Source organism: Streptomyces spinoverrucosus (assembly GCF_006539505.1).
Taxonomy (GTDB): Bacteria; Actinomycetota; Actinomycetes; order Streptomycetales; family Streptomycetaceae; genus Streptomyces; species Streptomyces spinoverrucosus.
Genome location: NZ_BJND01000020.1, coordinates 112741 through 169730, shown reverse-complemented (window position 1 = coordinate 169730; position 56990 = coordinate 112741). Strand labels below are relative to the sequence as shown.

Below are 56990 nucleotides of genomic sequence, written 5' to 3'. Positions count from 1 at the left end.
CGGGGACGACTACGCCACGGTCATGGGGGAAGACCGGGCGGGCTGGCTCTACCGCGGCCGCGGCTTCCTCGACCACGGCGTCCGGGTGGCGGGCAGCTCGGACCGCCCGGTCGCAAACGGCGCACCGCTACGGGCCGTCCAGTTCATGGTCGAACGGGCCTCGGAGTCCGGGCGGGCCATCGGCCCCGACGAGTCGATCACCGTCGACGAGGCCCTACGCGCCTACACCATCGACGCCGCCCACGCCTGCCACTGGGAGTCCGACGCGGGCAGCCTCACCCCGGGCAAGCGTGCGGACCTCGTCGTGCTCGGCGACGACCCGTACAAGGTGGAACCCTCCCGGATCGCGGACATCGAGGTGCTGGACACGTTCGTGGAGGGCGAGGACGGCCTCTGACCGGCGGGACCGCCCCGATGCCGGTCGCGACACCACGGCGGACCGCCCTCCGCTGCGAGGCACCGTCTGCCGATTAGCCTGCGGTCATGGGACTCGGCCTGCTGTTCGCGCTGTGCGCCGCCGTCTTCATGGGAACGGCGACCGTGTTCCAGGCGCTCGGAGCACGAAGGGTGGCTCCCGGCGGCGCCGGAGCGGCCGTGCGGGCCACCTGGCAGTGGCCGTTCATCGTGGGAGTCGCCCTCGACACGCTGGGATTCGGCGCCGAACTGCTCTCCTTGCGCTCGGTCCCCCTCTTCCTCGTCGAAGCGGCGGTCGCCGCAGCACTGGCGGTCACCGCGATCGTCTCGGCGATCGTGCTGCGCATCCGGCTGCGACGGGTGGAGTGGGCCGCCGTCGCCGCGGTGTGCGGCGGGCTCGCGCTGATGGCGATCGCCGCGGGCCGGGAGACCGGCGGGGACGGCGACCAGAGAATGCGGCTCGCGGTGCTGGTGGGGTCGGTCGGGCTCGCCCTGGTGAGCTGGGCGCTGAACCTCCGTCTGGGGGAGCTGCGGCACCGCGCGGCCGTGCTGGGCGGCCTGGCCGGGATCAGCTTCGGCGTGGTGTCCGTCGCGGCGCGGCTGCTGCCGGGACTGACTCTGCCCGGCCTGCTCGTCGATCCGGCGGTGTACGCCGTGATCGTCTCCGGGATCACCGGCTATCTGCTCCTGATCGCGGCCCTGCAGTCCGGCTCGGTCACCTGCGCCACCGCGGCGATGGTCACCGGCGAGACCGTCTGGCCCGCGCTGTTCGGCGTCGTCTGGCTGGGCGACACCACCCGCCACGGGTTCGCGCCGCTGGCCGTCGCCGGTTTCGCGGCCTCCATCGCGGGCGCCCTCGCGCTGGCCCGCTTCGGCGAGGCGGAGGAGCAGGCGCCGTAGGCGCACCGGCTCGTTGCCTACCGCTCACCCTTGGGTGCTCATTTCTGCTTGCAACAGCCTCTCTCTGAGCACCTATTGACACCTCGTCGCCCGGTCGACAGAGTCGTTCGGCGACAAGAGCAGTCGGCCACTCACAAGGGAGCGTTCAGCGCCATGCATGAAATCCCTGCTGTCTCACGCCGTACTCTCATGGGTGGAGCCCTGGCCTCCGGTGCCGTCGTCGCAGGTCTGGGCACCGCCACCGCCCACGCGGGCCCGACCGCCGACACCCCACCGGCCCGGCGCCGCGGCCAGAAGTCGATGATCAACGTCCCCTTCGACACGTACCGGACGGTCCGCGTCGCCCTGATCGGCCTCGGCAACCGGGGCCACGGCATGGCCTCGGGATGGGCCGCCGTCCCCGGCTGCACCGTCACGGCCGTGTGCGACATCCGCGCCGACCGCGCCAGACGAACCGCCGACCAACTGGCCGCCGAAGGCCGCCCCCGGCCCGCCGAGTACGGCGGCTCCGCGGACGCCTACGAACGCATGCTGCGTCGCGAGGACATCGACCTCGTCTACGTGGCCACCCCCTGGGAGTTCCACTACGAGCAGGGCCGCGCCGCCCTGCTCTCCGGCAGGCACGCCATCGTCGAACTGCCCATCGCCACCGAACTGCGCGAACTGTGGGACCTCGTCGACACCAGCGAGCGGACCCGCAGACACCTGTTCCTGTCCGAGAACTGCTCTTACGGCCGCAATGAGCTGGCGATGCTGAAGATGGCCCACGACGGTCTCCTCGGCGACGTCACCAACGGCCACGGCGGCTACCTGCACGACCTGCGCGCGCTGCTGTTCTCCGACACGTACTACACCGACTCCTGGCGGCGGTTGTGGCACACCCGCAGTACCGCGTCGTTCTACCCCATGCACGGCCTCGCCCCGATCGCGGCGGCCATGGACATCAACCGCGGCGACCGCATGACGACGCTGCGGGCCACCGCCACCGAGCCCAGAGGCCTGGCCGACTACCGCGAGCGGTTCGTCCCGCGATCCCACCCCAGCTGGAAGGAGACCTACATCAACGGTGACTTGATCACCTGCCTGATCGACACCGCCCAGGGCCGGGTGATCCGTGCCGAGCACGAGGTCAGCTCGCCCCGCCCCTACAGCCGTATCAACTCACTCGCCGGCAGCCGCGGCATCTTCGAGGACTACGCCGGAGTGACCTCCGCGAGCGGGGGCCGCGTGTACCTGGAGCCGGATCACAGCGGCCACGCTTGGCGGCCGTTCGACACCTACCTCAAGGAGTTCGACCACTGGCTCTGGCAGAAGATCGGTGACGACGCCGCCAACAACGGCGGGCACGGCGGAATGGACTACGTCCTGCAGTGGCGCACCGTGCAGCAGATGCGTGCCGGGCTCGTCCCCGACATGGATGTCTACGACGCCGCCGTCTGGTGCTCCCCGATCCCGCTGAGCGTCAAGTCCCTCGCGGCGGGCGGCCGTCCGGTCACCGTCCCCGACTTCACCCGCGGCTCCTGGGTCAACCACCGCACCGGTCTCGACTCACGCCCCAGCGAGATGCCGCCGGTCACCTGAACAGGGCGGACTTTTCCTCCGTGCCGGGAACTCCCACCACGCGCGGGACGACTCCTGGTGTGCCAACCGACATGCACATCAGGGGAGTTGATGACACATGGATGCCGAGCCCGGAGGGACCCGGCGCGGAGTGCTGCGCGGCGCGGTGACCGGTGCCCTGGGGGCGGGGCTGGCTGTCGCCACCGGGGTGAGCAGCCCGGCCGTCGCGGCAACCGGGGGAAAGGACGCCCGGTTACGGGTGGCCGTGCTGTTGTACGACGGGATCACCGCGCTGGACGCGGTGGGACCGTACGAGGTGCTGTGCCGGGTGCCGGACGTGCGGGTGACCATGGTGGCCCGTGAGCGGGGGCGGGTGCGTACGGACACGGGTGAGCTGGAGCTCGTGGCGGAACGCGCGATGCGCGACGTCCGCAGGGCCGACGTGCTGCTGGTGCCCGGCGGCAGTCAGCGCGCAACCGTGGCCATGATGGAGGACACCGCCGTCCACGAGTGGATCCGCCACATCCACCGCCACTCGACCTGGACTACATCGGTGTGCACCGGCTCACTGATCCTCGGTGCCGCCGGACTGCTGCGCGGCCTGCCGGCCACCACGTACTGGGCGTCCCGCCCCTATCTGAAGGAACTCGGCGCCACGTACACACCCGGACGGTTCGTGGAGGCCGGAAAGATCATCACGGCCGCGGGGGTGTCCGCCGGTATCGACATGGGGCTGCATCTCGCCGCCCGCCTGTCCGACGAGAACGTGGCGCGGGCGATGCAACTCGCCGTCGAGTACGACCCGGATCCGCCGTACGACACCGGCAGCCCGGAGAAGGCCGACGAGGCCACGGAAACGCTGGCACTGAAACTGCTCGCGGACGCGGCGCGTTAGCCGGGCCTCGGACAGGCGGCCCGGCCGCGCGCTGCCTGCGATCGCCGGGAACCAGCCGCCCCGTTCTTCCGACTGCTGTGGAGGAGCGAGGAGGTGGCATGGACGGACTGGACGTCGTGATGCGCGAGGTCGCCTGCCGGCACGGCCGTGTGGAGGCCGTGCGGGACGTCGACCTCGACGTCGCGGCCGGCCAGCGGGTGGCGTTGACCGGCACCAACGGTTCGGGCAAGACCACGTTGCTGCGGGCGGTTCTCGGCCTGCACCGCCAGTGCGGCGGCCGGATCCTGGTGGGCGGCCGGGACACCCGGAGCGCGGCCGAGTGGGCGTGGCGGCGCCGGGCCTGCGCGTGGATTCCACAGAAACCGGCGACCGGCCGGTTCCCGCTGCTGGCCCGGGAGTTGCTGGCCAGCGGCGGCGCGCGGGCCGAGGCGGTGGAGGCGGCGGCGAAGCTGGGTGTGGGACACCTGGTGGAGCGGCCGTTGCACACCCTGTCCGGGGGACAGTTGCAGCGGATGTACCTGGCGCGGGCGGTCGGCTGTGTGGCCGCCGGCGCCGGGGTGCTGCTGGCCGACGAGCCCACCGCCGCGCTCGACTTCGCCGGGCAGGAGGAGGCCGCCGATGTGCTGCTGTCCCTGCCGGTGACCGTCGTGGTCGTCACGCACGACCGGGCGCTGGCCGATCGCTGCGACCGGGTGCTGGAGATGGCCGCGGGCTGTCTGCGGGAGGTGCGGTGAACGCCGTGGCCTGGGCCGACGTCGGCCAGTTGCTGCAGCTCGCCCCGGTCCAGCGCGCGGGCGTCGCCCTGCTGCTGGCGGCCGTGGGCCTGCCCGTGATCGGTGTCGTGATCGTCGGGCTGGACATCATGCCGGTGCGGTTCGCGATGATGCACGTGGCGCTGCTCGGCATCGCGGTCGGTCTGCTGACCGGCCTCGACCCGATGCTGTGCGCGCTGCTCGCCTGCGCCCTCGCGGGGGCCGGGGTCGCACCACTGGCCCGCACCCCGGACGGACTGTCGGGCGCGATGGGCCTGTTGATGAGCCTGGCGATCGCCGCCGCGCTGCTCGTGCTCGCGGTCTCCGGGGTCAACGCGGCGGGCGCGTTCGCGCTGCTGTGGGGGTCGATCCTGTCGGTGGGCACCGCCGACCTGTGGGTGATCGGTGCCCTGGCCGTCGTCGTCCCGGCCCTGTTCTGGTGGCGGCGCCGCGATCTCGCCCTGCTGCTGTACGACCGTGAGGTCGCCCTGTCCTCCGGCGTACGGGGCGAGCGGCTCACCCTGGTGCTGCTCGTGCTGGTCGCGGTGGCCGTCGGCGGAGCCATCAAGCTCACCGGTGCGCTGCTCGTCGACGCGCTCACCCTTCTGCCAGCGCTCGCCGCCCGCCGCCTGGGCACGTCCCTGAAGTCCATCACCGCCTGGGCCGTCGGCATCGGAATCGCCGTGAACCTCACCGGGTTCCTCGTCGCGCTCCGCTTCGACTGGCCGCCCGGGCCCGTGCTCGTCCTCACCGCCGGCGTGGTCGTCCTCGCCGTCCATCTCATCCCTGAACGGAGAATCAGCTCATGGCGCGCACCCGCGTCCGCATCACTCCCGTCCTCGCACTGACCCTCACCGCGGGGCTCGCCCTGACCACTACCGGCTGCGGCAGCGAATCCTCGTCGTCGGGCGCCGAGAACTCCTCGGACAAGCCGGTCGTCGTGGCCACCACCACTTGGGAGGGCGCCCTCGCCAAGGCCGCGGGCGCGCAGGACGTGAAGGTCATCGTCCCGCAGTCGGTGCAGCACGCCCCCGACTACGACCCCAAGCCCTCCGACCTGGCGGCGGTGGCCGACGCCGACTACGTGCTCTACGCGCCCTTCGAGCCGTACGCCGCGAAGATCAAGGAGGCGGCCGGGTCCGATGCCGAACTGGTCGAGGTGAGCCTCGACAACGACGCGGACAAGGCGAAGGCCGAGGTGACCCGACTGGCCAAGATGTTCGGCACCCAGGACGCCGCCGCCCGGTGGACCGCGTCCTTCGACTCCGAGTACGGCACGCTGCAGAAGGACCTGAAGGCCCAGTGGCCGGACGGAAAGCGGCCCACCGTCGTTGCTCAGGTCTTCTCGACGTGGGCGGCGAAGATGGCGGGCGCGGACCTCGCCGGTACCTACGGGCCGGAGGCCGTGACGGCGAAACAGCTGTCCGACCTGTCGAAGAAGAAGCCCCAACTGGTACTGAACAACGCGCATATGACGACCGGCACCGTCCTGCCCGACTCGGGCGCCGAGCAGGTGGACATCGTCAACTACCCGGGCGAGGACCTGGACCTGCTGGCGGTCTACCAGGACGCCGCCCAGATGGTGGAGACGGCGATGGCCGCGTCGTAAGGCGGTCCAGTCGCGCACGTCGAGGGCCGCCCCGGTCCGGGCGGCCCTCAGTGCGTGGGTGGGTCAGCTCGCCGAGGCCAGCGGCTGTGCGGCGAATCGTTCCCGCAGCTCGGCCCGGTCGGGCTTGCCCGCCGGAGTGAGCGGCAACTCGTTGACGACGAGCAGCCGTTCGGGGTGCTTGCGCTGCTCCAGGCCACGCTCGTCGAGGTGGGCGCACAGCTCTTCGAGCGTGGGGACCCGGCCCTCGCGCGGCACCACACAGGCCGCGAGCCGCTCGCCCATCAGCGGATCGGGCACGCCGACGCACACCACGTCCCGGACCAGCGGATGGGTCGCGAGCTCGATCTCCACTTCCGCCGGGCTGATGTTGGCCCCGCCACGGATCACCACGTCCTTGAGCCGACCCACGATCCGCAGGGTGCCGTCCTCCTGGAGCACGCCCAGGTCGCCGGTGCGCACCCAGCCGTCGGCGGTGCGGTAGCGGCTGTCGAGGTCGGGGGCGGCGACGTAGCACAGCGGGGTCATCGGCCCGCGTGCCACGATCTCGCCGACCGTGCCCCGCGGCAGCTCCTGCAGTTCACGGGTCCCGGGCGCGGCGATGCGGATGTCGGCGACGCGCGGGTCCGGGTGGCCCGCCAGGACGCCCGGCCCGTCACCGCCCGCGCTCTCCGGGGCCAGTCCCGTATGGCAGTTGACGCCGTCGGCCGAGCCGTACAGGTTGACGACCGGGCAGCCGAAGACGCGCCGCGCCTCCGCTGCCGTGGCCTCGTCCAGGGGTGAGCCGCCGACCACGAGGGCGGTGGGCGGGGTGAACTCGGGGTGGCCGCCCTCGGCGACGCGGTCCAGCATCATCCGGATCATGGTCGGCACGCCGAGGACATGTGTGGGCTCATGCGCGGCGAGGGCCTCCAGCGCGGCCTCGGGGGTGAAGTGGTCGAGTAGGACCAGGGTGCCACCGTGCCGGGCGAGCGCCACGGCGGTGCCATTGCTGCCGAACGCGGAAGCCAGCGGCACCAGGAACAGACAGCGCGGCGGCCGCCCGTCGGTCATGAGGGAGGCGAGGAAGTTGCCGCGCCCACCGGCCAGCGCGTTGTGCGAGTACGCCACCATCTTCGGCTCGGCCTCGGAGCCGGAGGAGACGAGGATGCGAGCGGCGGAGTCGGGGTGAGGGCGGGCCGGAACGAACGTCTTGGGGTCGGTGCGCAGCAGCTCGGACAGCGCGACCGCACCCTCGGGCGTGGTGCCCGGCCCGGCCGCGATCACGGCGCGCAGGGCGGGCAGTTCACCGGCCAGGGCCAACAGGTCGGCCGCGTGCTGGTTGCCCCGGTGCTCGGCGGCGGCGATGACCGCGACCGCCTCCGATCTGGCGAGCAGCGACACCGCCTCCCGTCCGCCGCGGCCCACCGGGAACGGCAGCGCGACGGCGCCCAGGGCGGCCAGTGCCAGGTCCGCGATGACGGCGTTGCGGCCACCCGGCAGTTGTATGCCGACCACGTCACCGGCGCGTATGCCCAGGCCGGACAGTCCCGCGGCGAGACATCGCGCCTTGCGGTCCAGCGCGGTGTAGCAGAGTGTGCCCTTGGCGTCGATGACCGCCGTGCGGTGCGGGTCGGCGATCTGGTGGGCGCGGTAGAGGCTGTAGAGGTCGAGGTCGGGGCAGGTGCCGTCGACGGCCCAGGAGCGGCGCAGGTCGGCGGGCAGCAGGTCGTGCAGGGTGACGGTCATGCGAAGCTCCAGGGGTCGGGGACGGCGGGGGCGCCGTGCGCGTCGCGGCTGATCGAGCCGGTGGAGAGCAGGTCGGCGAGGTCGGTGACGACCGGGACGGCCGCAAGCCCGCGGCCGCGTAGCTGTTCCAGCGCCTGTCCGGTGGACAGCGCGCGCAGGTCGTGGGGGATCGCGGCGTGGTCCGGCAGGGCGATCCAGCCGTCGCCCGTCGGCAGCGGACGGCGGAAGCCCGCCGGTTGCCGTGGGTCGAGCCCTTGTACCGCCCGGGCGCGGGCGGGCGCGGTGAGGACGTCGGCGGCCCCCAGCAGGGACGAGTCCACCCGCACCCCGCATCCCGTGCGTTCCCTCAGCAGCAGGCCCGCCAGCACCGCCTCGGCGCCGAGCAGCCCGCCCAGCACGTCGAGCAGAGTCATCAACGACGGCGCCGGCGGCTCGTCGGCGGGCCGGACGGCCTCACCGACCCCGGTACGGGCCTGCACCATGAAGTCGGTGCCCATGGGCGCGCCGGGCAGCCGATCGGCCCAGCCGCTCGTGTACGCGTAGACCAGCGCCGGGTTGGCGGCGGCCAGGTGCTCGTGGTCCAGGCCGAGCTGGGCGGCCTTGCCGGGCGCCCAGTTGTGCAGGAAGACATCGGCCTGCGCCGCCATCTCGTACAGTCGCTCCCGGTCGGCGGCGGACTTGATGTCCACCTCGACGGCCTTCTTGCCCCGGTTGAGCGCCAGCCAGCGAGCCGAGATCCCCGAGCAGGCGGGCGGCATGCCCCGTAGGGGATCACCGCCCGGCGGCTCGATCCGGACGACCTCCGCGCCCAGCAGGCCGAGCAGATGGGCGGCGAGCGGTGCCTGAATACGGCGGCCCGCCTCCAGGACGGTCAGCCCGGCGAGCGGGGCGTCCACAGGTGCCGTCGTACCGGCGTACGACGCCCCGTGCGCGGCCAGTTCCCAGGGCGGCGCGCCGTCGTACTCAGCGGCCCGCCGCGCGAGCGACGACAGCGGGCATACGTCCGCGCCGGAGCCGTCGGCGGCCTCCCGGACCCGCTCCCAGGGGCTGGCCCGCACGATCTCGTGCAGGACGGGCGGAAAGGGCGCGCAGGCGGTGGCGTAGCGGAACTGGAAGGGTCGCCAACCGCGCCGTATCGCCTCCTCGGGCGCGCCGAGCGCACGCCAGAACGCGGCCCAGGCGCCCGGGTCGAGCGTCTCCAGCTCGAAGAGGGTGCCGTCCGCCGCGGTGAACGGCGGTCCGCCCGGCGCCAGTTCAGCGGCCTCGCCCTCCTCGGCCCCGGCGGCGGCCAGATACTGCGAGACCGTCAGCAACCCGGCCCGCTCGGCGCTCACCTCCGCGTCGGGGACGCGTCCGCCACGGGCCTGCGCGAGCAGCCCGGCCAGCAGTGCCTGCACGGTGAGTACGCCGGTGGCGGTGCCCGCGTAGTCGACGGCGAGGCCGCGTGGGCCGCCGTCGCGACGGCCGTGCACCGCCATGATGCCGGTGGCCGCCTGCACGGTCGCCTCGTCGACGACGCCGTCACCCCACGTCGTACGGGCGGTGACGGCCCCCGACCCGGACTGCCGTCCGGCAAGGGCGAACCGGCCACCTGGACGGCCGTCGCCCGTGGCGCCCAGCAGCCGCAGATGCTCCGCGACGAGACCGTCCGCCGGACCGGGCGGACCCGAGGTCTCCACGCGCAGCCCCTCCAGCGGACGGGCCGTGCGCAGGGTGATGGGTGTGGCTGGAGTTGCCATGCCTCTCCTTCCTGACGCTCGGGAACCCGGGGGCGGTCGCCCCCGACCTGTTCCACGACAAGAGCAGTCGGACCGGCGAGGGCCGGAGTTCCCACGGGAGCGGAGGAAAGTGGTGCGAGTGACGCAGGGTGAGCCCCAATGCCCGCCTGACATCGCGGAGTTGCGGCAGCGGGTGGCGGAATTCGTCCGTGAGCGGGTCATGCCCCAAGAGCCGGTGCTGGACGGGGGCGGGCCAGAGGCGAGAGCCGTGTTGGCCCAGCTTCGGAAGGAGGCGAAGGACGCCGGACTCTGGGCGTTGCCGCATCCCGCCGAACTCGGCGGGCAGGGGCTGCCATTGCGGTCGTATGCGCACATCGCCGAAGTGGAGGGCGCGAGCGACCACGGCCCGGCGGCACTCGGCTCAGCGTCGCTGCTGGACGCCCTGATGCTGTGGCGGCACGGCAGCCCGCCCGTCCGCGAGACGTATGTCCCCGCCCTGATCGCCGGGGAGCTGCGGGCCTGTTACGCGATGACCGAACCCGACGTCCCCGGAACCGACCCCGTGCGCATCGCCACCCGCGCCGAACCGGCCGACGGCGGGGCTTGGCGGATCAGTGGCCCCAAGTGGTTCACCACCGGGGCGGCGGACGCCGACCTCGTCACGGTGCTGGCGCGGACGGACGGCTCGGCGCCGGACCGGGAGGGGCTGTCACTGCTGCTGGTGCCCACCGCTTCGGCGGGCTTCCGGGTGGTGCGCGACCTGCCGGTGCTCGGCGCGGCGGGTCAGGCCGAGATCGAACTGGATCAAGTGACCGTCGACGCCGACCACCTGATCGGCGAGCGCGGCAAGGCCCTGACCGTCGCGGGCGAACGGCTGCAGCTCGGCCGCACCCTGCGCTGTCTGCGCTGGCTCGGACAGGCCCAGCGCGCCTTCGACCTGATGCGCGCACGCGCCCGCTCCCGTGGTCCGCTAGCCGACCTCCAGCTGGTCCAGCGGCACATCTTCGAGTCGCTGCTGGCCCTGCGCACCACCCGGCCGCTCGTCCACGAGGCCGTGGCCCGGCTGGACGCCGGGCTCGACGCCCGCGTCGAGGTGGGCCTGGCCAAGGTGGCGGCGGCCCGGACGCTGGAACAGGTGGCCGACGCCGCGATCCAGGTCCACGGCGCGGCAGGGCTTGGCCCGGACACCCCGCTGCCCGCCCTCTTCCGCACCGGCCGCGCGGCACGCATCCTGGACGGCCCGGACGAACTGCACATCACCTCGGTGGCCCGCCGGGTGCTGCGGACGGACCCTGCTTAAGCGGCGTCGACGAGGCCGGTGAGCAGGGCGAGCGCGCACGCGAGGAAGAAGTCGCCCCAGATCAGCTCGTGTCGGACGGCCGTCGCGGAGGTGAGGTCGTAGCAGCCGTCCAACAGGCGGCCGTCATCGGTGAGATGGGAGCGAGCCAGCTCTTCGAGGACGGCGACGGCCCGCTCCCGCTGCCCGAGGAGGAGCAGGGCGGTCGCGGTGATCGCGGCGGCGGAGGTGTCGCGAGGGCCGTCGGGTCGCGCGGCGTCGGCGAGCGGGACGAGGTCGTCGGGCAGCAACTCGTCCGCGGGACCGGCGACACCGAGATGGTGTACGGCCTCTGCCACCGCCAGCAGCAGCCAGGCCGGGCCTCGGCTCCAGCCCGGCGGCGGATCCTCCCGGGCGGTCCAGCCCGCCGTCGGGTCGTACCGCCACGACCAGCGCCGTGGCCGCTGTCCGAGACAGAGGTCGAGATGGCGCCGCAGATGGGATACGGCCGCCTCCGCGTCCACCGTGGCGAGCAGCGGCACCAGCCCCGGCACCCCGTCCACCCGGGCGAGCAGCCGGGGCCCGCCGAACGCCGAACCCCAGGGCACCAGGCCCAGTTCCCGGTCGAAGGAGTCCAGACAGGCCCGGGCCGCCCGCTCCCGCAGGCGAAGTCCACCCTCGGCCAGGGCAGTGCCGTACCAGAAGATGAGCCCCCGCGTGGCGGTGTCCGCCTCGGACCAGCCCGCGAGCCGGGCCGTACGGAGCCGCGCGGCCTCATGGTCCCCCGGATCACCGGTATACCGGGCGCGCAGCCACAACAGCCCTGCCCAGAAACCGCCGGTCCACGAGCCGCGCCCGGTCGTCGTCCACCTCCCGTCGGCAGGGTCCGCGAACAGCGGGAAGCGGTCGCCGACCTCGGCACGGGTCACGGCGACCCGGCCGAGCACCGAAGCAAGGGCACGATGCGCCCACGACGGGGCGGGCGTCGTCATGTCCGTACGGCCGTACGACGTTCCCGCAGCGCCCACAGCACGGCGACCGCTCCCGCGCCCGCGAACTCGCCCGCCACGAGCCCCCACCCGGCCCCGTACCGTCCGGCTTCCGCCAGCAGACCGAACAGCGGCGGCCCGATCGCGAACCCGGCGAAGAACCCGGCCGAGACCAGCGCGGAGTCCTGGCCCGCCCGGCCGGGAGCGGCACGCTGCATCACCAGGACCATCGACACCGCGTTCGCGGCGACCGCGAAGACCCCCACGGCCACGGCGGCGGCCCAGGCGAGCGGAGGGGCGTACGAGGAGACGGCCAGGAGCAGCGCTGCCCCCACCGCCCCGGCGGCCAGCAGACCCGGCAGCCACACCGACCAGCCGGGGCGGCCCGCGACCTTCGACCAGCCGACCCGCCCGGCGATCCCTGCCACGCCCAGCACGGCCACCAGCGCGCCCGCCGCGGTCGGGCCGAGACCGAGCCGCTGAACGCCGTACAGCGCCAGATACGTGTTCACGGAAGCGATGCCGCAGCCCAGCAGCAGCGAGAAGACCATCAGCCAGGCGATCATGCCGCGCGGCACCCAGGTCGCCGGGGTGGACTTCGCGGGCGGATCGCCGGCCAGCGCCCGCGCCGCCCACACGGCCGCCACGACCGCGGCGCCCGCCGCCGTCCACACCGCTGCCCGCCACCCCGCGAGGCCGGCGAGCGCCGCGAGTGGCAGCCCGGCCGCGAACGCTCCGAGCTGCACCCCCGACTGCTTCGTCCCCGTCACCGAGCCGCGCCGGGCAGGCGGTACGGCGGCCAGGATCGCCTTGTTCGTGGCCGGGTTGGCCAGCGCCTGCGGCAGCCCGCCGAGTGCGACCGCCGCCAGCAGGAAACCGGCGCCGGGCGCCGCCCCGATGAGCGCCAGCGCCAGCGCCGACACCGCCAGCAGCGCGACCAGACACCGACGAGGCCCCACCCGGTCCACCACCCGCCCGCCGACGGGCGAGAGCACGGTCGCGGTCGCGAACCCGACGGTCGTCGTCAGCCCCAGCACGGTCGGGGAGACGCCGAGTTCGTCCACCAGTCGCGGGCCCAGGGCCCCCAGCAGGAACAACTGCATCATCGAGAAGGCCATGGCGCAGGTCAGCAACGCGGTCAAGGCACCGCCGCCCGCCCTCGCTTCGCCCACCTCGGCAGCCGTCCCTGTCCCACTCCGACCCGTCGTCACAGACGCACCTCCCAGCAAGAGCAGTCGGCCCGAACCGCTTCCGGGTTCCGGCCCTTGTTGTGGCGTGTGCCACATGTGCGGCGGGCGTGGCGGTTCAGGACCCTGCGGGCACCGGCTCCTCCCCGCACACCGCCTCCCAGGGGACCGTGCGGTCGCACCAGCGGTGCAGGAGGGTGCGGTCGTGGCCGACGGTGAGCAGGCCCGCGCCGGTGGTGGCGCGGTACTCCTCGACGACCGCGACCAGGGCGGCGGTGGTGGAGGCGTCGAGCATCGCGGTCATCTCATCGCACACCAGCCAGCGGGGCCGCAGGACGAGAGCACGGGCGAGGCAGGCGCGTTGGAGCTGGCCGTCGCTGACTTCGTGGGGCTGTCTGCCCAGCAGGTCGGGGGTGAGGCCGACGGTGGTGGCCAGCTCGGCGACTCGCTGGGGTATCTCCGCGCGGCGGCCGGTGGCGCGCAGCGGTTCGGCGATCAGGTCGGTGAGCCGTAGCCGGGGGTCCGCCGAGAGCCTGGGCTGCTGGAAGACGACGCCGAACGCGGTGCGCAGCTCGCGGGGTGCGCGGTGGCGCCAGTGCCGTACGGGGACGCCGTCCAGGAGCAGGGTGCCGGAGTCGGGGCGGTGCAGGAGGGCGGCGACGCGGGCGAGGGTGGACTTGCCGCAACCGCTGGGGCCGAGCAGGCCGACGGCCTCGCCGGGCGCGAGGGTCAGGGAGGCGTTCCGTACGACGGGTGCGTGACGGTCGTATCCGGCGGTGATGGCGCGTAGTTCAAGCACGGATGTCCTCGGGGGCCGGTGCGGCGGGGCGCGGGTGCTCCGGGCCGTGACCTGCGAGGGGGTGGTGGCAGGCGACGTCTTCGGTCATGGGCGGCAGTGCGGCGCAGGTGTCGCTGGCGCGGTCGCAGCGGGCGGCGAAGGCGCAGCCGTCGGGGAGGTCGCCGAGCTCCGGGGGCAGGCCGGGGATGGGGGTGAAGGCGCGGTCGGGGAGGGCCTGGAGGAGGCCACGGCTGTAGGGGTGGCGGGGGCCGGGTGAGCCGAAGAACGCCGTGGCGTCCGCGAGTTCGACGATACGACCGGCGTACATGACGGCGATCCGGTCGGCGATGCGTTCGGCTGCCGCCAGGTCGTGGGTGATCATGAGCAGGGCGCGTCCGCCGCTGTTCGCCGCGTCCGGGCGGTCGATGTGGCGGCGCAGTTCGTCGACGGTGCGGTCCACCAGGTCGCGGTCCAGCCCCGTCGTCGGCTCGTCGGCGAGCAGCAGGGGCGTGTCGCCGACGAGGGCGAGCGCGGTGGCGGCGCGCTGGGCGAGACCGCCGGAGAGCTGGTGCGGGTAGCGGTCGAGGTGGTCCAAGGGGAACGCCGCACGGTCGGCGACCGCCTCGGCGGCCGCACGCCGGGCGGCCTGGCCACGGACGCCGGTCAGTTCCGCGACCGTCTCCTCCAGCTGGGAACGGATGGTGCGGACGGGGGTGAGGTGCGCGGCCGGGCTCTGCGGGATGAGCCCGATCAGACGGCCCCGCACCCGGCGCGCGAGGGTCCGTTCACCGGCGGAGAGCAGGTCGATGCCGCCGAGCCGGGCCTCGCCCGCGGTCTGGGCGTTGGCCGGGAGCAGACCGAGCAGGGCGGAGGCGAGAACGGACTTGCCGCAGCCGCTCTCGCCGATCAGGGCCAGACACTCACCGGCCGCCACATCGAAGTGCGCGTCGGCGACAGCGGCGACGCGGCGCCCGCCGGGCATGAGGAACCGCACCGAGAGCCCGCGCACCGCCAGGACGGGCGGTCGTTCGGCGGGTCGTTGAGGTGTGCCTTCGGCCGGTTGTTCCGGCAGGCGTTCGGCCGGTGGCTGGGTTGGTCGTTCGGTGGGGTGCTCTGGCAGTGGTTTGGCTGGTCGCTCGCCCTGTTGCTCCGGCAGTTGCCCGGCAGGTTGCTGCGTTGGCCGCTCGGCGGGGCGATGAGACGTGCCCTCGGCCGGTTGTTCGGGCAGCCGATCGGCCGGTGGTTGGGTTGGTCGCTCGGCCTGGAACCCGACGAGGTCGACCCGCTCCTGGGCGACGCCCTCGACGGCTCGCTGAGGCGTACCCTCGGCCAGTTGTTGAGGCCTACCCTCGGCCAGTTGTTGAGGCCTACCCTCGGCCAGTCGTTCCGGCAATCGTCCGGCCGCACCCTGCGGCAATCGCTCGGTCACAGCATCAGCTCCGATCGGCGGCGGGGATTGATGCGCTCCCGCCAGGCGCCGGCGAGTCCGGCGAGGGCGAGGGTGGGCACGATGATGAACAGGCCGGGGAAGAGCGTCGGCCACCACTGCCCGGCCAGCAGCGAGCCCCGCGCGGTCTGGATGAGGGTGCCCAGGCTTGCCGTGTGCGTGGGCAGCCCCAGCCCGAGGAAGGACAGGGCCGACTCGTGCCACATGGCGTGCGGCACCATCAGTACGGCGGCGAGCGCGGCCTGCGGCAGCACACCGGGCAGCAGGTGCCGTACCGCCACCCGCCACCGCGAGGCGCCCCCGGAGACGGCGGCGTCGATGTACGGGCGCGAGCGCAGGGAGAGTACCTCGGCGCGGACGATGCGTGCCGTCGACAGCCAGTGGGTGAGCGCGACCGAGACGACCACCGGCCAGACACCTGGCCGGAACATCGCGACGATGAAGATGCCGAGCAACAGGTGGGGTACCGACGAGACGGTGTCGACCAGGCGCATGATGCCCCGGTCGACCCAGCCGCCCACGGCACCGGCGGTGGCCCCGACGGCGGTGCCGACCACGGTCGCCGTCAGCGCCGCCGCCACACCGACGAGCAGCGAGACCCGCAGGCCGTACACGCAGCGCAGCAGCAGGTCCCGGCCGACGTCGTCGGTGCCGAACGGGTGCGCCCAAGACGGCGGTTGCAGCTTGGCGGCCAGATCGACGGCCTGCTGGTCGAGCTGCACCAGCGGCGGGACGAGCACGACGGCGAGGACGGTCAGGGCCACCAGCGCGGCGGACACCCGTACGCGCAGCGTGCGGGTCGAGCGGCGCGCGGGACCGGCGGAGCGCCATACGGTGCCGGGCCGAATCCCGTTCTCAACTGCGGTATCAGCCATGGAAGTCACCAACGTCACATGTCACTGAGCTTCACCCTCGGGTCGAACAGTCCGTACAGCAGGTCGGCGAGCAGGTTGCCGACGAGGACCGCGGCGGTGGCGGGGGTGGTCAGGGCGGCGAGCAGCGGGAAGTCGACGGCGGTGGCCGCCTCGACGGTGGCCGCGGCGATGCCCGGCCAGCTGAAGACACTCTCCACCAGCAGTGCTCCGGTGATGAGTTCGGGAACGCGGGAGCCGATCAGGGTGAGCACCGGCAGCAGCCCGGAGCGCAGGGCGTGCCCGAGCAGGACGGTACGTTCGCTCAGCCCCCGGGCGCGGGCGCCACGGACCGGATCCTCCGCCAGGGCGTCGCCGACTCCCTGTCGCACATAGAGGGCGAACCAGGGGAGCTGGGACACGGCGAGCACACCGGCGGGCAGCACGAGGTGGCTCGCGACCTGCCCCGGGGTGACCTGTTCGCTGCCGGTGTCCGTCAGTCCGCCCGCCGGGAGAACATCGAGTTGCAGCGCGAACAGCCAGACGGCGAGCAGGGCGATCCAGAAGACCGGTGCGGCCTCCAGGGTGTACGCGAGCGAGGTGACGGCCCGGTCGAGCATCGACCCGGGACGGCGGGCGGCGAGTACACCGAGCAGCGTTCCGGTGAGCACGGCCACCGCGAACGCGACCGCGCAGAGCAGCGAGGACCACACCAGACGTTCCCCGATCACCTGGGCCACCGGCTGCCGCAGCACGCTGGAATGGCCCAGGTCACCGGTGAGCGCCGAGGTCAGCCACTCACACCAGCGGGCGGGAAAGGGCTGGTCCACACCGAGGTTGTCGCGCAGCCGGTCCAGGGTCTCCTGGTCGGCGCCGAGCGCGGCCGTGCCGGCGTACGCCTTGACGGGATCGAACGGGGAGGCGGCGGCGATGGCGAACACGCCGAACGTCACGACGAGGAGGACGGGGACGGCGAACAGGGCCCGCCGTCCCGCCAGGCGTGCCATCGCTCCCCAGGGCAGGGGCGTCACTTCTTGGGCTGCCAGTCCTCGATGTTCCACCACGGCCCGCTGGCGAAGCCGTGCTCGTGCGGTTCGAGCTGCGTGGTCAGACCGTCCCACCGGTCCGCGAGTACGTAGAGGTGGTCGATGTGGGTGAGGAAGGTGTAGCCGGGGTCCTTCACAAGCTCGCGCTGGAGCGCGGCGTAAGCGGCCTTCCGCTCGGCCGGTTCCTGGGTGCGGCGGCCGGTGTCCAGGGCCTGGTCCACGGCCGGGTTGTCGTAGTGCGCCATGTTGTTGAAGCCGTCTCCGGCGAGCGAGGAGTGCAGCAGCGTGTAGAGGCCGAAGTCGGGGTCGCCGGTGCTGCCGAAGCCCGCGAGGACCGCGTCGTCCTTCATCCGCGGTTCGATGACCTCCCAGGTCGCGCTCTCCACCGTCACGTCGATACCGGCCTTCTTGGCGTCGGAGGCGTAGGCGAGGGCATGGTCCTGGCGGACCTTGTCACCGGAGGGGTAGAGCAGGGTGAACGCGGCCCGCTGTCCGTCCTTGGCGCGGATGCCGTCCTTGCCTGCCTTCCACCCCGCCTCGTCGAGAATCCGCTTGGCCTTGCCCAGGTCCTGCTCACGCTCGATCCCCTTGGCGAACGAGGGATCGTCCACGGGCAGCGGCCCGTACGCCGGTGTGCCCGCGCCGTCGAGGATCTTGTCGACCATGGCCTTCCGGTCCACGGCGGCATCGAGCGCCTGCCGGATCGCGCGGTCGCCGGTCACCTTGTCGGCCGTCGGGAGGGTGACGGCACGGAAGTCGTATGACCTCGCCTGGTACGACTTCATGCCCGTGTCGCTCTTGAAGGTGGCGGCGAGGTTGGGCGGGAGGACCGCGCCGTCCAGGTCGCCGGAACGCAGCCGGGTGGCGCGTACGTTGTCGTCCGCGATGACGGCCATGGTGAACGTCTTCACCTTCGGCGCGCCGCCCCAGTAGTTCGGGTTGGCCTTGAAGGTGAGTTTCTCGCCCTTGCTCCAGGCGGAGAGGACGTACGGTCCGGTGCCGACCGGCTCGGTGTTGAAGGAGCCGGTGTTGGGATCCTGCTTCCCCGCGATGTGCTCGGGGACGATGGGCAGCACCGTGCGCCCGGCGAAGGGCGCGTACGGGTACTTCAGCGTGAAGACGACCTTGTCGTCACCGCTCGCCCGGACGTCCTTGACGGCGTCCAGTTCGCTCCTGGCCGTGTTGTTGGTCTTCTCGTCCAGGATGGTCCGGTACGTGAAGACCACGTCGGCGGCCGTCAGCGGTTCGCCGTCGCTGAACTGCACGCCCTCGCGCAGGGTGTACGTGTAGGTGAGGCCGTCGTCGGCGACCTCGGGAAGCGACTTCGCCAGGGCGGGCTTCAGCTCCAGGTGGGCGTCCCGCGCGAGCAGCCCGTCGAAGATCTTGGAGTTGCCGTCCTTGCCGTAGCCGAGCAGCGGGCTGAGCGTGTCCGGCTCGGAGCCCACGCCGATCACGACGGATTCGGCGGAACTGCCACCACTCCCACCCTCGCTGGGCGCGGAACAGGCGGCGACCCCGGCCACCACCGCCACCGCGACGGCGGCACCTCGTATTCGACGGGTCGACGTCATGAGCCCCACACCCTTATTGCCTGGAAACCTTACTTGCACATGATGTGCGACAAGCAGGATACCCAGGGATTGAACAACCCTTGACCTTCCTCCGTATCCCGGGTCGAGTAGGCAAGGCGAAGATCCGCATCGAGGCGGAGCAACTCCGCCAGGGCCGCTCGACGTTCCCTGAAGCAGCGTTCGGTCGGCCGTCACCCCTCCCGCGGAGTGGACTTCACGCGTCCCGTCGCCGTGGCTGACGGACGACGCAGCAGCCCGGTGTTTGGCTTGCCGAACGGTCGTTCTCCGCGATCGTGCTCGACGGCGAGGAGGAACATGATGGCGGCACCGCGCGAGGTGGACGAGGCGAAGGTCGAGGCCTTCATGGAGAAGGCGCTCGGGGACCTCAGTGGGATGATGACGGTCGGGTTGTGCCATCTGGGCGACAGGCTGGGCCTGTTCAAGGACCTCGTGGCCCATGGCCCCGCCAACAGCCAGGACCTCGCGGACCGTCTCGATCTGAATGAGCGTTATGTGCGCGAGTGGCTGCGCGGCCTCACCGCAGCGGGCTATCTGGAGGAACCGGAGCCCGGGCGCTTCGCCCTCCCCGCGGAGCACGCCCCGGCCCTGGCCGACGAGTCGGGGCCCATGTTCCTCGGCGGCGTCTACCAGATGGTGCCCGCCGCGCTGGCGCCGTACGAGCGACTGTGCGAGGCGTTTCGGCGTGGGGGCGGCGTACAGCAGAGCGAATACCCGGACATCCTGTGGGACGGCATGAGCCGTTTCACGGGGAGCTGGTTCGAGAGCGTGATGGTCGACGACTGGCTGAGCACCTTCCCCCACGTCGTGGAGAAGCTGGAACGGGGCATTGACGTCGCGGACGTGGGATGCGGCGCCGGCCGCGCGCTGATCGTGCTCGCCCAGGCGTTTCCCCGCTCGCGTTTCACCGGTTTCGACAACTTCCCGGTCCAGGTGGAACGTGCCCGCCAGAACGCGGAGCGGGCCGGTGTCACCGACCGCGTGACCTTCGAGACGGTCGATGCCGCCCAGGGCCTCCCCGGGCGGTACGACCTCATCACCACCTTCGACGTCATCCACGACTCCGCCCAACCGAAGCGGCTGCTCGCCGCCATCAGGGCCGCGACGAAGGACGACGGCGACTACCTGATGCTGGAGATCAACTGCGAGGACCGGCCCCAGGACAACGTGGGCCCGGTGGCGACGATGTTCTACGGTTTCAGCATGTTCTACTGCATGACCACCTCCCTCGCGAACGACGGCGCCGCCCTCGGCACGTGCGGCATGCCGGAGGCGGTGGTCCGCAGTCTCTGCGCCGAGGCGGGCTTCAGCGACGTGGCCCGCTCCACGGCGGACGACCCGTTCAACGTCCTGTACGACATCAGGCCGTAAGCAAACAGGTGAGGACCGCGATATGCCCGGCGAGCGACCGCAGTTGTACGAAATCCTCGATGACCGGTTCCGCACAGGCAGGTGCCACGCGGGCGACTCGAAGCTGGAGATCCTCTTCGAGGGCTGCCGCTGGGCAGAGGGCCCCGTCTACGTTCCGGCCGGGCGGTACCTGGTGTGGAGCGACATCCCCAACGACCGCCTGCTCCGCTGGGACGAGACCACCGGCGCGGTCGGCGTCTTCCGCTCAACCGCCGGTCACCCCAACGGCAACACCCTGGACACCGAGGGCCGCCTCATCACCTGCGAGCAGGGCAACCGTCGCGTCACCCGCACCGAACACGACGGCTCGGTCACCGTGATCGCCGACCGCTTCCAGGGCAAGCGGTTCAACAGCCCGAACGACGCGGTAGTGAAGTCAGACGGTTCGATCTGGTTCTCCGACCCCGACTTCGGGATCAGCACCGACTACGAGGGTCACCGCGCCGAGAGCGAGATCGGCGCCTGCAACGTCTACCGTGTGGACCCCGCCACCGGCGAGGTACGGCTGGTCGCCGACGGCTTCAGCGGCCCCAACGGCCTCGTCTTCTCCCTCGACGAGCGGCAGCTGTACGTCTCGGACAGCCGGGCCAACCATATCCGCGTCTTCGACGTCCACGACGACGGCACCCTCGGCGACGGCAGCGTCTTCACCGAGTGCAAGATCGGCAACTTCGACAACATCCGCTTCGACGACCAGGGCCGGCTCTGGGCCGCCGCCCTTGACGGCGGCGTCCACTGCTACGACCCGGACGGCACCCTCCTCGGTCGCCTCCTGGTCCCCGACACCGTCGCCAACATCCGCTTCGGCGGCCCCAAACGGAACCGCATGTTCATCGCCGCCGACACCACGCTCTACTCCGTCGTCCTGTCCGTCACCGGCACCCCACCGCTGCCGATCGCCCGCCCGTAAGGCGCGCACCAAGACGAGCGGGGATGGCCGGATAGAGCCCTGTCCGCCCGATCGCCCCGCCCCTACGATGCGAGCGCTCCCGACCTTCACCGTGCGTTCACAGCTTCCCCCCAGGTCGGGGACGCGCTTGGCTCCACATGGGCATGAGTTTGACATGTTCATGACTGAACCATCGTGGTTGCCACCCCCCGAACAGAGGGCCCGAGGAAACCCCGACCGGAAACCCGGACGGAAACCCGAACGGACCCTCCAACCGAAGCAGAGATGGGAGAACCATGGCTGCCGGCCTGCTCCTCAGCAGCGCGATCGGCGCGCTGCTCGCCACCGCGGTACCCGCGCAGGACCCGTCGTCCGGTTTCGTCGACCCGCCCCCGGACCGCATCGTCATCAAGGTCGCCACGGTGAACGGCTCCGGCTGCCCGCAGGGCACCGCCGCCGTCGCCGTCTCGGCGGACAACACGGCCTTCACGGTCACGTACAGCGACTACCTCGCCCAGGTCGGCGGCACCTCCGACCCCACGGCGTTCCGCAAGAACTGCCAGCTCAATCTGATCGTGCACGTGCCGCAGGGCTTCACCTACGCCATCGCCAGCGCCGACTACCGCGGCTTCGCCGCCCTCCAGCCGGGCGCGAGCAGCGTCCAGCGGGCCTCGTACTACTTCCAGGGCTCGCCGAACACGGCGTACCGGAGCCACCCCTTCAGCGGGCCCTACAACGACAACTGGCAGGCCACCGACACCACCGACTGGGCCCAGCTGGTGTGGGCGCCGTGCGGCGTCCAGCGCAACTTCAACATCAACACCGAGCTGCGGGTCAATGCGGGCAGCTCCGACCCGGCCAAGACCAGCTTCATGACGATGGACTCGACCGACGGGGACATCAGCACCATCTACCACCTGGCGTGGAAGGAGTGTCCCGACACCTGACAGCGGCCTGTGCCCCGGTCGCCGGGGGCGACCGGCGACCGGGGCACAGGCGTACCACGACTGCTCAACGGCTCCACGCCGCACAGCTCTTGACGTCGAATGCGCCGCTGGCCATCCTCGTCGCATATCTCGCACCGGTCATGACAACCCGTCAGTAGCGGCCCCAGAAGGGCCTGGCCCGTCGACCGTGCCATCCCACCAACCGAGGGACGTGGGTAACGACCATGGCTCCACGCCACCCGAACCGCCGCAGACACGTCACCGTCGTGTCGCTGCTCCTCCTCGTGCTGGCCACAGTCCTCGGCCCGGCGCCGAGTTCGGCGGCCGGAGCCGACTGGTGGAACCCGGTCGCACGGCCCGCCCCGGACTCGCGGATCAACGTCACCGGCGAACCGTTCACCGGCACCACCGCCGAGGGCGAGGTGCGCGGCTTCGTCGACGCGCACAACCACCTCTTCTCCAACGAGGCGTTCGGCGGACGGCTCATCTGCGGCAAGCCCTTCTCCGAGGCCGGCATCGCCGACGCGCTCAAGGACTGCCCCGAGCACTACCCGGACGGCTCGCTCGCCATCTTCGACTTCATTACCAACGGCGGCGACGGCAGGCACGACCCGGTCGGCTGGCCCACGTTCAAGGACTGGCCCGCCCACGACTCGCTGACCCACCAGCAGAACTACTACGCCTGGATCGAGCGGGCCTGGCGCGGCGGCCAGCGCGTTCTCGTCAACGACCTCGTCACCAACGGCGTGATCTGCTCGGTCTACTTCTTCAAGGACCGCAGCTGCGACGAGATGACGTCGATCCGGCTGCAGGCCAAGCTGACATACGACCTCCAGGCCTACGTCGACAGGATGTACGGCGGCCCCGGCAAGGGCTGGTTCCGGATCGTCACCGACAGCGCGCAGGCCCGCCAGGTCATCGAACAGGGCAAGCTGGCGGTCATCCTCGGCGTCGAGACCTCCGAACCGTTCGGCTGCAAACAGATCCTGGACATCCCGCAGTGCAGCAAGGAGGACATCGACAAGGGGCTGGACGAGCTGTACGCCCTCGGCGTGCGCAGCATGTTCCTGTGCCACAAGTTCGACAACGCGCTGTGCGGGGTCCGCTTCGACTCGGGCACGCTGGGCACGGCGATCAACGTCGGGCAGTTCCTGTCGACCGGCACCTTCTGGAAGACGGAGAAGTGCACGGGACCGCAAGCCGACAATCCCATCGGCGGCGCGGCGGCGCCCGAGGCCGAGCAGAAACTCCCGGACGGTGTGGAGGTCCCCGCGTACAACGCGGACGCCCAGTGCAACGTCCGCGGGCTCTCCGAACTCGGTGAGTACGCCGTGCGCGGCATGATGAAACGCAAGATGATGCTGGAGATCGACCACATGAGCGTCAAGGCCACGGGCCGGGTGCTCGACATCTTCGAGGCCGAGTCGTACCCGGGTGTGCTGTCCTCGCACAGCTGGATGGACCTCAACTGGACGGAGCGGGTCTACTCACTCGGCGGCTTCATCGCCCAGTACATGCACGGCTCCGAGGCGTTCAGCGCGGAGGCGAAGCGCACGGACGCGCTGCGCGAGAAGTACGACGTGGGCTACGGCTACGGCACGGACATGAACGGCGTCGGCGGCTGGCCGGGCCCGCGCGGCGCGGACGCCCCCAACCCCGTGACGTACCCCTTCCGCAGCGTCGACGGCGGTTCCGTCATCGACCGGCAGACCACCGGTGAGCGCACCTGGGACCTGAACACCGACGGAGCCGCGCACTACGGCCTCGTCCCGGACTGGATCGAGGACGTCCGGCTCGTCGGCGGTCAGGGCGTGGTGGACGACCTCTTCCGTGGTGCCGAGTCCTACCTCGACACCTGGGGAGCGTCCGAGCGGCAGCAGGCCGGCGTCAATCTCGCCACGGGCGGCTCGGCCACGGCCAGTTCGGCGGAGTGGAACCCGTTCACCAGCTATGCGCCGGACCGGGCCGTGGACGGTGCGCGCAGCACCCGCTGGGCCAGCGACTGGAGCGACGACCAGTGGCTGCGGATCGACCTCGGCGCCACGAACCTGGTCGGGCGCGTCACGCTGGACTGGGAGCGGGCGTACGGGACGTCGTACCGCGTCGAGCTCTCCACCGACGCCGTGACCTGGCAGACCGCCTGGTCCACGACCACCGGCGACGGCGGCCTGGACACCGCGCGGTTCACCCCGACGCCCGCCCGGTATGTCCGCGTCCAGGGTCTGGACCGTGGCACCGACTGGGGCTATTCGCTCTACGAGGTGGGCGTCCACAGCAGCTAATACGCATGTGCGAATAACGCGCATCTTGTGCGAATTTCCGCTGGTCTGATCTGATGCGCATGCCCGTGCAGGTGGATATTTCTACGCGGCGGAAGGGGTGGCGGGGCATGGCGAATTACCCTGGCGCAAAGCGCCGCCGGGCGTAGGTGTCCCCGAAGTGCTGGAAAGGGGAGGACGGTTGGCAGGAATCACGGTCGCACGATGGCTGGACCGGCTCCGTGTGCGGAAAACCCGCGGTATCCGGGTTGTGCGTCGCACTCCTTCGAGTGACCCTCTCGCCGCGTTGGTGAGGACCGCGCAGCAGCTCGACTACGGCGCGGGCCGCGTCGGCGGGGCGGTGGGGGGCGACTGTAAACGGTAGGGGCGACGGCGGGCGCGTCGGGCCTGCACCCAAGGCCCGCCCGCCGCGGCCGCCAAGGCCGGGTCAGGGGCCTTCCGGCCCACCCGGCGACCGGAATACGTATTGCTTGACTCAGGCAACGGCCAGGTAAAGTGGCGTACATGCCCAACCCGCCGACCGTCATCGCCGCGCGGGAGCGCACGGGGGAGACCCTCGCGGGGCACGGCGGTGCGCCGCTCGTGCTGATCGCGGTCGGCGACCCGACGGCCGCCGAGCCGCTCCCCACACTGCTGCGACTCGCCGGCTACCGGACCACGACCGCCCGCACCGGCGCCGAGGCACTGGCCTGGGTGCGGGAGTGCCGGTTCGACCTGGTGATCCTGGATGTGCTGCTGCCGGACGTGGACCAGCTCCGCCGGACCCGCAGCCTCGTCGCCCCCGACCGTCCGGCCGTACTGCTGCTCGCCGAGGGCGAGCCGCTGGGGACCATCCCCGCCGGTGACAGAGGGCCGGGGGAGGGCTCGTCGGCGCGGGCGCCCCGGCGGGAGGCTGAAGTGCTGGCCCGGGCACGGCAGTTGGTGGGGAGGGCGCGGCGGTACGACGACCCCGCACGGGGCGGCGAGCCCAGCACCCTGCGCTACGACGACCTCGTGCTGGACGAGAGCAGGTGCCGGGCCCTGCGCGGGCAGCGGGCCATCGCCCTCACCCCGGCGGAGTACCGCCTGCTGCGCTGCCTCCTCCTCAACCCCGAGCGGGTGCTGTCGAAGGAGCAGATCGGCCGGCACGTCTGGGACGAGCGCCCCACGGACGGGGCGATCGAGCGGCTGGTCTCCCGGCTGCGCCGCAAGGTGAACGACGGGGAGCCCGCGCTGATCCACACCCGCCGGGGATTCGGCTACTGGCTGGGCCGCTCCACGCCGGGCTGAGTGGGGGAGCCCGACGGTGTGACCTCGGTCATGTTGATCGCCTGTCCGGAAACTGTCCGGGAGTTGTCAGTTCGGTTGGTTTAACTGTTGCCCTGGCCCCCACGCCCCGGAGAGAGGACACGGATGTCCGCCCCCCACCCCGCGCATGAGCCCGGCTTCGACCTGGAGGCACTGCGCGAGAAGTACCGCGTCGAACGCGACCGCCGGATCCGCCCCGACGGCAGCAGGCAGTACCGGCGCACCACGGGAGAGTTCGGCTACTTCGAGGAAGACCCCTACGCGGACCGGGACTTCTCCCGGGAGCCCCTGCACGACCGGGTCGAGGTGCTGATCATCGGCGGCGGTTTCGGCGGCCTGCTCGCCGGGACGCGGCTGCGGCAGGCCGGCGTGCGCTCGATCCGTGTGATCGAGAAGGGCGGCGACTTCGGCGGCACCTGGTACTGGAACCGTTACCCGGGCATCCACTGCGACATCGAGTCGTACATCTACATGCCGCTGCTGGAGGAGGTCGACTACGTCCCGCGGTGGAAGTACGCGCCGGGGGAGGAGATCCGGCAGCACGCGCGGGCCATCGCGACGCGCTTCGGCCTGTACGACGACGTCTGCTTCCAGACCCTGGCGACCGAACTGCGCTGGGACGAGGCCGAGTCGGGGTGGCTTATCGCCACCGACCGGGGCGATCACATGCGGGCCCGCTACGCCTCAACCCGCCCAACCGGCTGTGGGGTTCCAACGGCGTCGCCTTCGGACCCGACGGGCGGCTGTACGTCGCCGAGTTCCTGGCCGGCCGGATCAGCGCCGTGGATCCGGCCACCGGAGACGTCGACGTGATCGTGCCGATGGACAGTCCCGTGCAGTCGCCGGACGACCTCGCCTTCGGCGCGGATGGGTCCATGTACATCGCCGACCTGGTCCCCGGCCGGGTGTGGCGGCGCAGCCCCGACGGCGCGTACACCCTCGTCTCCGGCGACGTGACCAACCCCAACGGCCTCACCTGCGTCGGCGACCGGTTGTTCGTCAACGAGATGAAGCCCGACGGGCGGCTGATGGAGCTGTTCCCGGACGGCGGTGAGCCGGTGGTACTCACCGAAGGACTCGCGCTCGGCAACGCGATGCAGCTCGGCCCGGACGGCTGGTTGTACTACCCGCACATGATCACCGGCCAGGTCTGGCGCATCCCGCCGGACGGCGGCGCGCCCGAAGTGGTCGCCGAGGACGTGCACCAGCCGGTCGCCGTCCGTTTCGACCAGGGTGGCGTGCTGCATGTCCTGTCGCGCGGCGTGGAAGGCATCGTGACCCGCATCGACCTGCACGGCACCGGCTCCCGGACGCTCGTCAGCAGCGGGGTGGTCGGCCTGGACAACGCGGCCTTCGACGCCGAGAACCGCATGTTCGTCTCCAGCTACGCCAGCGGCGGCATCACCGAGCTGCGGCCCGACGGGCGCACCCGGGAGCTGGTGCCGCGGGGGCTGGACGGCCCGTACGGGGTGACGATCGACCTGGGCGGCACGGTGTACGCGGCCGACCACTACCGGCTAGCGAGCCCGGCCGACACCCACGAGGGCGTGCCGATCAACGGCTCGCACGGCGAGGGCGTGACCACGCATGCCCTGCTGCACTTCTCCCACGGCATCGCTGCGGACGGCGGGCTCCTGCACGTGACCTCGCAGTACGGCACGGTCCAGACCTACGATCCCGAGCACGGGACCACACGGGAACGGGCGGTCGGTCTGCGGCAGCCCCTGGGCATCGCGGTCGGGCCGGACGGCTCCCTCGTCGTGGCCGAGACGGGCGCCGGACGGATCGTTGCCCTCGACGACGGCGACACCCTCACCGTCCGCGCCGAAGGGCTGGACCATCCCGTGGACGTGGCCTTCGACGCGGCCGGGCGCTGCTACGTCAGCGACGACCGGCTCGGGACGGTGCTGCGGATCGAGGCGGACGGAAGCACGGTGACCGTCGCGGACGGGCTCGGTGCGCCCCAGGGACTGGTGGTCCTGGGTGACGAGATCTTCACGGTGGAGACCGCGCACCGCAGGCTCCGGGCGATCTCCCTCACCACGGGGGAGAGCCGGACCGACGCCGAGGACCTGCCGGTCGGGCCACCCCCGGGCGTCGTACCCCGGACCCGGCCCGCCCTCTTCGCGGGCGGTATGCCCGGGGCGCCGTACCCCTTCGCCGGGCTGGCCGCCGCCCCGGACGACACCCTGCTGCTCGCGGCCAACGGTGAGGGCACGGTGCTGCGGCTGAGCCCGGCGGGCAGCGGCGACTGACCTCGGCAGAGGACGTCCAGGATTCTCGCCCGGAAGGGGAATGACCGCCGCCCCCCGGGGTACGCGTCGAGGGCCGCACCGGAGTCCGATCTTGGCCCGGGCGGGCCCCCACGACCGCCACGACCAGGGAATCCGCCATGGAGACACCCGCGAACGACCCCACCCCCACACCGGCCCAGCGGGCGCTGGACGCGCTCGTCGTGAACACCGAGGACGAGTCGGCGCTGGACACGCTCGCGAGCAGCGAGGTACTGGTCCCCGTGCCGGACGACGCCATGGACGAGGAGGCGGCCGACCCCACCGCGGTGGCGCTGCCCGTGCTGGAGGAGCCGGACGGGCGCCCGGTGGTGCCCGTGTTCACCTCCGAGCTGGAGATGGCAGAGCTGCTGCCGTTCGTCTCCCGCTACCGCCTCGTACCGCTCGGCGCCCTCGCCTCGCAGTGGCCGTCCGACGACCTGTCCCTCACCATCGACGGCAGCTCGTCGCACGGTCTGACGCTCACCTCGGACGGCGTCCGCACCCTGCTGGCCCGTCCGCACGGCTGAGCCTGGGCGTTCACCTCGGGTGAACGCCCACGTCACACGCCATCCGCCGGGCCGACGCGTGCCGAGGTCGGCCGGAAATTTCCCCCGCGCCGGGGTGGTCACGCCCCGCGCGACGGGAAGACCCCAGCGAAAGGATCCGCAGCGAAGGAACGTCGGGAGTCGTCTTGAGGGTCGTCCTGCTCGGCACCGCGGCCAGTGGCGGCTTCCCACGGTGGAACTGCGGCTGCACGCCGTGCGCCGCCGCCCGTGACGGCAAGCTGCCCACCCGTACCCAGGAGGCGGCCGCCGTCACCGGCAACTCCCGGGACCACATCCCCGCTGTGGCCGGGCTCCGGACCCCGGCCCACACCGGTGCGGGGTGTGCTGCTGACATGGTCGACCGGTATGCGCCGTGGGAGTGGCACGACAGCCTCACCGCGGGCGGGTTCGTGCTCTCCGGTGGCCTGGTCGTCACCGCCCACCCCGTCGGGGCGTCGGCGCCGGCGTATCTGCCCCGGCGCGCCGCGGACGAGTGCTGGGTGACGGCGTACCGCGTCGAGGATCTGGCCACCGGCGGTGTGCTCGTCTACGCGCCCCGCCTGGCCGGACGGGACGCGAAGCTGGACGAGCTGCTGGCGGGCGCCGACTGCGCCGTGCTGGACGGTACGTACGTCACGACCGCCGACGCCGCCCTCTCCCCGTCGACCCGGATCCGCCGTGTCCACACCCGCCTGGAGGACGCCAGCCCCCTCTTCGACCCCGCCTCGGCGGCCCGTGGGCAGGCGGTCGAGGCGGGCATCGAAGTCCTTTCGGACGGGGCCGAGTTCGTCCTGTGAACCCTTCGGGCGTCACTCGGTGGTGAGGTCCAGGAGCTGGTCGGCGGCGGTGGTGTTGCCCGCGTCGGCCAGGCGGCGCAGCTCATCGAGGTTGCCCTGCTCGGTGGCTACCTCGATGAGCTGGTCGGTCGCGGTGCTGCTGCCCCGGTCGGCGAGGCGGCGCAGCTCGGCCAGGTCGCCCCGTTCGGCGGCGAGTTCGACCAGCTCGTCGATCGCGTCGGGGTCGCCGCTGTCGGCCCGCTCCCTCAGCAGGGTGAGCGCGGTCGGGTCGGAGTCGGTCATGTTCGGCACCTCTCGTGTTCGGTGGCCCGGTGGGAGCAGCTTTCCCGAGGGTGTGTGTCCGTCACGACCAGGTACCCCGGCGGGTGGCCCGCCATCAGGGGGAACCGACTCAGCCCTTCAGGGTCCGCTCCAGTGCCGCCCGCTGCAGGGGCAGCACCTCGGCATGCAGGGCGCGGCCCTTGCCGGTCAGGGCGACCCACACGCCCCGCCGGTCCTCGGCGCATACGGAGCGTTCGACCAGGCCGTCCTTCTCCAACCGGCCGATGAGGCGGGAGAGGGCGCTCTGGCTGAGGTGGACCCGCCCCACCAGGTTCTGTACCCGGCAGTGGTCGCCCTCCTCGGGTGCCGCGGTGGCCAGGATGTCCAGCACCTCGAAGTCGCTCGCGCCGAGCCCGTGCGGATGGAGCACGCGGTCGATCTCGCAGATCGTGCGCGCGTGCACCGACAGGATGTCCCGCCACCGCTGTTCCAGACCGGTGCCGACCGTGTTCGCTGCCATATCCGCACGGTAACACCGATCCGGCCATTTGTTGAGTATGCAACTAGTGCGTGTGCAAGGAGCAACCCCGGCCTCAGTCGGTCTCGTCCTGGAGCAGGCCGATCAGGTTGCCGTCCGGGTCCTTCACCGAGGCGATCAGGCGGCCGGGACCGACCTCCCGTACGTCCTGCAACGTCTCCGCGCCCGCGGCCAGCAGCGCGGCGAGGGTCGCCCGGATGTCGGCCACGTGCCAGTAGGGAACCGGGCCGGTCAGGCCTTTCGCGTGGCCGTTCGGGTCGAGGCCGATCTCCTGACCGGCGTCCCGGAGACCGACGTAGTAGGGCTCGTCCGTGTGCGGTTCCACCCCGAGCAGCGCGCTGAACAGGGACTTCGCCCGGTCGAGGTCCTTGACGGGGTAGATGATCGTTTGCAGGCCGGCGGTCATGGCGTACTCCTCCGTGTGGCGTGGTCCGACGGTCGATTCCGTCGGTGGTCTCACGCTAGGCCGGGGGAGCGGCGGACGGCTTCTCCGATCCTGATCGGTCGCTCACGCGGCCATGCCGGTCCCCCGCGCCCTCACGTCGACTCCCGCTTCACCAGCTCCGTCGGCAGGATCACCGCCGCCGGATCCTCGCCGCCGATCTGCGCGAGCAGCACCCGCACCATCTCGGCGCTGATCCGGTCCCACGGCTGCCGTATGGTCGTCAGCTCCGGGCTGGCGGCGACGGCGGCGGGGGAGTCGTCGAAGCCGCCGACCGCCACGTCCTGCGGCACCCGCCGCCCCGCCCGCTGCAGTGCCGTGAGCACGCCCTGCGCCATCAGGTCGGACGCCACGAACACCGCGTCCATGTCGGGAGCCTGCGCGAGCAGCCGCTCGGCGCCCGCCTCGCCGCTGGCCCTGCTGTAGTCGCCGGAGACGATGAGGCGGTCGTCGACCTCGACACCGGCCTCGGTGAGCACCTCCCGGTAACCGGCGAGCCGCTCCACACCGCCGGGCGTGTCCAGCGGACCGGTGACGACGCCGATCCGGCGCCGCCCGAGCGACAGCAGATGGCGCACCATGTCCCGCGCGCCGTCCCGGTCGTCGGCGGCCACGTAACTCACCTTCGAGCCCAGCCCGATCGGCTTGCCGCACGCCACCAGCGGCACACCGGCCTCACGCAACTCCTGCGCCACCGGATCCCCGGAGTGGCTGGAGACCAGCAGCACCCCGTCGACGTGCCCGGCGGTGATGTACCGCGTGATGCGCCGCCGTTCGTCCTCGGTCCCGGCCAGCATCAGCAGCAGCGGGATGTCGTGCTGGGCCAGCGCCTGGGTGCAACCACGCAGCAGGACATTGAAGTTGGGGTCCTCGAAGAACCGCTCCTGCGGCTCGGTCAGCAGAAAGCCGACCGAGTCCGAACGCCCGGTGATCAGCGAGCGGGCGTGGCGGTTCACGACGTAACCCGTCTTGCGGATGGCGGCGTTGACCGCCTCCTGGGCGGACGGGCTGACGTAGTGGCCGCCGTTGAGTACGCGCGAAACGGTGCCGCGCGAGACGCCCGCCTCGCGCGCCACGTCGTGAATCGTCGGCGGCCTGCGCCGGCCCCCCGTGTTGCTCATGGTCATGACTTTACGGCTCCGGAGAGCAGATCGAGGCTCCAGAACCGCTGGACGACCAGGAACAGCGCGACCAGCGGAAGCACCGCGAGGAACGCGCCCGTGATCAACAGCGTGTAGAGCGCGGGCGTGTTGGCGCCCTGCTCCAGCAGCGTGTACAGGCCGAGCGTGATCGGGAACTTCTCGTCGTCGCTGAGCATGATGAACGGCAGCAGGAAGTTGTTCCACACCGCCACGAACTGGAACAGGAACACCGTCACCAGCCCCGGGATCATCATCGGCAGCGCGATCCGGGTGAAGATACGCCACTCGTTCGCCCCGTCCATCCGGGCGGCCTCCACCACATCGGCGGGGACGGCGGCAGCGGCGTAGATCCGCGAGAGGTAGACGCCGTACGGCGAGAGGATCTGCGGCAGCAGCACGGACAGGTACGAGTCCGTGAGGTTCGCCTGGGCCAGCAGCAGGTACTGCGGGACGGCGAGGATCACCGGCGGCATCAGTACGCCCGCAAGCAGCACGTTGAAGATCGCCTCCCGGCCCCGGAAGCGGTACGTCGCGAGCGCGTAGCCGCTGACGGACGACACCGCCGTCGACAGCAGCGCCCCGAGACCGGCGTAGAGGGCGGAGTTGCCCATCCACTGCCAGTACACGCCGTCGCGGTAGGCGCTCAGATCCGAGAGATTCTCGGTGAACCCGGTGCCCGGCAGGAAGGTGAACGTGGAGAACAACTCGCTGCCGGACTTGGTGGACGCGATCACCACCCAGGCGACCGGCAGCAGACAGTACAGCGCGCCGAGCAGCAGCGCCACGGTCGGGACCAGCGCGATCCGGCGGCGCAGCGGCGGGCCCTGGGCGGTGCCCGGGGTCGTACCGGCCGCCGGGGCGGCCTTGCGCAGGGCAAGAGAACTCATCGTGCTGCCTCCTGCTTGTTGCGACGGTTCGCGGCCCGCAGGAAGCCGAAGGACAGCACCAGCGTGGCGAGCGCGATGATCACGGCCTGGGCCGCCGCCGCGTAGATGTCGCCTTCGCCGAAGGCGTCCCGGTACACCTTCATCAGCGGACTCCAGGTCGTCGACACGGAGTTGGTGAGCGGTTTCAGTGTGGTCGGCTCGTTGAACACCTGGAGCGTCGCGATGATCGAGAAGAAGAAGGTCAGCACCAGCGAGGGCGCCACCATCGGGATCTTGATCCGGAGCGCGATCTGCAGCGGGGTGGCACCGTCCAGCTTCGCCGCCTCGTACACCTCGGCCGGGATGGCCTGCAGCGAGGTGTAGATGACGATCATGTTGAAGCCGGTGCCGCCCCACACCGCGATGTTCGACAGGGCGAGATAGAGCGGACCGCCGTCCAGCAGATCCGGCTGCGGCAGGCCCAGCTTGTCGAGCACGAAGTAGAAGGGGCTGACGTCCGGCAGATACAGAAAGCCCCACAGCAGGGCCGCGACGACGCCGGGGATGGCGTACGGCAGGAAGATCGCGAGCCGGGTGAAGGGGGCGAGCCGGACCTTCTCCGAGTCGAGCATCAGGGCGAACAGCAGGGCGAGGCCCAGCATCACCGGGACGACGATGCAGCCGTAACCGAGGACGCGCAGCGCCCCGTTCAGCAGCTCGCTGTCGGAGAGCGCGTCTGTGTAGTTCTCCAGACCGGCCCAGACCTCCTTCCGCGCACCGGAGCCCAGGCCGAGGCCGGAGACCTGCACCTTGCGGAAGCTGAGCCAGATCGCGTACCCGATGGGCAGCGCGAAGAACAGGGCGAAGAGGATCGTTGCGGGGAGAAGGAAGGCGTACGGGGCCCCCTTGACCCCGTACGACTTCCGGCGTGCCGTGCTCGTCACTCCGCGACCTCGAAACCCTGCTTCTTCATGTCGGCGACCGTGTCGTCCTGCATGGTCTTCAGGGCGGCGGTGAAGTCCGACTTGTTCTTGGCGGCGGCGCCGAAGGCGTCCTTGAAGGTGGTGTAGGCGACGTTCACGTTGGGGCCCCACGCGGACGGGGCGGTGGTCTCCGCGATCTCGGCGGCCGTGGTGTAGAAGTCCGCCTGGTTCGAGAAGTACTCCGGCGGCGTGGTGAAGGCGCCGCTGAGCTGGGCGGAGGTGGACGCCGGGTAGATGCCGCTCTCCTTGGCCAGCGCGTTCAGGGCGTCGCGGTCGGTGTTCAGCCAGGCGGCGAACTTCGCGGCGGCCTCCTTGTGCTGGGAGTCGGTGGTGACGGCGGTGGAGGAACCGCCCCAGCTGCCCGTGACGTTCTCGCTCGCGGACCACTGGGGGAGCGGGGCCATGGCCCACTTGCCCTTGGTGTCCGGCGCGGCCGTGGTCAGTGTGCCCGGCGCCCACACGGCGGAGACCCAGGCGATCTGCTTGCCGGTGTTGAGCGCCTTGTTCCAGGCCGGGGTGTACATCGGCTGGTTGTCGATGGCGCCCTCCTTGACGAGGTCGCCCCAGAACTTGGCGACCTTCTGCGTCGCCGCGTCGTCGATGCCGACCTTCCACTTGTCGCCGGAAGTCGTCCACCACTTGGCGCCGGCCTGCTGGGCGAGGCCCGCGAACAGGCCGGAGTCGTTGGCGGAGAAGGTGGTGAGGTCCTTGTCCGGGGCCTTCTTCTTCAGCGCGCGGGCCGTGTCGGCGAACTCGTCCCAGGTGGTGGGGACCTTCAGGCCGTACTCCTTGAACAGGTCCTCGCGGTAGTAGAACATCATCGGCCCGATGTCCTGCGGGACGGCGTAGACCGCGTCCGTGCCGAGCGTGGTCTGCTGCCAGACGCCCTCGGCGAACTTGCCCTTCGCATCGGCGACTTCGCCTGATATGTCGGCGAGCGCGTCATTGCTGACCAGCGTCGGCAGCGCCTGGTACTCGGCCTGCACCAGGTCGGGGGCCTTGCCCGCCTTGTGCGCGGTGAGGATCTTGGTGACCAGCGTGTCGCCGGACGCCTGCTTCTTCACCGTGACCGTGATCTGGTCCTTCTTCCCCGGCCCCTTGTTCCACAGGTCCACGACCTTGTCCATGCCGGGCGTCCAGGTCCAGTACGTCAGCGAGACCGGGCCCGACTGGGCGTCGCCGTCGTCGGACGAGCCGCAAGCGGCGAGGGCGGTGGTGCCGAGCGTGACGGCGACGGCGGATGCCACGAGGCGGCGGCGCTTCGTGTTGGGCATGGATCTCTCCCCTGACCTGGGTCCTCGCCTGCTGCGAGGACCTGCCATGCTTCTGTGAGCGTTCACAGTAGAGAAACATCCCGGACACTTGTCAATGGTTGTTGCTGTGCGGTTATGTTGGGCTCGCACTGCCGATGGTGTGTGTGCACGTTCCCAAATGATCGATTAAACGGAGAGATCCATGCCGGAGACCACGCCCAAGGGCCTCACCAGGCTCGCCTTCGGTGGGGACTACAACCCCGAGCAGTGGCCGGAAAGCGTCTGGCACGAGGACGTCCGGCTGATGCGGGAGGCCGGTGTCTCCATGGTGAGCGTGGGGATCTTCTCCTGGGCGCTGCTGGAACCCGCGCCGGGCCAGTACGACTTCGGCTGGCTCGACCGTCTGCTCGACCTGCTGCACGAGAACGGCGTACGCGTCGACCTGGGCACGCCGACCGTGGCACCGCCGGTGTGGTTCTACCGGGCCCACCCCGAGGCGCTCCCGGTCACGGCCGACGGCACCCGCTACGAGTTCGGCTCGCGCGGCGCCATCTGCCACAGCAACGCCGACTACCGCACGGCCGCCGCCAACATCACCACACGGCTCGCCGAGCGCTACGGCGACCACCCCGCGCTCGCGATGTGGCACGTGCACAACGAGTACGGCGTCCCCGTCTCCGCCTGCTACTGCGACTCCTGCGCCGCGCACTTCCGCCGCTGGCTGGCGACGACGTACGGCACGGTCGAGGCCGTCAACGAGGCCTGGGGCACTGCCTTCTGGGGCCAGCGCTACACCGACTTCGAGCAGATCAACCCGCCGCGCCTGACGCCTACCGTCGGCAACCCGGGACAGGCCCTGGACTACAAGCGGTTCGCCGACGCCACCATCCGCGAGAACTTCCGCATGGAGCGGGACATCCTGCACCGCCTCTCGCCGGGCGTCCCCGTCACCACCAACTTCATGACCGCGCTCAGCCAGTGCGACTCCATCGACTACTGGGCCTGGGGCCGCGAGGTCGACCTCGTCACCAACGACCACTACCTGATCACCGACGGCCGCCGCACCCACGTGAACCTCGCGATGGCCGCCGACCTGACCCGCTCGGTCGCGGACGGCGCCCCCTGGCTGCTGCTTGAGCACTCCACCTCGGGCATCAACTGGCAGGCCCGCAACCCCGCCAAGGCCCCCGGGCAGATGGCCCGCAACTCCCTCGCGCACGTGGCACGCGGCTCCGAGGGCGCGATGTTCTTCCAGTGGCGGCAGTCCCGGCGCGGCGCCGAGAAGTTCCACTCGGCGATGCTCCCGCACGGCGGCACCGACACGCGCGTGTGGCGCGAGGTCGTCGAACTCGGCGCGGCGCTCGACTCGCTGAGTCCGATCCGCGGCACCCGCACGGTCGCCGACGTGGCCGTCCTGTGGGACTGGCACTCCTGGTGGGCGCAGAACCTCGACTGGCGCCCCACCGAGGACCACGACGCCCGCGAACGCGCCGACGCCTTCTACGAGGTGCTCTACGACCGCCACCTCACCGTCGACTTCGCCCACCCGGAAGCCGACTTGTCGGCGTATCCCCTTGTCGTCGTACCCGCGCTGTACCTGATGACGGAGGCGGCCGGACTCAGTCTCAAGCGGTACGTCGAGAACGGCGGCACCCTCGTCGTGTCGTACTTCTCCGGCATCGTCGACGAGCACGACGCCGTCCACGAGGGCGCCTACCCGGGCCCGCTGCGGGACGTCCTCGGCCTGACCGTCGAGGAGTTCTCGCCGCTGCTGAAGGGCGAGCAGGTCCGCATCACCGACCCCGACGGCTCCGAGCTCGGCGCCGACGTGTGGACGGAGTTCGTGGTGCCGCGCGGCGCCGAGCCAGTGTGGACGTACGCCGACGGCCTCACCGCCGGCCACCCGGCCGTCACCCGGCACCGCCTCGGCGAGGGCACCGCCTGGTACGTCTCCACCCGCCTCGGCCACGACGGCCTGGACGCCCTGCTGGGCTGGGCCGCCGAGGACGCGCGGCTCGACCCGCGCGCCGACCTGCCCCACGACGTCGAAGTCGTGCGCCGCACCGGCGAGTCCGGCACCTTCCTGTTCGCCTTCAACCACACCACCGCCGACGCCAAGGTGCCGCTGGAGTCGCCCGGCACCGAGCTGCTGACCGGCGAACGTGCCGCCGGCCGCCTCGCGGTCCCGGCGGGCGCCGTACGGGTCGTACGACTCGACGGCTGAGCCGACTCCCCTCCGCCCGCGTGTGCCACGAGAGCCGTGGGCGGAGGGGGCATGCCCTCCTCCCCACGGGAGGGGGCACCCCATCCCCACCACGTCGAAGGGACGACGGACGATGAAGTTCCATCCCAGACGCACCCTCAGAGCCCTGCTGCTGCCGCTCACGGCCGGGCTCGCCCTCACCGCGCTGCCCGCCCAGACCGCGAGTGCGGCCAGCACGCTCACCAACGGCGGATTCGAGGCCGACGGCACCGGCGCGGCCACTCCGAGCGGCTGGTCCGAGTACGGCTCGACCGGCGCCTCGTACGTCGAGGCCGGTGGCCGCAGCGGGAGCTATCGGCTGAGCCACTGGGCGTCCACCGCCTACAAGGTGGAGACGTACCAGTACCTGTCCGGGCTGACCAACGGCAACTACAAGCTGACGGCCTGGGTCCGCTCCGGCGGCGGGCAGAAGTCCGCGTACATAGCCCTGAAGAACTGCGGCAGCGCGGAGCAGCGCACGGATCTGCCGGTGTCCGCCAGTGGGTGGATCCGGATCGTCGTGCCGATCAATGTGACCAACAACCAGTGCACCATCAGCATCAACAGTGATGCGAACGCGGGCAACTGGATCAATGTTGACGACCTGACCTTCACGTCGGGCACGTCCGGTACGTCGATCAAGGGTGCCGACGTCTCGTCCCTCGCCAAGAGCGAGGCGCTCGGCGGCGTCTACCGGACCAGCTCCGGCGCCACCAGTGACCCGCTCGCCATCATGAAGTCCTCCGGCATGAACTACGCGCGCCTGAAGGTCTGGGTCAACCCGGCCGACGGCTACAACAACAAGTCGCGTGTGCTGGCGATGGCCAAGCGCGTCAAGGCGCAGGGCATGAAGCTGCTGGTCGACTTCCACTACTCGGACACCTGGGCCGACCCGGGCGCCCAGAGCAAGCCGGCGGCGTGGGCGGGCCACTCGTACAGTCAACTCAGGACGGACGTGTACAACCACACGTACGACGTGTTGAACGCATTGAAGGCACAGGGCACCACCGCCGACATGGTCCAGGTCGGCAATGAGATCAACGGTGGCATGCTGTGGAACGAGGGATCAACCAACAACTGGACTCAGCTCGCCGGACTGCTCAACAGTGGATACGACGCCGTCAAGGCGGTCAACTCGTCCACTACCGTCGCGCTGCACCTCGCCAAGGGCGGTGACCTGTCCGGCACCCGCTGGTGGTTCGACAGCGCCGTCGCGAACGGCGTGAAGTTCGACGCTATCGGCCTGTCGTACTACGGCTACTGGCACGGCACGCTGTACGACTTCCAGACCACGCTGGACGACGCGGCCGCCCGCTACGGCAAGCCCGTCTTCGTCGCCGAGACGGCCTATCCCTTCCGTCTCGACAGCGAGGACGCGCACGAGAACATCATCGACCTCTCCAGCGAGCTCGTCCCCGGCTACGCGGCCTCGACGGCCGGGCAGACGCAGTGGATGAAGGACATCGCGAGCATCGTGGAGGCCGTCCCGAACGGCCGAGGCCTCGGCGTCTTCTACTGGGAGGCGACCTGGACCGCGGTCACCGGCAACGGCTGGGACCCGACCGACGCGTCCTCCGGCAACGGCTGGGAGAACCAGGCCCTGTTCGGCTACGACGACAGGGCACTGCCGGCGATGGCGTGGTTCAGCCACCGCTGAGGGGGCCGGGGACCCGGCCGCGAGAGTACGCACCTCCGCGGCCGGGTCCTCGCTGTTCCACTGTTCCGCGACATTGAGTCGAAGGCCCGTTCGGTCCCGGTCAAGTCCGGTGGTGTGCCCGGTGCGGCGGCTTGCCCGGCGCCACAGTGGGAAAGCCCCACGTAGAGGGACCGGACCGAGGGGGACGTGATGCTGAGGACTCCCGCCAACGACACCCGCCTGCGCATCCTGGACTGGCTGAAGGATCCGGTCGCCCACTTCCCACGCCAGCGGCACGCCGACCTCGTCGCGGACGGGGTTTCCGCCGACGCCGTCGCCGCTAAGCTCGGCGTCCGCCGCACGGTGGCCCACACCCACCTCACCCTCCTCGCGGACCTCGGCATGCTGCGCGCCAAGCGCGTCCGGCGCCGTACCTACTACCGCCGCGACGAGGTCCGGATCGCCGAGGTGGCCCGGATGTTCGAGAAGGGCTGGTAGGGGCGCGTCCGGCCATGCCCTGGTCAGTGGCCTGCCTCGCGCAGCGGCTCTCCCACGCTCCTGAGGTGGCTCAGCGCCTCGCGGTGTGAGGCGAGCAGTCCCGTCTGGTGGTACGGGATGCCCAGCTCGGCGCAGTACCGCTCGGTGATGATCTGGGCCCTGCCGAGCGCCGGCGTCGGCATGCTGGGGAAGAGGTGGTGCTCGATCTGGTAGTTGAGCCCGCCCATGAAGACGTCGATGAGCGCCCCGCCCCTGACGTTGCGCGAGGTGAGGACCTGGCGGCGCAGGAAGTCCAGCCGCATCCCCTCCTCGATCATCGGCATCCCCTTGTGGTTGGGGGCGAACACCGAGCCGAGGTAGATCCCGAACAGGCCCTGGTGGACGGCGATGAAGGCGAGCGCCTTGGCGGGGGAGAGGACGGTGAACAGGGCACCGAAGTACAGGACGAAATGGACGATGAGCAGCGTCCCCTCCAGTACCGGCCGTTTCATCGACGGTTTCCTCAGCGCCTTGAAGCTGGCGAAGCTCAGATTCAGCCCTTCCAGGGTGAGCAGTGGAAAGAAGAGCGCGGCCTGGTGCTTTCCGATGAAACGGGGCAGCCCCTTTGCCTTGCGGGCCTGCCGCTGTGACCACACCAGAATGTCGGGGGAGACGTCCGGGTCTTTTCCTTCGTGATTCGGATTCGCATGGTGCCGGGTGTGTTTGTTCATCCACCAGCCGTAGCTCATGCCCAGCAGCAGATTGGCGACCAGCAGACCGCCGGCCTCGCTGGGGCGTCGGCGGGAGAAGACCTGCCGGTGGGCGAGGTCGTGGGCCGCCAGCCCGAGCTGGCCGAAGACCACGGCCAGGAAAACGGCGACGATCAGCTGGCTCCAGCTGTTCCCGAGCGCGAAAAACGCCCCGATGCCTCCCGCGAGAGCGAGAGCCACCGCCCCGAAACGCACGGTGTAATACAACGGACGGCGCCGCAGAAGCCCTGCTTCGGTGATGCGGCGCGACAGTTCGGAAAAGTCGCTTCCCTTTTGTTGCCCGCCTTGTTTTTCACCTTGTCCTTCGCGCGTGGACGAGTTCCCCGTAAGCACCGTTGGATTGACCATGCGCTTCATTATGTGAACGATTTCCCCGCAGCAGAATGACGTCTTCCCCCCAAGCGGGGTGCGGGTAGCCCCACTGCCGAAACGGGGGGTCCACCGGTTTGCGGCGGGCGCCCGGCACCTCGGCCGCTTGACACCACCCACGGGTCACCCGGAGTATCACCTCCGTGAACCTGTCAGACAGCCAGACAGGTGGGCGGGGCCCGCGGCGCGTCAGCGCCATGGAAGCGGTGCTCTCCCACCTTCGCGGCGCCATCGAGCGCGGCGAGTACGCGATCGGCGACAAGCTCCCCTCCGAGGCGGAGCTGTGCCGCACGCTTGAGGTCTCCCGGCCCGTGCTGCGGGAGGCCCTGCGCGCCCTGCAGACGATGGGGCTGACCGTGGCCAAGACCGGCAAGGGCACGTTCGTCGTCGCGAGCAGCGTCGAGGACCCCACGTTCGGCGACTACTCGGCCAGCGACCTGCTGGAAGTGCGTCGGCACGTCGAGATCCCGGTCGCCGGGTACGCGGCGGTGCGCCGCACCCCGGAGAACCTGGACCACCTCGCTCACCTGCTGGACCGCATGGAGCGGGAGACGGACACCACCGCGTGGGTCGCGATGGACACCCTCTTTCACCTGGCGGTGGCCGAGGCCGCGCAGAACCCGGTGTTTCGCCGGGTCATCGAGGAGATCCGCGACGCGCTGGCCCGCCAGTCGGCGTTCCTGAACGAGCTCGGCGGACGGCGTGAGCAGTCCAACCGGGAGCACCGGGCGATCGTCGAGGCACTGGTCGACGGTTCCGAGCACGACGCGGTCGAGGCCATGTCCCACCACCTCGACCGGGTCGAGACCACCCTCACCGACATCGTGCGCTCCGCGCGCACAGACATCCCCACGGAAGGCGGACCCGAGGCGTGAGCGAGCAGTCCCTGCACGACGAGGTGCAGCCCGGGCAGATGCAGAAACGTTCCGGCCATGTCGACGCCGGAGACGAGGGCTACAGCAAGTCCCTGAAGTCCCGGCACGTCAACATGATCGCCATCGGCGGCGCCATCGGCACCGGCCTCTTCCTCGGCGCCGGCGGCCGCCTCGCCGACGCGGGCCCCTCCCTCTTCATCGCCTACGCCGTCTGCGGCGTCTTCGCCTTCCTCGTCGTGCGCGCCCTCGGCGAACTCGTGCTGTACCGGCCGTCCTCAGGGGCCTTTGTGTCGTACGCCCGAGAGTTCCTCGGAGAGAAGGGCGCGTACACAGCGGGCTGGATGTACTTCCTCAACTGGGCCACCACCGGCATCGCCGACATCACCGCGGTCGCCACCTACACCCACTACTGGGGCATGTTCTCCGACATCCCGCAGTGGGTGATCGCATTGATCGCATTGACTGTCGTCCTTGCCGTCAACCTGATCTCGGTCAAGATCTTCGGTGAACTTGAATTCTGGTTCGCCATCGTCAAGGTCGGCGCGCTCGTCATCTTCATGTTGATCGGCATCTTCCTGCTGGTCACGCAGCACCCGGTCGACGGCCACACCCCCGGCCCGTCCCTGATCGCCGACAACGGCGGCCTCTTCCCGAGCGGCCTGCTGCCCATGCTGCTGATCATCCAGGGCGTCGTCTTCGCCTACGCCTCCGTCGAGCTGGTCGGCGTCGCCGCCGGTGAGACCGAGAACCCCGAGAAGATCATGCCGAAGGCGATCAACTCGATCATGTGGCGCGTGGGCCTGTTCTACGTCGGCTCGGTCGTCCTGCTCTCGATGCTGCTGCCCTGGTCCTCGTACAAGGCGGGGGAGAGCCCCTTCGTCACCGTGCTCTCCAACATCGGCGTCCCGGCCGCCGGCGGCATCATGAACCTCGTCGTGATGACCGCGGCGATGTCCTCACTCAACTCCGGCCTCTACTCCACCGGCCGCATCCTGCGCTCCATGGCCGTCGCCGGCTCCGCCCCGGAGTTCACCGCGCGGATGAGCCGCAGCCAGGTTCCGTACGGCGGCATCCTGCTCACCAGCGGTATCTGTGTCCTCGGTGTCGGCCTCAACTTCGTCGTCCCCGCGGAGGCGTTCGAGATCGTGCTGAACTTCGCCGCGATCGGCATCCTCGCCACCTGGGGCATGATCATGATCTGCCACCTGCGGTTCTGGCAGCTGACCCAGCGCGGCGACCTCACCCGCCCCGGCTACCGACTGCCGGGCTCCCCCTGGACCGAAGTCGTGACGCTGGCCTTCCTCGCCTCCGTCCTGGTCCTCATGTACGCCGACGGCGGCGCCGGACGCACCACCGTGCTGTGTCTGCCGCTGATCGTCGGAGCCCTGGTCGCGGGCTGGTACGCCATCCGCGGCCGGATCACCACCCACTCCACCAGCCCCGGACCCGGCGCGTGACCCGCGTACCGGCCCACCCCGACCCCTCAGTGAACCAGGCAGTGATGTACATCAGCTCCGTCACGGACGCACCCCTCGTCCGTGAGCCCCTCCACGCCCCCGTCGCCCACCTCGTACGCGGCGGGATCGTCGAGGGCGTCCACTACGGCTCCGTCGTCGTCCTCGGCACGGACGGCGAGGTCACCTTCCACCTCGGCGACATCGAGGCGGCGTTCTACCCGCGCTCGGCGCTCAAGCCCGTCCAGGCCGTGGCCATGGTGCGCGCCGGGCTGCCGCTCGACGGCGAGCTGCTCTCCCTCGCCGCCGCCAGCCACTCCGGCGAAGAACGCCACCTCGCCGGCACCCGCCGCATCCTCGACATGGCCGGGCTCGCCGAGAGCGACCTGCGCAACGTCCCCGACCTGCCGTTCGACCCGGTCGTCCGGGACGCCTGGGTGCGCGAGGGCCGGATGCCCTCCCGCCTCGCCCAGAACTGCTCCGGCAAGCACGCCGCCATGCTGTACACGGCCCGGCTCAACGGCTGGTCCCTCGACGACTACCTCGACCCGGCGCACCCCCTCCAGCAGGCCATCGCCGAGATCGTCGAGGACCTCACCGGGCAGCGTGTCGCCCAGGTGACCGTCGACGGCTGCGGCGCGCCCCTGTTCTCCGTCTCCCTGCACGGCCTCGCCCGCGCCGCCGCCCGGATCGTCACCGCCGAGCCCGGCACCCCCGAGGCACGCGTCGCGGACGCGATGCGCGAGCATGCCGAGATGGCCTCCGGCTCGGGGCGGGATGTGGCCGCGTTGATGCGGGCCGTGCCGGGGCTGCTGGCCAAGGACGGGTTCGAGGGCGTTCAGGTGGCCGCGCTTCCGGACGGGCGGGCCGTGGCCGTGAAGATCGCCGACGGGGCGAGCCGGGCGCGGGTTCCGGTCGCCGCGGCGGCGCTTGCTCGCGCGGGCGTTGATCCGGCGGTGCTCAGCGAGTTCGCGGGGGAGCCGCTGCTTGGTGGGGGGCGGCCGGTGGGGTGTGTGCGGGTGGTTCGGGCCTTGGAGCCGGTTCCGCTGGCGTCTTCGGCGTAGCGCCCAGAGCTGATTGCCGGTTCGAAGGGGGACTGCGGGCCGTCGTCGGGCTTGCGGTTGTGTGTGGCTTGTCGCGCAGTTCCCCGCGCCCCTTGGGGGCGTCACCTCACCCTTCTCAGAAAGTAGACCTGCCTCATGACTGCCATCGCCACCCGCACCGAACACGATCTGCTTGGCGATCGGGACGTCCCCGCCGATGCCTACTGGGGCATTCACACCCTGCGCGCCACGGAGAACTTCCCCATCACCGGCACGCCGATCTCCGCCTACCCGCACCTCATCGACGCCCTCGCCGCCGTCAAGGAGGCCGCTGCCCTCGCCAACGAGGAACTCGGCCTGCTCGCCTCGGACAAGGCCGCCGCCATCGTCGCCGCCTGCCGGGAGATCCGGGACGGCAAGCTGCACGACCAGTTCGTCGTGGACGTCATCCAGGGCGGCGCCGGCACCTCGACCAACATGAACGCCAACGAGGTCGTCGCCAACCGGGCGCTGGAGCTGCTCGGCCACGCCAAGGGCGAGTACGGGTATCTGCACCCCAATGAGGACGTCAACCTCGGCCAGTCAACCAATGACGTCTACCCGACCGCCGTCAAGATAGCGACGGTCTTCGCGGTACGTGGACTGCTCAAGGCGATGGCTGTACTGCAGGACGCCTTCGCCCGCAAGGCCGTCGAGTTCCGCGATGTGCTCAAGATGGGCCGTACACAGTTGCAGGACGCGGTACCGATGACGCTCGGTCAAGAGTTCTCCGCATATGCCGTCATGATTGACGAGGACCGCAGCCGTCTTGCCGAGGCCGTCGAGTTGATCCATGAGATCAACCTGGGCGCCACCGCCATCGGCACCGGACTGAACGCCCCCGCCGGGTACGCCGAAGCCGCCCGCCGCCACCTCGCCGCCATCACCGGCCTGCCGCTGGTGACCGCGGCGAACCTCGTCGAGGCCACCCAGGACTGCGGCGCGTTCGTCCAGATGTCCGGCGTGCTCAAGCGGATCGCCGTGAAGCTCTCCAAGAGTTGCAACGACCTGCGCCTGCTTTCCTCCGGCCCGCGCGCGGGCCTTGGGGAGATCAACCTGCCGCCGGTACAGGCGGGTTCGTCCATCATGCCGGGCAAGGTCAACCCGGTGATCCCCGAGGTCGTCAACCAGGTCGCCTTCGAGGTGATCGGCAACGACGTCACCATCACCATGGCCGCCGAGGCCGGACAGCTCCAGCTCAACGCCTTCGAGCCGATCATCCTGCACTCCCTGTCCGAGAGCATCACGCATCTGCACAGCGCCTGCCTCACCCTCGCCGAGCGCTGCGTCGCCGGCATCACCGCCAACACCGAGGTGCTGCGCGCGAGCGTGGAGAACTCCATCGGCCTGGTCACCGCCCTCAACCCGCACATCGGGTACACCGCGGCCACCGACATCGCCAAGGAGGCCCTGGTCACGGGCCGGGGCGTGGCCGAACTCGTCCTGGAGAAGGGCCTGCTGCCGGCCGAGCGGCTCGCCGCGCTGCTGAAGCCAGAGGTCCTCGCGGGCAGCGGCTCACCCGTCGTCTGACCTGGGGATGCGCGCCAGGACCGGACCGGAGGCACACTAGTGATCATGACGTCGTCGCTGAGCTTCCAACCGGTCCTGGAGCGCATCGCCGAGGAGATCGAGCACACCCCCGGCCGTGGCCGCCCCGCCGACTACATCCCGGCGCTGGCCGCCCGCGACCCCCGCAGCTTCGGCATGGCCGTCGCGGAACTGGACGGCACGGTGTACGGCGTGGGGGAGTGGCGCGAGCCGTTCTCCGCGCAGTCCGTCACCAAGGTCTTCACCCTCGCCCTCGACCTGGCCCGCGAGGGCGACGAACTCTGGGAGCACGTCGGCCGCGAGCCCTCCGGCAACCCGTTCAACTCCCTGGTGCAGCTGGAGTACGAGAGCGGCATTCCGCGCAATCCGTTCATCAACGCCGGTGCGCTGGTCGTCACCGACCGCCTCCAGACCCGTACCGGCGACGCGGCGGGCACCCTCCTGGAGTTCCTGCGCGACGAGAGCGGCAACCCCGAGGTGGACTTCGATGCCGAGGTCGCCGCGTCCGAAGCCGCGCACGGCGACCGCAACGCCGCACTGGCCCACTTCATGGCCTCCTACGGCAACATCGACAACGCGGTGCCGCTGCTGCTCGACCAGTACTTCCGGCAGTGCTCGATCCGCGCGTCCTGCGCCGACCTCGCCCTGGCCACCGCGTTCCTGGCTCGGCACGGGGTGCGCGCCGACGGTTCCCGGCTGCTGAGCCGCAGCCAGGCCAAGCAGGTCAACGCGGTGATGCTGACCTGCGGCACGTACGACGCGGCGGGTGATTTCGCCTATCGGGTGGGCCTGCCCGGCAAGAGCGGGGTGGGTGGAGGAATCGTCGCCGTGGTGCCGGGCCGCTGCACGTTGTGCGTGTGGAGCCCGGGGCTCGACGACCGCGGCAACTCGGTGGCGGGGGTCGCTGCCCTGGACCGTTTCACGACGCTCACCGGACTGTCGGTGTTCTGATCACATGGCAGTCATGCGCAGGCTAACCCCCGGAGGGCGGCGCGTCGCTTTCCGGCCACCCGGCGTTGACACCCTGACCGAGTGTTGGCCATGGCTTCCTCCGTCGATCTCCGCCGCTGCCAGATGCTCGGTCTGGCCGGTACCGCCTTTCTCGCGTTGGGTGGTGAGACGGCCGGAGCCCTCCCGGTCCGCGAGTTGCTGTCGCCGTCCTCGGCCGGCGCCGCGCTCGGACTCGTCGGCGTCTACTTCGGCGTCGTCCTGCTGATAGCGGCCTGGGCGCTGCTCGGCCGGCTGCTGCGCGGCCCCGAACCACCCACGCCACGCTCCCTGTTGCTGGTCCTCGCCGTCTGGGCGGCCCCGCTGCTGCTGGCCCCGCCGCTGTTCAGCCGCGACGTCTACAGCTACCTCGCCCAAGGCGCCATGGTCGACGCGCAGATCGACGTGTACACGCACGGCCCGTCCCGGCTCGGCGGCCCGCTCGCCGAGGAGGTCTCCCCGGTGTGGCAGCACACGGCCGCCCCGTACGGCCCGGTGTTCCTCGCCGCCGCCTCCGCGCTGTCCGGCCTGACCCGGGGCGAACTCCCCGCCGGTCTCATGGGCATGCGCTTGCTGGCGCTGCTGGGCGTGGCCCTGATGGCGGCCGCGCTGCCCCGCCTCGCCCGGCACAACGGCGCCGACCCGGCCGCCGCCCTGTGGCTCGGTGCCCTCAACCCGCTGGTGCTGCTGCACCTGGTGGCCGGCGCGCACAACGACGCCATGATGCTCGGCCTCCTCGGCGTGGGCCTGGTCGCGGCGCTGGGCCGCTGGCCGGTCCTCGGCGCGGTCCTGGTCACCCTCGCCGCTCTGGTCAAGGCGCCCGCCGTGCTCGGCCTCGCCGCGATCGTCGTCCTGCAGATACGCGCGGGACGCAGCGCCGTGCGGGCGGTGCTGACGACCGCCGCCGCGTCGGCCGCCACGACGGTCGCCGCGACAGCGGTCGCCGGGACCGGATACGGGTGGATCGCCGCCCTCAACACCCCCGTCTCACCGCACAACTGGGCGCTCACCAGCCTGCTCGGCCGCGCCACCGGCGCCCTGCTGGAGCGGCTCGGCAGCGACCTCGCACCGCTCGCCGTCCCGGTCTGGCACACGATCGGCCTGGTCATCACCGCCGCCGCGCTGCTCGTCATATGGGTGCGGCTGCGCCCGCGCCCGGTGTACGCGCTCGGCCTCAGCCTGGCGGCGGTGGCCGCCTTCGGCCCGGCCATCCGGCCCTGGTACGCGCTGTGGGGACTGTTCCTGATCGCCGCCGCCGCGCCCAACACCTCGGTACGGCACCGGGTCGCCGCGGTCACCTGTGTGCTGGCGCTCGGCGTCCTGCCCAGCGGCGGCCCGGCCGACCTCGGGCAACTGGTGCTGGCCGTCTCCGGCGGCGTACTCGCCGTGGTCGTGCTGTGGCAGGCCCACCAGGCCGCGCAGGCCCCGGTCCTGGGGCGTACGGCATGAGGACACCCCGCACCGACCGCGGGCGGCTGCTGCTCGTGCTGGTCCTCGCCGCCGCCGTGACCGTCTTCACCGCGACCGTGCCGCTCCTGCGCGACTGGTTCGACCTGCGCGTCTACCACGGCACCATCCACAGCTGGATCGACGACGGCGGCCGGATCTACGACTACCGGGTGCCGGGCACGATGTACGGCTTCACCTACCCGCCGTTCGCCGCCGTCGCCATGCTGCCCATGGCCCTGGTCGGGATGCAGGCCGCGATCGTGATCGCGCTGCTGCTCAACCTGGCGGCCCTGGCCGTGTCGCTGCGCGTGCTGACCGGCCGGGCCTGGCGCCGCCACGGCTGGTACGGCTGCGCCCTGGCCGCCTGCGCCCTCGCGCTGTACGAACCGCTGCGCGACACCTTCAGCTTCGGGCAGGTCAACGTCCTGCTGCTGGCCCTCGTCCTGGTCGACGCCTGGCTGCTCGCCACCGGGCGGGGCCGCTGGGCCGGAATCGGCATCGGCCTCGCGGCGGCCATCAAGCTCACGCCCGCCCTCTTCATCGGCCTGCTGCTGCTCGGCCGGCGCTGGCGGGCCGCGACCGTCGCGACGGGCGTGGCGGCCGGGGCGACGGGGCTCGCGGCCGTGGTGACACCGGAAGCGTCGCGCTTCTACTGGACGCACGCCATGTGGGACACCACCCGCGTGGGCCGGCTGGACTACGTCTCCAACCAGTCCCTGCAGGGCATCCTGGCCCGGCTGGACATCGAGAGCCGCGCGGTCTGGGCGGTCACCGTGCTGCTGGTGCTGGGCGTGTGGGCGTGGCGCGCCCGCAAGGCCGTGGCGGCCGGCGACTGGTATGCCGCGTTCGCACTGACCGGTCTGACGGCCTGTCTGGTCAGCCCGATCACCTGGGTGCACCACCTCGTCTGGCTGCTGCCGGCCTTCGTGGTGCTGGTGCGGGCCGGACAGCCCCGGATCGCGGCCGTGCTGTACGCCGTGCTGTGCACCAGCGTGGTGTGGCTCTGGTTCGACGACGCGTCCGGTGTCGACGGGTTCCTCGGCAGCAACACGTACGCCTGGATCACCCTCGGGCTGCTGCTGGGGATGCCGGTGGGTCAGTCCTCGATGTGGAAGACCTTGAGCCGCAGGACCAGCGCGACGGCCGCCGCGCCCAGACAGGCGGCGACCGCGATCGCCGCGGTCTCCGGCCAGCCCGGCTCGGGCTCCGGCGTGACCGCGGCGGCCACCGGCTCCGGCGCGGTCTCGGGACCGGGGCGGGGCCTGCTGCGCAGGGCGTCCAGCGAGCCGACCGGGTCTACCCGGTCGCCGGCGCCGAAGCCCCAGTCGAGCAACGACCGGGCCTCCTCGTAGACGTCGAAGGGGCCGCCCGACTGGGGGTTCATCACCGACACGACCAGGGTGCGCCCCTCGCGTCGGGCCGCGGCGATGAGGGTGTGTCCAGCTTCGCTGGTGTAGCCGTTCTTGACGCCGATCAGGCCCGGGTAGCGGATCACGCCGTCGTCGCCGGTCAGCAGCCGGTTGGTGTTGCGGATGTCGTATGCCCAGTCGCCGCCGCCGGGGAACTTGGCCTCCAGGGTGGCGCAGTACCGGGCGAAGTCCGCGTTGCGCAGCCCCTCCCGGCCGAAGAGGGCCAGGTCGTACGCCGACGACACCTGGCCCTCCGCGTCGTAGCCGTCGGGCGACCGGACCCGTGTGTCGCGGGCGCCCAGGGCGTGGGCCTTGGCCTCCATCTGCCGGGCGGTGACGCGCCAGCCGCCGTTGAGCCGGGCCAGTACGCGCACGGCGTCGTTGCCCGAGCTGAGGAAGACCCCGCGCCACAGGTCGTCGACGCGGTACGAGTCCCCCTCGTTGACGCCGACCAGGCTGCTGCCCTCACCGACCTCCGACAACTCGCCGTACGTGACCTGGTGCCGGATGCCGCCGGGCAGCTTGGGCAGCACGGTGAGGGCGAACAGCGCCTTGATGGTGCTGGCGGGGGGCAGTTTGCGGTGCGCGTCGTGCGCGGCGAGCACCTCGCCGGTGCGGGCGTCGGCGACCAGCCACGACAGGGCGGAGACGTCCGGGACCTCCGGCGCGCCGGGGCGCGGCCGCACCTGCGTGCCGGAGCGGTACAGCACGGCCGGCACCGGTGCCGTTCCGCGGGGCGCGCCCGGTGTTCCGGGGTCGGCTCCGGTCGGGGCGGCCGTCGCGACGGGCGCGAACGCGAGGGCACCAGCCAGGCAGAGGCCACAGGCCGCCACAGCCACCCGGGAAGTGAGTCCGATCGTCATATGATCAACCTAGGAATGGACCGGCCCCGATGCGCGCTGCCCGGGCCAAGCGGGGGCCGCGTGCACCCGGATGCGTGAACCCCGAGTTTCGCGCTTCCACCAACCGGGACGCGTGGGCCTGGCTAGCCGGCCGGCAGCGTCGGCTGGATCCGGCGCAGGAACGTGGCGTTGTCGGGGGTCTGCCGCATCCGCTCCAGCAGCGTCTCCAGACCGGCCTCGCCGTCCCGGGGCTGCAGCGCCCGCCGCAGTCCCCGTACGGCCGTCAACTCGGCCGGGGACAGCAGCAGTTCCTCGCGACGGGTGCCCGAGCCGGTGATGTCGACGGCCGGGAAGACACGGCGGGAGGCGAGTTCGCGGCTCAGCCGGAGCTCCATGTTGCCGGTGCTCTTGAGCTCCTCGAAGAAGAAGTCGTCGGCCCGGGAGCCGGTCTCGACCAGGGCGGTGGCCAGGATGGTGAGCGAACCGCCCTCCTCGGCCAGCCGTGCGGCTCCGAAGAACCGCTTGGGCCCGTGCAGCGCGGCCGCGTCCACACCGCCGGAGAGAGTACGGCCGCCGGAGGCCGCGGCGTTGTTGTGCGCCCGGCACAGCCGGGTCAGCGAGTCGAGCAGGATCACCACGTCCTCACCGGCCTCGACGAGCCGCTTGGCCCGCTCGATCACCAGCTCGGCGAGCGCGATGTGCTGCTTGGGCGTCCGGTCGAAGGTCGAGGCGTACACCTCGCCGCGCACCGAGCGCCGCATGTCGGTGACCTCCTCGGGGCGCTCGTCGAGCAGCACGACCATCAGCCGGCACTCGGGGTGGTTGCCGGCGACGGCGGCCGCGATCTGCTGGATCAGGACGGTCTTGCCGGTCTTGGGCGGGGCCACGATCAGCCCGCGCTGCCCCTTGCCGACGGGGGAGAGCAGGTCGGCGACGCGTCCGGTGAGCCCGGCCGCCGGGTGTTCGAGGCGGAGCCGCTCGCAGGGGTGAAGGGGCGTGAGGTCATGGAAGTGACGGCGGCCCCGGAGCTGCGCGGGCGCGTGGCCGTTGATGTGCTCGACGCCGGTGATAGCGCGCTGCGCGCCGCGCACGGCTTCGACGAGGTCGCCCTTGCGCAGTCCGTACCGGCGGATCAGTGCGGCCGGGAGCTGCGGATCGGCGGGCGAGGGCAGGCAGTCGAGGCCGCGGAGGTGTCCCTTGCCGCCCGCGTCGATGTCGAGGACACCGGTGACGACCTGGGTGGCCAGGGCCTGCTGCTGAAGAGGAGGGTGTTCGAGTGTGGTGGTCATGGTGGTCGGTCCTTTCACGGACTCGGAGGCCTGCTGGGCAGGCGAGCGGGAGGAAGGGAAGGGGGGAAGAGCCGCAGACGAGGCGTACGTGCGTGCCTCCGGGCGGCGGGAACAGCACCTCGGCGACGGCCTGAAGGCACGTGAATTGAGGTGGTGCTGGGAAGCCGCTGCACCAGCCGGCAGAAAACGGCGGGTGTCTCGCGGGCTGAGGAAGGAACTGGCACCGGCGCCACAACGGGGCGTACACAAGTGCTCCCAGCACTGTACCCCCTCACCTGCGACTGCCGCTGTGACATGCGTCTCACCGGCTCGCGGGCGGCGGCCCTACCCCGGTTGGATGGGGTGGATCAACGTGGGCGGTGGAGGGTGTGCCGGGGATGGGGGAGGGGCGGTCGCTGGGGCGGCGCTTCGGATGGCTGTGGGGTGCTTACGCGGTCAGCACGATGGGCACCTGGCTCGCCTTCGACGCGTTTCCCCTGATCGCCGTTCTGGTGCTGCATGCCGGGCCCGGCGAGGTGTCGGCGCTTGCCGCGGCCGGGCTGGTGGTGGGGGCCGTGGTCGCGGTGCCGCTCGGGCCGTGGATGGAGTTCCGCCGCAAGCGGCCGGTGATGATCGTGACGGACCTGGTCCGGTTCGCGGCGCTGATGACCGTACCCGTGGCCTTTCTGCTCGGTGAGCTGAGCCTGGCCCAGCTCCTGGTGGTGTCGGTGGTCGTCGCGGCGGCGGACATCACCTTCACCGCGGCGAGCGGGGCGTGCCTGAAGGCGCTCGTGCCGCCCGGGGACCTGGTCGTCGCCAACGGGCGGTTCGAGGCCACGATGTGGACCTCCACCGTGCTCGGCCCGCCGCTCGGCGGCTTCGCCGTCGGGATGTTCGGCCCGGTCGTGACCGTGGCGGCGAACGCGGTCAGTTTCCTGCTCTCGGCGGTGGGGATCCGCGCGATGGGCGCCGGCGAGCCACGCCCGGCGACGCGTGCGGGGGCGTCGTCCCGGCTCCGGGCCGCCGACCTGCTCGAAGGCTGGCGGCACATCCTCACCGACCCGGTGCTGCGCCCGCTGTTCTGCAACACGGTCCTGGTCAACGGCCTGATCATGGCGGCCTCGCCGCCGCTCGCCGTCCTGATGCTCGGTCCGCTCGGGTTCCCGCCTTGGCAGTACGCCCTCGCGTTCGCCGTGCCCTGCATCGGCGGGCTGATCGGCTCCCGCCTGGCCCCAGGGCTCGTCGCACGGTTCGGGCAGCGCAAGATCCTGCTCACGGTGGGGACACTGCGCGCGTGCTGGCCGGTCGGGCTGGCCTTCGTCCACCCCGGTGTGACCGGGCTGCTGCTCGTGTGGGTGGTCGAGTTCGGGCTGATCACCTGCATGGGCGTGTACAACCCGGTGCTCGCCACCCGCCGGCTGGATCGGACCCCGTCGGACCGTGTCGCGCGCACCCTGTCCGCCTGGTCGATCTCGGTGAAGCTCAGCATCGCGGCCCTGACCGCCCTGTGGGGCGTGCTGGCCGCCGTCACCAGCCCGCGCACCGCGATCGCACTCGCCGGGCTACTGATCCTTGCCACGCCGCTCCTGCTGTCCAGGCGGGACTAAGCTGAAGTCGATGTTCAGCCCCCAAGGCCCCAGCCTGCGTGAACTCGCCGTCCAGGCGCTGTCGTCGGTCGAGCGGGGCTACGACCTGCTCGCCCCCAAGTTCGACCACACCCCCTTCCGCACGCCGGACTCGGTGCTCGACGCCGTCGCCTCGGCGCTGCGTCGGATCGGGCCGTTCGAGGACGGGCTCGACGTGTGCTGCGGTACCGGCGCGGGCGTCGGCGTGCTGCGGCAGGTGTGCGAGGGGAGTGTCACAGGGGTCGACTTCAGCGCGGGCATGCTCGCGGTCGCGCGGGAGCGTGTCCCGTCCGGCCTGCCCCGGGTGTCGTGGGTGCGCGCGGACGCCCGGGCCCTGCCGTTCCGCCCCGCGTTCGACCTGGCGGTGAGCTTCGGTGCGTTCGGGCACTTCCTGCCGCGGGAACTGCCGGGGCTGTTCGCGCAGGTGCACTCCGTGCTGCGGCCGGGCGGGTGCTTCGCGTTCCCGGTCGTGGCGCCGCCCCGGCCCGGCTCCCTGATGTACTGCATGCTGCTGGGCTTCGACCTGGTGATGCGGGTGCGCAACGCCGTGTGGCGGCCGCCGTTCGTCATGTACTACCGGGCCGTGCGGTTCGGGGACCTGCTGAGGGAGCTGGAAGGCGCCGGGTTCCGGGTGCATCTGCACCCGCTGCCCGAGTTCGGGCGGCAGCGGGACGGCAGCCCGCGGGTGCGGATGGTCGTGGCCCGACGCCTCCCGTAGGGCTCAGCTTCGGATGAAGTCGAGCAGATCGGCGTTGAAGGCCCGCTCGAAGTCGCCGACCAGGCCGTGCGGGGCGGCCCGGATTACACCACTGCTCCACGCAGTCGTACGCGGCCCTGAGACCGACCTGCATGCTCCACATCCAGAACGCCCGGCGTACGCCCTCGGACTCGATGGCGCCGGGCCGGTTGAAGCCGTAGAAGCTCTCGCTGAGATCCCAGTAGAACTGCGCGCGATCCGCCTCGACACCGGCCCGGATCCCGTCGAAGGCCTCCAGCGGTGTGCCCTGCGGATTGGCGTCCGTCCTGAGCATCAGTGGCGGGACGGCACCGAGCAGCACGGCCTTGGCGACCCGCCCGCTGCCGTGCCGCCCGAGATAGCGGGCCACCTCGCCGCCGCCGGTCGAATGGCCGACGAGGATGACGTTGTTGAGGTTGAGCGTCTCGATCAACTCGCCAGGTCGTCGGCGTACTGGCGTCCGCGATCGTCAGACCGCCGCCGGGAGCGTGAACTCGTAGACCAGCGCGTCCCCTTGGGCGTCCACGACGAGGTCGGTGACCTCCAGCGGCCGCTCGTACTGGTCGTGCACCAGGCGCGTCACCCGGACCGAGGGACTGTCGGGGAGGCGGGTGATGGCGTCGCGGTGGTGCAGGGTCAGCCCTGCCTTGCGCATCCAGTCGTAGGCGCGGCGCAGCTGGGCCGAGGCGGTGCCGTCGGCGCGGTCGCGGTAGCGGGCCAGCTGCTCGACCTCGGCCAGGGCCACGGCCGAGAAGGACGTGACCGCCCTGCGCAGGCCGCGGCCGTCGGCGGAGGCGGACTCGTAGCGGTGCATCAGCGTCGGCCGGTGCGGAGCGAGCCCGAGGGCCGCCGCGTGCTCGGGCGGGGGTGTCTCCCAGGTGACCGTGGCCCGGTCGACGGCGCGCGGGTCGGCGGCGCGCCGGGCGCCGACCGGGAAGGCCAGCGAGGTCAGGTTCTCGACCGGCGGGCCGGGCAGAGTGGCGTGGCTGCCGCGCCGGTCGGTGGCGACCAGGCCGTCCCGGCGCAGCACCTCCAGCGCCTGCCGTACGGTCTCCCTGCTGACGCCGAAGTGCTCGGCCAACTGCCGTTCGCCCGGCAGCCGTTCGCCGGGCGGGATCGTGCCGTCGCTCAGTTCGCCGAGCAGCTCCGTCGCGATCCGCCAGTACAGGGGCCGTTCGTCGGTGTGCGGGCGGTCGTGCGGGGTGGTGCGGGCCATGCCGCGCCCTCCTGTTGGTGACGTGCCGTAGCCGTGCGGGCTCATTGCGCCACCAGATCTAGCATTGGTCTAAACCAGCAGGGAAGACCGGCCCGGCGGTTCGGCCGAAACAGAATGGGCGGGAACTCGCCGAGCACGCGCGCACGGCCGTCACAGGGCGCCGTACAGGGCGTTCACCAACGCCATCTTCCGTGGATCGTCGGCGATGTGCGGCCCCATGCGGTTCATCACATACCCGAGCGACACGCCCGCCTCCGGGTCGGCGAGCCCGCAGGACCCGCCGAACCCGTCGTGCCCGAAAGCGCGGGGGTTGGGCCCGTACGAGCCGTGCGGCCCGCTGAGCCACAGGCCGAGCCCGGCCTCCGTGTCCCTGCCGAGGCCGGCGCCCAGCACCAGGTCCCGGCAGCTGCCCTGCCCCTCGCGCACCCGCTCGGCCGCCTCGGGGGAGAGGGCGCGCCGGCCGCCGTACGGTCCCCGGCCCGCGAGGATCCCGTACAGGGCGGCCACCGCCCGCGCGGTGCCGTGGCCGTTCGCGGCGGGGATCTCGGCGGCCCGCCACTCGGGCGTGTTGGCCTCGGCCGCGCCCACCGCGGGGTTGGTCAGCGCGGCGAGCGCGGCGGGCGCCAACTGGCTGAAGATCGACGCCTGTTCGGTGCTCGGCGCGGCTCGTCGGTGCGTCAGATCCGCAGCCCGCCCGGCGTCCTTCTCCGGCAGCCCGATGGTGAAGTCGATGCCGAGCGGCCCGGTCACCTCCCGCTCCAGGAACGCGCCGGGCAGGAGCCCCGAGGCCCGCCGGACGACCTCGCCGACCAGATGGCCGTACGTCAGCGCGTGGTAGCCCGACCGCGTCCCCGGCTCCCACCAGGGCGCCATCGCCGCGAGCCGACGGGTCGTCACCTCCCAGTCGCACAGATCGGCGAACGCGTGCGGTTCGCGCAGTCCGGACAGCCCGGCGCGGTGCGAGAGCAGATGCCGTACGAGGACCTTCTCCTTGCCCGCCGCGGCGAACTCCGGCCAGTACGTGGCCACCGGTGCGTCGAGGTCCAGCAGGCCCCGGTCGGCGAGAAGGTGCGCGCACAGCGCCACCGCCCCCTTGGACGTCGACCACACGTTGACCAGCGTGTCGCGCTCCCACGGCCGGGTGCGGGCCGGGTCGGCCCAGCCGCCCCACAGGTCCACCACGGTCACGCCGTCGACCACGACGGTGACGGCCGCGCCCAGCTCCTCGCGCTCTTGGAAGTTCTCCTCGAACGCCACACGCACCGCCGCGAAACGAGCGTCGCAGTGGCCGTGGATCTGTGGCTCGCGCTCGGACATGCACCCTCCGTCGTCCGCAGGAAGCCCGGTCCGCGACCCTGCGGACCGGGCTCCATGAACGTACCGACTGGTCGGACGGCGCGGAATGTCAGCGGGAAGGTCGGCCGAAGAACAGCGACCCCGTCGGCTCCTGGTGGCCGTCGACGCTGTGCCAGTAGTCCCGCGTCTCGACCGCCAGCCCCGCCGCGTCGAACCGCACGAAGACGCACCCGGCCAGGGTGACGGCCTCGCCGCCCTCCTCGGACAGCACCCGGAACTCGGCGACCGCCACCCCGCCCTCACCCACCACCGGCGGTGAGAAGCGCACGTCGGTCACCCGCTCGTCGGCGAACGACCAGCGCAGATACGCGGCGAGCTCGCCGCGCCCGCGGTGCGGCTCACGGAACGGCATGGAGCGGTGGACGCACTCCTCGGCGTACAGCGCGAGCAGCGCGTCCACGTCGTGCGCGGCCCAGCCCCGCTCCCACACGCGGACGAAGCGCTCGGCGGCCTCCCAAGTCTCCACGACGGACCGCTCAGGCGTACGACCGCAGCCAGCGCATCCTGGCGACCTCCTGGAACGGGCCGCCGCCCTCGTGGTCGTTGAAGTCGTACACCTCGATCGCCTTCTCCTCGTGCGCCCAGGCGTTGAACGCGGCGAACACCGTGGACGGCGGGCACGTCTGGTCCTCCAGCGCCGCCGAGAACAGGGCGGGGGCGCTGGCGCGGGTGGCGAAGTGCACGCCGTCGAAGTAGGAGAGGGTACGCAGCGCGTCCTCGCTGCGGCCGCGGTGCGTCTTGAGGTAGAGGCCGATCTCCCGGTACGGGTGACGGTCCGTCAGGGTCGCCGCGCGCGGGTAGTCGCACAGGAACGGCACGTCGGGCGCGACCGCCACCAGGTCGGGGACCAGGCCGCCAACGGCGATGGCGATACCGCCGCCCTGGCTGGCGCCGAGGGCGACGGTCCGGGCCGGGTCGGTGAGCGGATGCGAGCGGGCCGCCTCGACGGCGCGGACCGCGTCCGTGAACACCCGGCGGTAGTAGTAGTTCTCGGGCGCGTC

At 71.5% G+C, this 56990-nt stretch carries 50 protein-coding genes and 3 pseudogenes (2 of these 53 only partly in view); 29 read left to right on the top strand and 24 right to left on the bottom strand.

Translation table 11 applies throughout. From position 1 onward, the window contains the following. From SSP24_RS15365 to SSP24_RS15335, 7 genes are all read left to right on the top strand, one after another. A protein-coding gene (locus SSP24_RS15365; RefSeq protein ID WP_141310085.1) for an amidohydrolase crosses the window boundary here: on the top strand, positions 1 to 397 show its end. Its footprint begins 1166 nt before the window's first position; 397 of the gene's 1563 nt are visible here — the last part of the coding sequence; its start codon lies beyond the left edge, outside the window; it ends in the stop codon at positions 395 to 397. An 86-nt stretch (positions 398 to 483) separates the two neighbouring features. Then, complete coding sequence (locus SSP24_RS15360) at positions 484 to 1314, top strand: DMT family transporter (protein ID WP_141310084.1); 831 nt, start codon at positions 484 to 486, stop codon at positions 1312 to 1314. A gap of 153 nt (positions 1315 to 1467) precedes the next feature. Next, positions 1468 to 2895 carry a Gfo/Idh/MocA family protein gene (locus SSP24_RS15355; protein ID WP_141310083.1) on the top strand — a complete coding sequence of 476 codons (1428 nt, stop codon included), beginning with the start codon at positions 1468 to 1470 and terminating at the stop codon, positions 2893 to 2895. Positions 2896 to 2992: 97 nt separating this feature from the next. After that, positions 2993 to 3769, top strand: coding sequence for a DJ-1/PfpI family protein (locus tag SSP24_RS15350; RefSeq protein ID WP_141310082.1), 777 nt, complete (start codon positions 2993 to 2995; stop codon positions 3767 to 3769). A gap of 98 nt (positions 3770 to 3867) precedes the next feature. After that, positions 3868 to 4503, top strand: a complete 636-nt coding sequence (locus SSP24_RS15345; protein WP_141310081.1) for an ATP-binding cassette domain-containing protein — start codon at positions 3868 to 3870, stop codon at positions 4501 to 4503. After that, complete coding sequence (locus SSP24_RS15340; RefSeq protein WP_141310080.1) at positions 4500 to 5369, top strand: metal ABC transporter permease; 870 nt, start codon at positions 4500 to 4502, stop codon at positions 5367 to 5369. Before SSP24_RS15345 ends, SSP24_RS15340 begins: the two co-directional genes overlap by 4 nt. Further along, complete coding sequence (locus tag SSP24_RS15335; protein ID WP_141310079.1) at positions 5327 to 6130, top strand: metal ABC transporter solute-binding protein, Zn/Mn family; 804 nt, start codon at positions 5327 to 5329, stop codon at positions 6128 to 6130. The genes SSP24_RS15340 and SSP24_RS15335 overlap by 43 nt, the downstream gene beginning before the upstream one ends. A 63-nt stretch (positions 6131 to 6193) precedes the next feature. On the opposite strand, the gene SSP24_RS15330 is transcribed toward SSP24_RS15335, so the two are convergent. Then, positions 6194 to 7855 (bottom strand): class I adenylate-forming enzyme family protein, encoded by a 1662-nt coding sequence (locus tag SSP24_RS15330; RefSeq protein ID WP_141310078.1) that lies wholly within the window; start codon positions 7853 to 7855, stop codon positions 6194 to 6196. After that, positions 7852 to 9594: a CoA transferase gene (locus tag SSP24_RS15325; protein ID WP_141310077.1), complete on the bottom strand. Its 1743-nt coding sequence runs from the start codon at positions 9592 to 9594 to the stop codon at positions 7852 to 7854. Before SSP24_RS15325 ends, SSP24_RS15330 begins: the two co-directional genes overlap by 4 nt. 151 nt (positions 9595 to 9745) lie before the next feature. On the opposite strand from SSP24_RS15325, the gene SSP24_RS15320 reads away from it, so the two are divergent. After that, the gene (locus tag SSP24_RS15320) at positions 9746 to 10873 is read left to right on the top strand and encodes an acyl-CoA dehydrogenase family protein (protein WP_373306753.1); all 1128 of its coding nucleotides are present in this window, start codon (positions 9746 to 9748) and stop codon (positions 10871 to 10873) included. Here the strand turns inward: SSP24_RS15320 and SSP24_RS15315 are convergent. The 7 genes from SSP24_RS15315 to SSP24_RS15285 form a co-directional block, all read right to left on the bottom strand. Next, positions 10870 to 11841: a sugar ABC transporter permease gene (locus SSP24_RS15315; RefSeq protein ID WP_141310075.1), complete on the bottom strand. Its 972-nt coding sequence runs from the start codon at positions 11839 to 11841 to the stop codon at positions 10870 to 10872. The two genes, SSP24_RS15320 and SSP24_RS15315, sit on opposite strands and share 4 nt — an antisense overlap. Further along, on the bottom strand, positions 11838 to 12956 hold the full coding sequence (locus SSP24_RS15310) for an MFS transporter (protein ID WP_141310147.1): 1119 nt from the start codon (positions 12954 to 12956) through the stop codon (positions 11838 to 11840). The genes SSP24_RS15315 and SSP24_RS15310 overlap by 4 nt, the downstream gene beginning before the upstream one ends. Positions 12957 to 13143: 187 nt before the next feature. Then, positions 13144 to 13824 (bottom strand): ABC transporter ATP-binding protein, encoded by a 681-nt coding sequence (locus tag SSP24_RS15305; protein ID WP_141310074.1) that lies wholly within the window; start codon positions 13822 to 13824, stop codon positions 13144 to 13146. Further along, positions 13817 to 14785 (bottom strand): ABC transporter ATP-binding protein, encoded by a 969-nt coding sequence (locus tag SSP24_RS15300; protein ID WP_141310146.1) that lies wholly within the window; start codon positions 14783 to 14785, stop codon positions 13817 to 13819. The genes SSP24_RS15305 and SSP24_RS15300 overlap by 8 nt, the downstream gene beginning before the upstream one ends. 443 nt (positions 14786 to 15228) lie before the next feature. Continuing rightward, positions 15229 to 16125: an ABC transporter permease gene (locus SSP24_RS15295; RefSeq protein ID WP_141310073.1), complete on the bottom strand. Its 897-nt coding sequence runs from the start codon at positions 16123 to 16125 to the stop codon at positions 15229 to 15231. A gap of 14 nt (positions 16126 to 16139) precedes the next feature. Further along, entirely contained in the window at positions 16140 to 17108 is a 969-nt protein-coding gene (locus tag SSP24_RS15290; protein WP_141310072.1) for an ABC transporter permease, read from the bottom strand. Positions 17109 to 17128: 20 nt separating this feature from the next. Then, a complete protein-coding gene (locus SSP24_RS15285) occupies positions 17129 to 18718 on the bottom strand; it encodes an ABC transporter substrate-binding protein (protein WP_141310071.1) in 1590 nt (529 codons plus the stop codon). A 315-nt stretch (positions 18719 to 19033) separates the two neighbouring features. Here SSP24_RS15285 and SSP24_RS15280 point away from each other — a divergent pair, with 315 nt between their 5' ends. From SSP24_RS15280 to SSP24_RS15240, 9 genes and pseudogenes are all read left to right on the top strand, one after another. Further along, entirely contained in the window at positions 19034 to 20107 is a 1074-nt protein-coding gene (locus SSP24_RS15280; RefSeq protein WP_141310070.1) for a methyltransferase domain-containing protein, read from the top strand. A 22-nt stretch (positions 20108 to 20129) separates the two neighbouring features. Next, complete coding sequence (locus SSP24_RS15275) at positions 20130 to 21056, top strand: SMP-30/gluconolactonase/LRE family protein (protein WP_141310069.1); 927 nt, start codon at positions 20130 to 20132, stop codon at positions 21054 to 21056. A gap of 275 nt (positions 21057 to 21331) precedes the next feature. Beyond that, positions 21332 to 21982 (top strand): DUF4360 domain-containing protein, encoded by a 651-nt coding sequence (locus SSP24_RS15270; protein WP_141310068.1) that lies wholly within the window; start codon positions 21332 to 21334, stop codon positions 21980 to 21982. A 224-nt stretch (positions 21983 to 22206) separates the two neighbouring features. After that, positions 22207 to 24264 carry a discoidin domain-containing protein gene (locus tag SSP24_RS15265; protein WP_141310067.1) on the top strand — a complete coding sequence of 686 codons (2058 nt, stop codon included), beginning with the start codon at positions 22207 to 22209 and terminating at the stop codon, positions 24262 to 24264. Positions 24265 to 24765: 501 nt separating this feature from the next. Then, positions 24766 to 25530, top strand: coding sequence for a response regulator transcription factor (locus SSP24_RS15260; protein ID WP_141310066.1), 765 nt, complete (start codon positions 24766 to 24768; stop codon positions 25528 to 25530). Positions 25531 to 25653: 123 nt separating this feature from the next. After that, positions 25654 to 26229, top strand: a pseudogene (locus tag SSP24_RS15255) (NAD(P)-binding protein); the annotation flags it as partial. Continuing rightward, positions 26184 to 27803, top strand: a complete 1620-nt coding sequence (locus SSP24_RS15250; RefSeq protein WP_229865627.1) for a hypothetical protein — start codon at positions 26184 to 26186, stop codon at positions 27801 to 27803. The pseudogene SSP24_RS15255 and the gene SSP24_RS15250, both read left to right, overlap by 46 nt. 137 nt (positions 27804 to 27940) lie before the next feature. Then, complete coding sequence (locus tag SSP24_RS15245; protein ID WP_141310063.1) at positions 27941 to 28348, top strand: SseB family protein; 408 nt, start codon at positions 27941 to 27943, stop codon at positions 28346 to 28348. Positions 28349 to 28512: 164 nt separating this feature from the next. Beyond that, positions 28513 to 29163 carry an MBL fold metallo-hydrolase gene (locus SSP24_RS15240; protein WP_167529593.1) on the top strand — a complete coding sequence of 217 codons (651 nt, stop codon included), beginning with the start codon at positions 28513 to 28515 and terminating at the stop codon, positions 29161 to 29163. 12 nt (positions 29164 to 29175) lie between these two features. Here the strand turns inward: SSP24_RS15240 and SSP24_RS15235 are convergent, their stop codons facing one another. The 7 genes from SSP24_RS15235 to SSP24_RS15205 all read right to left on the bottom strand — a co-directional run bounded on the left by SSP24_RS15235 (position 29176) and on the right by SSP24_RS15205 (position 34669). After that, positions 29176 to 29445 carry a hypothetical protein gene (locus SSP24_RS15235; RefSeq protein WP_141310061.1) on the bottom strand — a complete coding sequence of 90 codons (270 nt, stop codon included), beginning with the start codon at positions 29443 to 29445 and terminating at the stop codon, positions 29176 to 29178. Between the two features lie 109 nt (positions 29446 to 29554). Continuing rightward, positions 29555 to 29944, bottom strand: a complete 390-nt coding sequence (locus tag SSP24_RS15230) for a MarR family winged helix-turn-helix transcriptional regulator (RefSeq protein ID WP_141310060.1) — start codon at positions 29942 to 29944, stop codon at positions 29555 to 29557. A gap of 73 nt (positions 29945 to 30017) precedes the next feature. After that, positions 30018 to 30368 (bottom strand): VOC family protein, encoded by a 351-nt coding sequence (locus SSP24_RS15225; RefSeq protein WP_141310059.1) that lies wholly within the window; start codon positions 30366 to 30368, stop codon positions 30018 to 30020. Positions 30369 to 30499: 131 nt separating this feature from the next. Further along, complete coding sequence (locus SSP24_RS15220; protein WP_141310058.1) at positions 30500 to 31531, bottom strand: LacI family DNA-binding transcriptional regulator; 1032 nt, start codon at positions 31529 to 31531, stop codon at positions 30500 to 30502. Beyond that, a complete protein-coding gene (locus tag SSP24_RS15215) occupies positions 31528 to 32433 on the bottom strand; it encodes a carbohydrate ABC transporter permease (protein WP_141310057.1) in 906 nt (301 codons plus the stop codon). The genes SSP24_RS15220 and SSP24_RS15215 overlap by 4 nt, the downstream gene beginning before the upstream one ends. Further along, positions 32430 to 33356: a carbohydrate ABC transporter permease gene (locus SSP24_RS15210; RefSeq protein WP_141310056.1), complete on the bottom strand. Its 927-nt coding sequence runs from the start codon at positions 33354 to 33356 to the stop codon at positions 32430 to 32432. Before SSP24_RS15210 ends, SSP24_RS15215 begins: the two co-directional genes overlap by 4 nt. After that, positions 33353 to 34669: an ABC transporter substrate-binding protein gene (locus SSP24_RS15205; protein ID WP_141310055.1), complete on the bottom strand. Its 1317-nt coding sequence runs from the start codon at positions 34667 to 34669 to the stop codon at positions 33353 to 33355. The genes SSP24_RS15210 and SSP24_RS15205 overlap by 4 nt, the downstream gene beginning before the upstream one ends. A gap of 181 nt (positions 34670 to 34850) precedes the next feature. Between SSP24_RS15205 and SSP24_RS15200 the strand changes: the two genes are divergently transcribed. From SSP24_RS15200 to SSP24_RS15190, 3 genes are all read left to right on the top strand, one after another. After that, a complete protein-coding gene (locus SSP24_RS15200; protein ID WP_141310054.1) occupies positions 34851 to 36872 on the top strand; it encodes a beta-galactosidase in 2022 nt (673 codons plus the stop codon). Between the two features lie 112 nt (positions 36873 to 36984). Then, positions 36985 to 38547 (top strand): glycosyl hydrolase 53 family protein, encoded by a 1563-nt coding sequence (locus SSP24_RS15195; RefSeq protein ID WP_141310053.1) that lies wholly within the window; start codon positions 36985 to 36987, stop codon positions 38545 to 38547. Between the two features lie 189 nt (positions 38548 to 38736). Beyond that, positions 38737 to 39024: a helix-turn-helix domain-containing protein gene (locus tag SSP24_RS15190; protein WP_141310052.1), complete on the top strand. Its 288-nt coding sequence runs from the start codon at positions 38737 to 38739 to the stop codon at positions 39022 to 39024. A 23-nt stretch (positions 39025 to 39047) separates the two neighbouring features. Here the strand turns inward: SSP24_RS15190 and SSP24_RS15185 are convergent, their stop codons facing one another. Further along, entirely contained in the window at positions 39048 to 40121 is a 1074-nt protein-coding gene (locus SSP24_RS15185) for a fatty acid desaturase family protein (RefSeq protein ID WP_141310145.1), read from the bottom strand. A gap of 218 nt (positions 40122 to 40339) precedes the next feature. Between SSP24_RS15185 and SSP24_RS15180 the strand changes: the two genes are divergently transcribed. The 7 genes from SSP24_RS15180 (at position 40340) to SSP24_RS44105 (ending at position 48889) form a co-directional block, all read left to right on the top strand. Beyond that, a complete protein-coding gene (locus SSP24_RS15180; RefSeq protein ID WP_141310144.1) occupies positions 40340 to 41017 on the top strand; it encodes a FadR/GntR family transcriptional regulator in 678 nt (225 codons plus the stop codon). After that, on the top strand, positions 41014 to 42474 hold the full coding sequence (locus SSP24_RS15175; RefSeq protein ID WP_141310051.1) for an amino acid permease: 1461 nt from the start codon (positions 41014 to 41016) through the stop codon (positions 42472 to 42474). Before SSP24_RS15180 ends, SSP24_RS15175 begins: the two co-directional genes overlap by 4 nt. A 44-nt stretch (positions 42475 to 42518) precedes the next feature. After that, complete coding sequence (locus SSP24_RS15170) at positions 42519 to 43535, top strand: asparaginase (protein WP_141310143.1); 1017 nt, start codon at positions 42519 to 42521, stop codon at positions 43533 to 43535. Positions 43536 to 43670: 135 nt separating this feature from the next. After that, the gene (gene aspA / locus SSP24_RS15165) at positions 43671 to 45083 is read left to right on the top strand and encodes an aspartate ammonia-lyase (RefSeq protein WP_141310050.1); all 1413 of its coding nucleotides are present in this window, start codon (positions 43671 to 43673) and stop codon (positions 45081 to 45083) included. Positions 45084 to 45128: 45 nt separating this feature from the next. Beyond that, a complete protein-coding gene (locus SSP24_RS15160) occupies positions 45129 to 46052 on the top strand; it encodes a glutaminase (protein ID WP_141310049.1) in 924 nt (307 codons plus the stop codon). Positions 46053 to 46142: 90 nt separating this feature from the next. Further along, entirely contained in the window at positions 46143 to 47537 is a 1395-nt protein-coding gene (gene mptB, locus SSP24_RS15155) for a polyprenol phosphomannose-dependent alpha 1,6 mannosyltransferase MptB (RefSeq protein ID WP_141310048.1), read from the top strand. Next, entirely contained in the window at positions 47534 to 48889 is a 1356-nt protein-coding gene (locus SSP24_RS44105) for a glycosyltransferase 87 family protein (protein ID WP_141310047.1), read from the top strand. The genes mptB and SSP24_RS44105 overlap by 4 nt, the downstream gene beginning before the upstream one ends. 83 nt (positions 48890 to 48972) lie before the next feature. Here SSP24_RS44105 and SSP24_RS15145 read toward each other — a convergent pair. Together SSP24_RS15145 and rho are read right to left on the bottom strand one after the other, a co-directional pair. Further along, positions 48973 to 49809 (bottom strand): annotated as a pseudogene (locus SSP24_RS15145) (D-alanyl-D-alanine carboxypeptidase family protein); the annotation flags it as partial. A 122-nt stretch (positions 49810 to 49931) separates the two neighbouring features. After that, positions 49932 to 51077: a transcription termination factor Rho gene (rho, locus tag SSP24_RS15140; RefSeq protein ID WP_141310045.1), complete on the bottom strand. Its 1146-nt coding sequence runs from the start codon at positions 51075 to 51077 to the stop codon at positions 49932 to 49934. A 377-nt stretch (positions 51078 to 51454) separates the two neighbouring features. Here rho and SSP24_RS15135 point away from each other — a divergent pair, with 377 nt between their 5' ends. Together SSP24_RS15135 and SSP24_RS15130 are read left to right on the top strand one after the other, a co-directional pair. Next, positions 51455 to 52663: an MFS transporter gene (locus SSP24_RS15135; RefSeq protein WP_141310044.1), complete on the top strand. Its 1209-nt coding sequence runs from the start codon at positions 51455 to 51457 to the stop codon at positions 52661 to 52663. A 10-nt stretch (positions 52664 to 52673) separates the two neighbouring features. Beyond that, positions 52674 to 53399 carry a class I SAM-dependent methyltransferase gene (locus SSP24_RS15130; protein WP_141310043.1) on the top strand — a complete coding sequence of 242 codons (726 nt, stop codon included), beginning with the start codon at positions 52674 to 52676 and terminating at the stop codon, positions 53397 to 53399. A 91-nt stretch (positions 53400 to 53490) separates the two neighbouring features. Here the strand turns inward: SSP24_RS15130 and SSP24_RS15125 are convergent. From SSP24_RS15125 to SSP24_RS15105, 5 genes and pseudogenes are all read right to left on the bottom strand, one after another. Continuing rightward, positions 53491 to 53870: pseudogene (locus tag SSP24_RS15125) on the bottom strand (alpha/beta fold hydrolase); the annotation flags it as partial. 16 nt (positions 53871 to 53886) lie between these two features. Beyond that, complete coding sequence (locus SSP24_RS15120) at positions 53887 to 54633, bottom strand: GntR family transcriptional regulator (RefSeq protein WP_141310042.1); 747 nt, start codon at positions 54631 to 54633, stop codon at positions 53887 to 53889. A gap of 150 nt (positions 54634 to 54783) precedes the next feature. Next, positions 54784 to 55950, bottom strand: coding sequence for a serine hydrolase domain-containing protein (locus tag SSP24_RS15115; RefSeq protein ID WP_141310041.1), 1167 nt, complete (start codon positions 55948 to 55950; stop codon positions 54784 to 54786). Positions 55951 to 56038: 88 nt separating this feature from the next. Further along, the gene (locus SSP24_RS15110) at positions 56039 to 56455 is read right to left on the bottom strand and encodes a nuclear transport factor 2 family protein (RefSeq protein WP_141310040.1); all 417 of its coding nucleotides are present in this window, start codon (positions 56453 to 56455) and stop codon (positions 56039 to 56041) included. A gap of 10 nt (positions 56456 to 56465) precedes the next feature. Continuing rightward, on the bottom strand, positions 56466 to 56990 hold the 3' portion of the coding sequence (locus SSP24_RS15105) for an acetylxylan esterase (protein ID WP_141310039.1). Its footprint extends 444 nt past the window's final position; only the last 525 of its 969 coding nucleotides appear in the window; its start codon lies off the right edge, out of view — the gene reads right to left on this strand; it ends in the stop codon at positions 56466 to 56468.

Bases quoted from the DNA above. Each gene is read 5' to 3' on its own strand.
- SSP24_RS15360 (WP_141310084.1), top strand. From the start codon at position 484: ATGGGACTCGGCCTGCTGTTCGCGCTGTGCGCCGCCGTCTTCATGGGA.
- SSP24_RS15355 (WP_141310083.1), top strand. From the start codon at position 1,468: ATGCATGAAATCCCTGCTGTCTCACGCCGTACTCTCATGGGTGGAGCC.
- SSP24_RS15350 (WP_141310082.1), top strand. From the start codon at position 2,993: ATGGATGCCGAGCCCGGAGGGACCCGGCGCGGAGTGCTGCGCGGCGCG.
- SSP24_RS15345 (WP_141310081.1), top strand. From the start codon at position 3,868: ATGGACGGACTGGACGTCGTGATGCGCGAGGTCGCCTGCCGGCACGGC.
- SSP24_RS15335 (WP_141310079.1), top strand. From the start codon at position 5,327: ATGGCGCGCACCCGCGTCCGCATCACTCCCGTCCTCGCACTGACCCTC.
- SSP24_RS15330 (WP_141310078.1), bottom strand. From the start codon at position 7,855: ATGACCGTCACCCTGCACGACCTGCTGCCCGCCGACCTGCGCCGCTCC.
- SSP24_RS15325 (WP_141310077.1), bottom strand. From the start codon at position 9,594: ATGGCAACTCCAGCCACACCCATCACCCTGCGCACGGCCCGTCCGCTG.
- SSP24_RS15315 (WP_141310075.1), bottom strand. From the start codon at position 11,841: ATGACGACGCCCGCCCCGTCGTGGGCGCATCGTGCCCTTGCTTCGGTG.
- SSP24_RS15310 (WP_141310147.1), bottom strand. From the start codon at position 12,956: ATGGCCTTCTCGATGATGCAGTTGTTCCTGCTGGGGGCCCTGGGCCCG.
- SSP24_RS15300 (WP_141310146.1), bottom strand. From the start codon at position 14,785: ATGCCCGGCGGGCGCCGCGTCGCCGCTGTCGCCGACGCGCACTTCGAT.
- SSP24_RS15295 (WP_141310073.1), bottom strand. From the start codon at position 16,125: ATGGCTGATACCGCAGTTGAGAACGGGATTCGGCCCGGCACCGTATGG.
- SSP24_RS15290 (WP_141310072.1), bottom strand. From the start codon at position 17,108: ATGGCACGCCTGGCGGGACGGCGGGCCCTGTTCGCCGTCCCCGTCCTC.
- SSP24_RS15285 (WP_141310071.1), bottom strand. From the start codon at position 18,718: ATGACGTCGACCCGTCGAATACGAGGTGCCGCCGTCGCGGTGGCGGTG.
- SSP24_RS15280 (WP_141310070.1), top strand. From the start codon at position 19,034: ATGATGGCGGCACCGCGCGAGGTGGACGAGGCGAAGGTCGAGGCCTTC.
- SSP24_RS15275 (WP_141310069.1), top strand. From the start codon at position 20,130: ATGCCCGGCGAGCGACCGCAGTTGTACGAAATCCTCGATGACCGGTTC.
- SSP24_RS15270 (WP_141310068.1), top strand. From the start codon at position 21,332: ATGGCTGCCGGCCTGCTCCTCAGCAGCGCGATCGGCGCGCTGCTCGCC.
- SSP24_RS15265 (WP_141310067.1), top strand. From the start codon at position 22,207: ATGGCTCCACGCCACCCGAACCGCCGCAGACACGTCACCGTCGTGTCG.
- SSP24_RS15260 (WP_141310066.1), top strand. From the start codon at position 24,766: ATGCCCAACCCGCCGACCGTCATCGCCGCGCGGGAGCGCACGGGGGAG.
- SSP24_RS15245 (WP_141310063.1), top strand. From the start codon at position 27,941: ATGGAGACACCCGCGAACGACCCCACCCCCACACCGGCCCAGCGGGCG.
- SSP24_RS15235 (WP_141310061.1), bottom strand. From the start codon at position 29,445: ATGACCGACTCCGACCCGACCGCGCTCACCCTGCTGAGGGAGCGGGCC.
- SSP24_RS15230 (WP_141310060.1), bottom strand. From the start codon at position 29,944: ATGGCAGCGAACACGGTCGGCACCGGTCTGGAACAGCGGTGGCGGGAC.
- SSP24_RS15225 (WP_141310059.1), bottom strand. From the start codon at position 30,368: ATGACCGCCGGCCTGCAAACGATCATCTACCCCGTCAAGGACCTCGAC.
- SSP24_RS15220 (WP_141310058.1), bottom strand. From the start codon at position 31,531: ATGACCATGAGCAACACGGGGGGCCGGCGCAGGCCGCCGACGATTCAC.
- SSP24_RS15215 (WP_141310057.1), bottom strand. From the start codon at position 32,433: ATGAGTTCTCTTGCCCTGCGCAAGGCCGCCCCGGCGGCCGGTACGACC.
- SSP24_RS15205 (WP_141310055.1), bottom strand. From the start codon at position 34,669: ATGCCCAACACGAAGCGCCGCCGCCTCGTGGCATCCGCCGTCGCCGTC.
- SSP24_RS15200 (WP_141310054.1), top strand. From the start codon at position 34,851: ATGCCGGAGACCACGCCCAAGGGCCTCACCAGGCTCGCCTTCGGTGGG.
- SSP24_RS15195 (WP_141310053.1), top strand. From the start codon at position 36,985: ATGAAGTTCCATCCCAGACGCACCCTCAGAGCCCTGCTGCTGCCGCTC.
- SSP24_RS15190 (WP_141310052.1), top strand. From the start codon at position 38,737: ATGCTGAGGACTCCCGCCAACGACACCCGCCTGCGCATCCTGGACTGG.
- SSP24_RS15185 (WP_141310145.1), bottom strand. From the start codon at position 40,121: ATGGTCAATCCAACGGTGCTTACGGGGAACTCGTCCACGCGCGAAGGA.
- SSP24_RS15180 (WP_141310144.1), top strand. From the start codon at position 40,340: ATGGAAGCGGTGCTCTCCCACCTTCGCGGCGCCATCGAGCGCGGCGAG.
- SSP24_RS15170 (WP_141310143.1), top strand. From the start codon at position 42,519: ATGTACATCAGCTCCGTCACGGACGCACCCCTCGTCCGTGAGCCCCTC.
- aspA (WP_141310050.1), top strand. From the start codon at position 43,671: ATGACTGCCATCGCCACCCGCACCGAACACGATCTGCTTGGCGATCGG.
- SSP24_RS15160 (WP_141310049.1), top strand. From the start codon at position 45,129: ATGACGTCGTCGCTGAGCTTCCAACCGGTCCTGGAGCGCATCGCCGAG.
- mptB (WP_141310048.1), top strand. From the start codon at position 46,143: ATGGCTTCCTCCGTCGATCTCCGCCGCTGCCAGATGCTCGGTCTGGCC.
- SSP24_RS44105 (WP_141310047.1), top strand. From the start codon at position 47,534: ATGAGGACACCCCGCACCGACCGCGGGCGGCTGCTGCTCGTGCTGGTC.
- rho (WP_141310045.1), bottom strand. From the start codon at position 51,077: ATGACCACCACACTCGAACACCCTCCTCTTCAGCAGCAGGCCCTGGCC.
- SSP24_RS15135 (WP_141310044.1), top strand. From the start codon at position 51,455: ATGGGGGAGGGGCGGTCGCTGGGGCGGCGCTTCGGATGGCTGTGGGGT.
- SSP24_RS15130 (WP_141310043.1), top strand. From the start codon at position 52,674: ATGTTCAGCCCCCAAGGCCCCAGCCTGCGTGAACTCGCCGTCCAGGCG.
- SSP24_RS15120 (WP_141310042.1), bottom strand. From the start codon at position 54,633: ATGGCCCGCACCACCCCGCACGACCGCCCGCACACCGACGAACGGCCC.
- SSP24_RS15115 (WP_141310041.1), bottom strand. From the start codon at position 55,950: ATGTCCGAGCGCGAGCCACAGATCCACGGCCACTGCGACGCTCGTTTC.